Here is a 57671-nt window from a genome sequence, read left to right as displayed (position 1 = left end):
TCCAAGGTTATGACACGGCCCTCTTGATCATGTTCTTCTATGTCCAAGCCATATAGAACTTTAAGCGGTTTATGTTTTGTAAATATGGCAGTACCTGAATAGCCCTTCTTGACAGCATAATTCCAATACTGGTGATAGCCGTTAAGTTCAAGTTCAATCTGACCTTCCTGTAATTTTGTCTCTTGCAAGCAGAAAAAATCAGTATCCATACTGTTAAAGTAATCCATAAAACCCTTTTTGACACAAGCCCTAATGCCATTCACATTCCATGATATGAATTTCATTTTTCCTCCAATTCAATGTTTAGAGCATCAAAAGTCAATTCCGAATTCCAATCCACCACATGCCATATCACATACTGCCATAAGCACCATCTCTTATATAGGCGATTGCCTAACAGACGATTGATCCATTCTTGACTTTTGCCACACCAACTTTGTCTTTATTGAAATCATCTTCATTTGGTCATGATTTCTATCTCCTAATTATAGCACTTTTTTAAGCTTTTTCATTTATTTCATAATGTAATCCATTTTGCGCCTCTTCTTCACTATAAGGCTCAATATGAACCGTAACAATACTGTTTTCTCCAAATTTATCTTTCAGAGTATCTTCAATATCCGTTGAAATATCATGTGCATCGGTAATATTAATCAACGGATCTACCATAATGTGAAATTCGACTGCTGTCTTATTTCCAAGTTTACGCGCTCTTACTTCATGGAAGCCAACGACACCAGCCTCTTTTCTTAAAACATTTTTAACCCATTCCATTTCTTCTGGATCAAGTGATGTCTCTAAAAGTTCATTAATGGCTGGTAAAAAAATTTCCACAGCCACTTTTACAATCAAGACGCTGACCGCCAAAGAAGCTATTGGATCTAGTATCGCCCATTTTTCGCCGAGTACAATAGCGCCACCAATACCGATCATTGTTCCAATGGAAGAAAATGCATCGGATCGATGATGCCAAGCATTTGCTTTAACTGCACCACTATTGATTTCATTGCCGATTTTAATGGTATATCTATATAAAATTTCTTTAACTAAAATAGATATAACCGCAGCTGCCAAAGCAATAACGCCTGGTTGATGGATTGTTTCACCTCTGACAACTTTCATAATATTGCCCATACCCGATTTAAAAATTCCTATTGCAGCAACCAACAATGCAATACTGACCATAACTGTAGCTAGCGTTTCGTATTTATCATGCCCATAATTATGATCATGATCTTCAGGCTTTTCAGTCAATTTGAATCCAATAATAACAATGATATCCGTTAAAAAATCTGAGAGGGAATGTACACCATCCGCTATCATAGCATTACTTCGACCTAAAATCCCCGCTACTAATTTTAAAAGGGATAAGCCGGCATTCGCCCAAAATCCAACAAGAGTTACTTTTTTAGCTTGTTGACTTCTCAACAATTCTCTTTCCATTAACTTTCCTCCTAAATATAAAAAATAAGCTCGTTACAAAATATACGGTTTTTCTCTTGCATTCAAAATCAATAAATCCATAAATCAATACGTGCAAACTATTTCATTTATGTAACAAGCTTATACCCTATAGTAATCATAGAGTCAATAGGAATTCCTTTATATCCATAACAAAAAAATAATCTATCTATTATTTAAACAAAAAAATAGCTTTTTAAACAAATAAAAAAAGACCTATGTCCAAAAACTTGGCCCATAAGTCTTACTTACTGCAATCGCCCGAAAAAATCTGCCTTACATGACAAAGAATAGCATAATCAATTCAATGCGTCAAGTTATTAATTTTTACTTTACGGGAATGTAAATATCACATTCACCCGTTTTGGAAAAGCGTTCGTCATAGTACTCAAATGATATATCCAAGTCTGCTGTCAAATTATTTTCAGGTAAATATACATTGTAAATTTGATCAAAAAAAGCGGGCATCTTGGAGAGTTGATCTCTAAATGTAAAAACCGCATATTTTCTTCCGGGAATTTCTTTTAAAATCATGCCATTGGGCAATTGAGTTACTGTGTCCACTTCGACGCCAGCTAAATATGAAAATTTACCGTCTCCTGAGTAATCATAGCTAATACCATACATTACCTCAGAGGCTGTATGCTCAACTTCTTGATATCTTTTCATAAAAACTTTCCAAAGATCAACAAGCACCGAATTTTGATTTTTCCCGGTATAAGCCATGCCTACTATCTTTTTAGATTCAAAACTAACCATCTGATAATTCATAATCTACCTCCTCATAAAAAGAACTTATAAATAATTTGGATGCGTCTTTGTCATCGCTATATACAGTTTAAATCATATTGACTGACACCTATATGTCAGCCAATATTAAAATTCTTTTTTAAGATCATTTCAGCCTTCCTCTGAATTCTATTTCTAAGAGCATCAGGAGAAATAATTTTGATGGCATCACAGTGTAAAAAAAGCTGTGACATGGCTACATCTTCATTGATCAGATTAAAGGTATGTACACTCCCGTAACTGGTTAACATTTCAAAAGCATCCAAATAGTTCAAAAAATTTTGATCACATGCCAACTCGACTGGATATCCACTCCCTGGAAACTTCTCACCTTCACTGAGAGCATGTCTATTTTTAGCCCCCATACGACGTTTGACGGATTCATCCCAGAACACTTCAAGATCAAAATGTGGTGGCACTTTAAAAGTGATATCACAAAGTTTTAGCATGATCATTTTCGACAATTTAAAAACTCTGTAATCCTCTCTCATTTCGCAATAAGCCACTAAATACCATTGTTGATTTTTTTGAGCCAGCCCCAACGGGTGAATGATGCGATTAATTGTCAGTCCCCGATTGCCTTCATAATCCACTTTCATTTTCAGTTGATTCAAAATGGCCTTTTGAATGAGCGTTCTCTTCTCTCCAACAGAATAGTCCTTGCCATCCCAAGTAGTGTGATCTACAAGCATCGCTTTCTTTAAGATATCAAACTTCTTTTGAGAGTCCTCTGTCAACTGGCCTCTTATCTTAAGCGCAATATTTTCTGAAATGACGTCTTTAGAATCCTTCACGATTATTTTTTGAACTAAGCTTAAAATTTCATTTTCATCCATCGCTTTGAGTTGAATTCTTTTGGAATTCATAAGCGAAATACCACCGCCATGACCACTTTCAGTTACAATTGAAAAACCGGCTTGAGAGAGTATATCCAAATCTCTATAGATCGTCCTAATAGAGACTTCAAAGTGATCAGCAAGCTCTTTTGCAGTCAAAGTTGTTGTATTTTCAAGCATTAATAGGATTCCCATCAATCGATACATTTTCATTTTTGATCCCTCATTTTATCTTTAATCTGGTCGTAACTGAAGATAACAGCTCCATCCAGCATCATTATAGCAAAGGTGCGTATAGAAAACAAAAAAACCGTCCCTCAGAACAGTTTTTTTGCTATGGCTATACTTATATTATGAATTCAACCCCAAAATGAAGGCCTTCACGATCGTTTTATCGTATATGCTACCGCTAGCTTTTGTAATAATTTCGAGTGCTTCTTCTTTAGAAAGCCCCTTCCTATAAACTCTATCGGATGTAATGGCATCATAAGCATCAGCAACTGCCAATATCTTAGCACCAATGGTGATCTCTTCTGCGGATAACGCCTTGGGGTATCCCGTGCCATCCACTCTTTCATGATGCTGTTCGACAATTTGCACCAGATACTCATTGATTTGAAACTGTCGTAAAATTTCAGCGCCCACCACAGGATGTTTTTTCATTTCAAAATATTCATTTTCATTTAAGCTGCTCTTTTTATAGACAATTTGATCTCTCAATGAAATTTTGCCTAAATCATGAACCTGAGCTGCCAACCTAATATACATACATGTCTCATTGTCAAGACTTAATTGTTCACCTATAAACAGTGCCACATTTGAAACGCGCTTGGAGTGCTCATATAATTCGGGATCCTTTGCCTTAATCAATTGACTCAATGCCCCAATGATCACTTCCATAGATTTTTGCTGATTGTCTTCAAGACGCTTGTTTACATGTCCTAGTGAATTTCGATCTAAAAGCTTATATTGTTTGATGGCGTTTAGTTCATCCTTATCCTTTTTAATCTGAATCCCCTGAACAATAAGCTGTTTAAGGCGTTCTATATCAAAAGGCTTGGTAAGATAATTTATGATCTCACCATCGTTCACCGCGGCGACAACTGCATCAAAGTCTGTATACCCAGACATCAAAATACCGCTAACTGTGTTGGATTTGCTTCTGGCACTCAAGATAATATCAAGGCCCGTGAATTCTGGCATCCTTTGATCTGACAAAACAACATCCACTTTATGATCTTGAACATAAGACATCGCTTCTGAAGCATCTGAAAAATAGTGTGTGTCATAGGGTTCATTCTTAAGAATCCTTCGAATAGAATTTAAAATTTCCATCTCATCATCAATTATAACGACTTGCTCACGCACCATCCCCATAGCAACCTCCAATTTTGCTTCAATGCCCATTTCATCTTCTTGTTAAATGAAAACAATCTGTACTTTATATTTAACCAGATAAATTGATTTTACACAAGAAACATTTCAAGGCAACAGTCTTTGCTGATCTCTTGGAAAAAGAGATGCTAACCTAACATTGCTCAAATCCATAATTTGTGCCGTTAATCTTTCGAGTCCAATCGCCAAGCCACCATGTGCTGGTGCACCATATTTGAAAGCTTCTAAATAACTTGAATAGAGTGTTGGATCTAAACCCTTTGCCACCATACGCTCTATTAAAATATCTTTTTCATTAATGCGTTGCCCTCCAGTTGTAATCTCCAGTCCTCTGAATAATAAGTCAAAACTGTGGGTTTCGTCACTCTCATCATAACACTTTGTATACATCGGGCGCTTTTGTTTTGGATAATGTGTAATAAAAACAAATTCACTTCCATATTTTGTTTTAACATAGGCCGAAATTTCTCGTTCCCCCTGTGGGTCCAAATCGCCATCTAGCTCATGTCTCTGATAATGGGTTTTGAGGATTTCTATAGCTTCTTTCATTTTTAATTTAGGAATGATATCTGGAACGACAGGGCATTGAATCCCCAGAGCTTCAAATTGAGTCTTCCCCTTTTCAGCAAGTGTTTGGAACATGAATTTAAGAAGTTTTTCTTCCATTGCCATCACTTCGTACTCATCCTCTATGAACCCCATTTCAAAATCCATACTTACATATTCATTCAAATGTCTATTGGTGCTATGTTGCTCTGCTCTGTACACCGATCCGACTTCAAAAACACGTTCAAATCCCGCAATAACCATCATTTGCTTATAAAATTGAGGGCTCTGTGCCAAATAGGCTGTCTCACCAAAATAATTTAGTTTAAAGATTTCAGCACCACCTTCCGCACCTTCTTTGACAATTTTAGGTGTGAACATCTCCAAGAAATCATTGGCCTCTAAAAACTGTCTAAAAGCAGCTACAATCAGGGCTTGAAGCTTAAAGATAGCTTGATTTTGAAAATGTCTTAACGCGAGCACTCTGTTGTTAAGAATTGTTTCAAGATTGACCTCCAAGTGGTCTCCATTTATTTGAATGGGCAAGTCCTCAGCAACTTCATTTTGTATTTCCAAGGTTTTACCTTGTATTTCAACAGACTGATATTGATTATTAGAAGTGCATACAAGACCTTCAATCGCTACTACGGTTTCAATTTTAAGTCCTTTTGTCCACTCTGGTTTACCCTCAAAGACACATTGAACACATCCCGATCGATCTCGTAAAATGATAAAAGTGACCGATTTTAATATTCTAATGCGGTGTACCCAACCTTTAACTAAAACGCTTTCACCTATGTTATTTTTCAAATTTGACGACAAAATTCTCATGATCTACCTCCTCGATATATTTATTTTCAACACTAATTCCTGTTGTAACAACATTTGATTCATCTTTCGATGCCTCAATACGATTTTCGCTGACGCCGCTTTTGGCTCAAATCTTGTTGGTTTTAAAAAAAAGCCCCTTGAGCACGTCTGCTCAAGGGGCGAATTACGCGGTACCACCCTTGGTTTAAATAGGAAACAACATGATGCTGTTTGAGGGTGAACATGCCTCAGCACAGCTTTTGGCTCAAATCTTGCATACAACAACATTTGATTCATCGCTCGATGCCTCAAAACGATTTTCGCTGACGCTGTTTGAGGGTGAACATGCCTCAGCACAGCTTTTGGCTCAAATCTTGCGTACAACAACATTTGATTCATCGCTCGATGCCTCAAAACGATTTTCGCTGACGCTGTTTGAGGGTGAACATGCCTCAGCACAGCTTTTGGCTCAAATCTTGTTGTTTAAATAAAAAAACCTCCACTCCTAAAGGAGTGAAGGTATCACGGTGCCATCCTATTTATTCTCAGGTCCCTATAACGGAGGATAACCGTTCGCTCCTACTCTATTCAGAACGACACTTCCGGGATGTCTTTCATAATCTGGCATCATGAGAGTCTCACACCATCACTCTCTCGCTTTTTTCCACCAAAACCACTACTCTTCCCTTCAATAGCTTTAATTCGAATTATATTGGACTTATTCTACCAGATGAATTCATGAGTGTCAATATTTTTTATCTTTAAAGGCATCTTGTTTAAAGCCATCTTGATGTCTCCTAATTATTATGGAATAATATAAAGAAAACGCTTTCGCGTCACACTATCAGGAGGTTTCTATGAAAATTCCATCACGACTATCCATTGCGAACATGCCAACACCCATCCAAAAACTGTCTCATATTTCTCAATTACTCCATAAAAATGTCTATATTAAACGCGATGACTATACGGGTAACGAATGGTCTGGCAATAAAATTCGAAAACTTGAATATGCCCTGAATGAAGCCATTCAACAAGGTGCAACAACAGTAATCACATGTGGTGGTCTTCAATCGAATCACGCTAGAGCCACAACTGCAGTTGCAAACCACTTGGGGTTAAAAACACACCTCGTTCTCAGAGGTGCCAAACAAGAGCATCCTCAGGGTAATCTCTTGCTCAATGAAATTATGGGCGCACAAATTTCATACCTCGAACCCGAAATATTCAATAGAGACTATTTAAACTACATGGAACAACTTAAAACAGATTATGCGCAAAAAGGCATCCAAGCCTACATTATTCCCATAGGAGCATCTAACGGTATTGGCAACTTTGGCTATTACAACTGCTTTCAAGAGATCAAAGCACAGGAAGAAGATCTGTCCATTCAATTTGATACCATTGTGACTACAGTGGGTTCCGGTGGTACTTATGGTGGCCTCTTTCTTGGAAACCTTTTAGAGAATTACCCTAAAAAAATCGTTGGCTTTAACATTTCTTCAACACCTGACTACTTTAAATCTGAAATCACTGAAATCGTCAAGGCATCACTTGCCATCATGAATTGTGAAGCCACTTTCAACACAGAAGACATTCAAATCATTGGTGGCTACGAAGGCATTGGCTATGCATTAACACAACCCTTTGAACTTGAATTCATAAAAAAAATTGCCTCTCTTGAAGGCCTTATCCTAGATCCCGTCTACACTGGAAAAGCTTTTAGAGGCCTTTATAATGAAATCGAAAAGGGCACTTTTGATAATTCCCAGAATATTCTCTTCATCCATACAGGCGGGTTATCAGGTCTTCACAGTTTTAGTGCTCAATTTAATTTCTAATAGGTACTCCTTCTAGGTTTGAGGATAAGACCACGTCTTATCCTCTTTAAATTTAAATGGATACTCGGGTATTTTTGATTTAGAAATACAGCTCCAAAATGCGTTATCAGCCCACATATGCCAAAAAAGATTATCCCAATTTGAGGTGCCAAAATTGTGAAATCCACCGTGCTGTGTGCCAATAAGAATACTTGTAAGCTGGTTAAAATTGGGGCCATTCTCACTTTATTTCGATTGAGTTGCCAAAGCGTTCTCACAATATAAGCTAATAAATACAGCGTTATTGACAATCCCAAAACACCAAGACTGGCACTTATGGAAATTAATAAATTGTGACCATGAACTTCGTGAATTCTCGGATAAATGCCCAATAGGCCGCATCCAAACATTGGAGATTTTTTTATAATCTCAATACAGCCCTGCCAAATCAAATCGCGTGAATTATATGTTTCGAAGAGATTAAAAAACATCATTATGCCCAGTGCCGAAAGACCTGAAAAAAAGATTAAAAATCGCCATGTATTTTTACTGTGCTTGAGCATTGCAAACACAAAAGTGGACAGCATGTATGCTGTCATGGCACCTTTTGAACCCGTCAAAATCAAATTACATAAAAAAAGAATATTCCCTGAGATAATCAGTCTCTTTTTGTTATAATCACAATGCTCTAGGAAATAAAAACTGAGCAGTGACATCATGCCGAACCAATCACCTGCGACATTTGGATTGCCAAATGTACTCATGATTCTATAATTCTCAACCGTTGGGAAATACGTTGGATTCCAAAACAGTTTTACCATCCAAGTCATCTCAATTTGTGTTGAAATCATTTTTTCTAAAATACCCCATAGTGCTGGCATCAAAGATATAACCCATAATGCTCTCAACAGGCGATGTATCCTTTCAAAACTCAAGAGTTCATCACGCACCCAATGGATTAGAAAGAAATAGAGCACAAAAACAAAACTTGCCAAAAATGACAGCCCATCTCGATTGTAAACTGACGAAATAACAGCACAAAAAAATAAACCGATTACACCGATAGTAACTGGATGCAGCACGATTTTAGTCGATCTATTTATGCTCTTCTTTGCACCTAAAAAAAGAGGTAACCAAGCTGTAAAGGGAGACCCCACGATCAATAATAAACTGCGATTCAAATTGTTCACTCCTTATTTGTGACTGAACTTATCTTAGCAAAGCGTATTCCATTATTCAACAACTTTTTTATTAGTATAAAAATATTATTTATTGAATTATTTGCCATAAAATGTTAGGATAAATTTAGTATATAAATTTTTTTATATGTACAATTCATTTTAAAGGGGGATTTATATGAAACATATGAAACATACGAAATATTTAATATCCTTTTTACTGATCACAATGATTCTATTCAGTCAAAGCTTCTCATTTGCACTGGATATCCCTACAAGAGAGGATGTCTCCGATGCATACAAATGGGACTTAACAGACCTTTATTCAGATCGAAGTGCTTTCGAAAAAGATGTCAAGCTTTTAAATGACGAGTATATTCCAAAGCTTGCAACCTATGAAGGTAAATTGTCTACTGCTGAAAACATCATTGCCTACTTTGAGCTCGACATTGAAACTTCAACAATTTTAACCAATGTCTATATGTACCCTTACCTCATTATGGATCTTAATCAAGATAGCTCTGAAGCTACAGAAATGGCTGGTATGGCAGATAGTACCTACGGTGCCTATCAAAGTGCAACTGCGTTCGCCATACCTGAAATTCTCAAACTCGATGAAAGCGTTATTCAAGATTTCATGGCATTGCCTGAAATGGCACCTTACAATATGACACTTGACAAATTGATTAAATCAAAAGCACATGTGCTCTCCTCAGATGAGGAAAAGATATTGGCCCTTGCTTCAGAAACAACCAGTTCACCAAAGGACATATATGATAAAGTCACTCTGGCAGATTATGTGAAACCCGAAATTCTGGATAGTGAAGGACAGAAACTGGTGCTCAACAGTTCTACTTACTACGATATCATTGAATCCAATGATCGCGCATTACGCGAAAAAGCTTATCATGCAAAATATGCTTCTTATGAAGCTATTATTAATACTATTGCCGCAACTATGAATGCCGAAGTTAAAAAAAATATATTTTTATCCAAGGCTCGCGGTTATAATTCAGCTCTAGAAGCATCACTTGATGCCGAATACATTCCAAAATCTATTTATGACAATCTTGTGAATTCCGTCAACAAAAACCTATCGTATTTGCACAAATATTATACTGTTAGGAAAAAAGCCATGGGACTTGATGAACTTCACAGTTATGATTGCTACGTACCACTCGTTGACAATTTTGATTTTGAAATGTCTTATGACGATGCCGTTAAAACGATTGAGACTGCACTGGCTCCTCTAGGCGACGATTATATCAAAACATTTGACGATGGTATTAAAAGCAATTGGCTAGATGTCTATGAAGATGATCATAAGTACACTGGTGGATACAACTGGGGGAATTATAGCACACATCCTTATATTCTCCTCAATTATGATAACAGTTTAGATGCCGTTTCCACATTGGCGCATGAAATGGGACATGCCATCAACTCTGTTTACTCCGACCGTGCTCAAAACTATCTCAATGCAGATTATCCTATCTTTACAGCTGAAGTGGCATCCACTGCCAATGAAATTTTATTGATGGACTATCTCATTAAAAATGCAAAATCTGATGATGAGAGACTTTACCTGCTCAACATGCAAATCAACAATATCCGTGGCACCGTTTACACACAGGTTATGTTTGCTGAATTTGAACAAACCATCCACGAAAAAGTAGAGTCTGGTGAAGCCTTATCTGCTGATTATTTAAACAATCTCTGGTTAGAACTGTTGCACAAATATTACGGTCCTGACTACACTGTAGATGATGTCTCAAAAACGGGTTGGAGCACCATTCCACATTTCTACATGAATTTTTACGTTTACAAGTATGCCACAAGCATGTCTGCGGCCAATGAAATTGTGAATAATATCATTGAAAACAAACCACAAGCAATTGAAAAATATTTGACATTCCTCGCAGCTGGCGGCTCTGATTATCCTGTGGATATATTGAAAAAAGCTGGTGTTGATATGACTGCTTCTGCACCTGTAGACAACTTGCTCACATACTTCGGAGAACTTGTAGACACATTCGAAGCCACACTTGAAAAGAAAATAGCTTCGCCTCAAACGATTACGTATACCGTCAAGGCAAATGATGCGCTTTGGAAAATAGCGGCTCAGTATCATACGACAATAGATGTCCTCTTAAAACTCAATCAACTCAATGACAAAGATTTGATCATAGTTGGACAAAAAATTTTGGTACCAGCTCAATGATCTTTTCAATAAGCCATTTTTATAATCAACTTCTTAAGATTCATTCTAGGGGATATTCAATGCAAAGGGGTTGTCGGGAAATAGATAGTTCCAGAAAAAAAATTATAATCAAAAAGGAAATCCTCCTATCAGTGTCGAATAGACATTATAGGAGGATTTTTGTACGAAAAAAAGATGGTCTGACCACCATCTTAATCTCGTTGCACATAGTCTTGCAACATACGTACAAAATAATAAAAACATGCATAATTATTATAACGATTTTTTTGAATTAGGGCAACTACGAATAAATTATAATTTATACCAAATTGGTGTTCCATCAGATGATTCTGTACACATCGTAAAACGTGTTATGAAAGAACTGGATTTCTCCAGTTTGTTAAATCAGTACAGTAGGTTGGGACGAAAAGGTTACAATCCCATTATGTTATTTTCAATATTAGTCTATTCTGCGCTTAGAGGTGTAAGAGCAGTAGACCGAATTGTAGAACTCTGCACAAGAGACCTTGCCTACATTTGGCTTGCTCAAGGAGAAAGGCCACAGCGCGATGCTTTCTATGATTTCATCAATAACAAACTAACGAACGAGATTCTTAAGGACTTACATTATCAGTTCATAAGAAAACTAGAAAAAGAAGGCTTTGTGTCATTAAAAGCGCTGTTCATTGATGGAACAAAAATTGAAGCGAATGCCAATCGTTACACATTTGTTTGGCGCGGCAGTTTAAATTACCACCTTGTAGGATTACTAGATGCTATTGAGAATAGTTATAATGATTACAATACCCTAATTACAGAAAATGCTTACGATGTGAAGTACACACTTTCCACCATGAACATGTTCATAATCGAAGGTATGGAAAAAGTGCGTGAAGTCATCCAAAAGAACCGATTAAGAAAAGCTAACGACAAGAAAAAGCTATCTAATAATGCACTCATTGAGATCGATAACATGTCGCCACTAGAAATGCTTAGAATACAAGCGAAACTTATGGTGATTGCTAAAGGAGAAGGCATTGCATTCGTTGATGGAAAAGGCCAACGGAAAAGCGATCTTCAAAAGCTATACGAAAGATTTGAAGTCTTTGGTGAGCGACTGATGAGATATAAAACATCATTTAAAATCATGAGATCAGATAGAAATAGTTATTCCAAAACAGACTTGGAAGCAACCTTTATGAGGATGAAAGATGATCATATGATGAATGGTCAACTCAAACCGGCTTACAATGTACAGGTTGCAGTTGAAAACTACTTTGTGGTGCATAGTTATGTGAGTGCAGATCGCACAGATTACAATCCTTTAATACCCGTACTTGAGATGCATCAAGAACATCTTGGCCACTATCCGAACGAAGTGACGGCAGACAGCGGTTATAGTAGTGAAAAGAACTTGCTTTTTCTTCAACAAAAAGGGATTGAGAGTTTTATCAAACTCCAAGAACATGAAAGGATGAAAAAGCGTGCTTACAAAGGTGATATTGGTAAGTATAGAAATATGACGAAAGTAGACTCAGGTTATCTTTGCGCAAATAATCGCTTGATTACATTTGATAAAACACAGGTCAGCCACTCGAAAGGCTATACGCAAACACATCAAGTTTACTCTTGCAAAGATTGCAGTAATTGTGAACTAAAGCCAAAATGTTTATACAAATACGATGAAAACAAGCACCGTGCTAAAAACAAAGTGATAAAAGTCAATGAATGCTGGGACGGTTTAAAAGAAAAATCATACAATAATATACACAGTGACAAGGGCATTCTAAACAGACAAATTCGCTCTATTCAAACGGAAGGTTTCTTTGGAAATATGAAAGCAAACGATGACTTCAGACAGTTTAACCATCGTTCACAAGATAAGGTACTAAAAGAATTTATGCTATTCGCTTTTGGTAAAAACATAGACAAATATCATAAGTTTTTAATGGGTAAAATCAAAAGATTTGAAGGGAAAATTGACCAAGCAGCATAATTTTAATTATGACAATCGCCTCTGGATCAAACTTATTTTTGTTATGCTCAAAAATCAGGCATAAGTGAGATAAAAACAAAATCCAGATAAAAAAATGCTAGAAAGGACTCAACGTAAGCCTCATTTCTAGCATTCCTTTATGTTTATTGTTTTTCAGAGGTCAATTAGGTATTTTCCCGATTGCCCCTTTTTTTAGAGTCCGCAAAATGTAGGCAAGTCGGCAATTTTATACTCTTCTAAGTTCTTCTAACCGTTGCAAACCCTTCTTAGTAAACAGATACTTTCCACGGCACCTGTCCAAGGAAACATATCTACAAGCAAGATTTTTTCTGCTTGATAGCCTTGTCTTTTCAAAACCATAAGATCTTCAAGTAAAGACTTCGGATTACATGAAATGTATAGGATCTCATCGACACCATAACTGGCTACTTTAATCGTCGCCTTCTCTCCCATACCGCTTCTCGGTGGATCAACCACAATAATATCTGGTTTTGTTGAGATCTCATTGAGCACCTTAAAAACATCTCCACATAAAAACTCACAGTTGTGGATCTCGTTGAGTTTCATATTTTCTTTAGCCGATTGAACCGCATCCTCAACGATTTCAATGCCAATCACTTTTTTTGCCTTTTTCGACATGATTTGTCCAATCGTTCCAGTGCCACTAAAAAGGTCGAAAGCGACTTTACCTTCTAAATTGGGAATCATATTCAGTGCTGCTTCATAAAGCCGTTCTGCACCTTCTGTATTCGTTTGAAAGAAGGCATAAAAAGAGACTTTGAATGAGAGCCCGTAAAGCTTTTCAAATAGATAATCTCGGCCAAATAGAATATCATATTCACCTTGCACCGCATCGCTGATGCCATCATTTTTTACATAGAGAATCCCAACAATTTGCCCTTTAAGCGGCAACTCTAAAAGCATTTCTGAAAAAGCTTTTGTGTTAAATGGCGTGCCCTTGTGATCAATTGCCTGCGTAGATGCGGATAATCCGATTAGAATTTCACCTGTTTTATAGCTTTTACGAACAACTAGATGTCTTAAAAATCCTATCATTGTATTTTTATTGTATTTTGGCACACCATTGCGCGTCATAAATGCCAAAACACTTCTCAATACAATTCTGTAGTCCTCATCTATCAAATGACACTTGTCCACATTAACGACATCATGGTATCGCCCTTTTTTATGCATCCCCAATCTCAACGGGCCATCTTTAGCCTCATCTCCAAATGAAAACTCCATCTTATTTCGATACTCGAAAATTTGAGGACTCGGCAATATCCCTTCAAAAGGAATTTCCAATCCCGCTTCATCAAAGAGCAATTTCACCATGTCATACTTGGTTTGAAGTTGTCCATCACCTGAGAGCGTTTGAAATAGACATCCCCCACAAAGACCATAATGCTCGCAAAATGAATCTTGCTCTTTAGGACTTTTCTCAATGATTTCAAGTAATCGTGCTTCTCTTTTTTCACTTCTATTCTTACTCACTCTACATCTTATAGTTTGACCTTCCAAGACATTCTTCACATGAATCTTTTTATCATTATAAAATCCAATGCCAACATTCGGATACTTCATTTTTTCAATTTTAATCGTTATCTCATCGCCCTTTTTCAAATTCAACATCCTTTCAAATTTAAAATTCGACTTTGATTATATCAAATATCAAACTACAATAACAAGCTTTAATCAAAATGATTTATCAAACTTTACAGTGGGTATAAAGAGAAAATATACTTAGGGGGCTTTTTTATGACATCATTTATGATACCCAATTATGCGGAAGGTAGTTTTAACATAATCATTATAATGATAGCGCTTTTTTTACTTGTCATTATCTTGATGATCTATCTTCTTTCCTATGTCCGCAGATGTAAAAATATAGAGAAAACACTCATTCAAAAAGAGCATGAATTTCACAATTTACTTGAGACACTAATTGCTTCGGAAGATGAATTGAAAGCTCAAAATGAGGCACTCGTCTCACAACGCAATATGCTAGAATCTCAAAAGAATACTCTTGTTGAAAAGCAAAAGACAATAGAGGATTACGCTTTTTATGATTGCCTCACACATCTTCCAAATCGCCATACGCTAAAATTGGACATTCAAAAGTTGCTTATGCGCTCTTCTCAAACCGTTATAAAAGGGGCACTCTTCTTTATAGATTTCGATAATTTCAAACACATTAATGATCATTACGGCCATACCTTTGGCGATGAAATGCTCGTCAATATATCTGAAAGATTGTCAACGAGCGTTATTGATTGCGGCAAAGTCTATCGATTTGGCGGTGATGAATTCATCGTATTAACAGAAGACATTTATGACTATGATACGATTAATTATCTTGCTAAAAAACTCTATACCGACTTCGAACAACCGCTCTATGTGAGAAATCATGAATTTCTCATGTCTTTTAGTATGGGCATCGCAATTGTTCCCCTTCACGGCAGCATGTATGACGAAATTATTGGAAGTGCTGATATGGCAATGTATTCAGCCAAAAATGCAGGCAAAAATCAATTTGCATACTATGATGAAAACACTAAGAAAAAATCTACTTACATCAGTCAATTGCAGGAAGAATTTCAAAACGACGTCTACAATGATGCTCTATTGATTCATTATCAACCTGTCTACGATATAAAGACAAATGGTATCCAGTTCATTGAAGCCATGCTCAGATGGCAGAGTTCTTTAGGCAATATTCCACCTAGCACGTTCTTAGCCATTTCTAAAGAACTTAATTTAATGGATCACATTCATAAATTTGTATTTAATGAAGTTTGTGATCTCAACAATATCGTCAACAACTCAGATAAACCTGTTTACATTTCATTTAATCTCTCCTCTAAGGAACTCTTGGCAGCAATCGCTATTAAAGATCTTGAAAATATCTTGAATGAGAAAAAAACAGATCCGAGTACGATCTGTTTGGAAATAAGTGAAACAATTATTGAAAATGATTTTGATGCCGTTTTTTCACAAATTATGGCTTTAAGAACAGTTGGCTTTAGAATCATTATTGATGATTTTGGTAAAGAGTATTTATCCCTAAATTACCTCAAAAAACTGCCTATCGATTTCTTGAAGATTGACATCAGCTTTTTTTATGAACATGCTAATGATCACAGCATCCTTAAAGCACTTATAGACATCATTCACGACCTCAATATTGGCGTTATTATTAAGGGGATTGAAAGCGATACACATTTAAACTATTTAGAACATTTCTCCTATAAATATGTTCAGGGCTATTACTATGGTTATCCCGTTACAAAAGAAAAAATTATCAGCACAATCCTCGAGGAGGACATTAAAATTTATCATATTCGAAACAAATAAAGTCTTATTCCATAAGTTCTGTGTAATTTAAGATGTAGTGATCTGCATCTTCCTTTATGATTTCAGTATAGGGCTCCGACAACGCATCGTAAATGGCAACCACTTTCATGCCTGCATTCCGACCTGCTAAAATGCCTGCATGTGTATCTTCAAAGACCAGACATTTATCAGGTGCTACGCCTAAGTCCTCAGCAACTTTAAGAAAAATGTCTGGACTTGGCTTCCCGGCTTCAACTTCACAAGATGTTCTCAAACTATGGAAGCATGACTGAATGCCATTAGCTTCTAACACCGTCAACAACAGTTCCTTGGAATTACTTGTGCCAATCCCCAACTTAATGTTGTGACGATGTGCATAATCTATAACCAAGTGCACATTCTCTTTAAGTTTTATTTCTTCTGCATAAAATTGCTGCGCCATTTTATTCCACTCTTCTTTTATTTCATCAAGTGTTTCCACTAAGTTAAATCGTTTAATAAAATATGAAGCGGTTTCTGTAAAACTCATCCCTTCAATGCTCTTTTGCAAATCATCTGGAAGTGCATAACCCCTTTTCTCTAAAAAATCAATATCAATCTGTTTCCATATCCACATGGAATCCACAAGCGTACCATCAAGATCAAATATAATGGCTTCTATATCTTTAAAATAGTTCATTTAAGGCCTCTTTTCATCATTTTTTTAATAAATCGCACCTAATTCCAAATGCGATCTATCAAAAAAAGATCTGTGACAGTCACAAATCTTTTTACTTTTGATATTATATTATCTTATTTAAGGACATAATGCAATTCATCTTAATACTCTGGTTGATGAATCTCTGTTTCTCTCAAGTATGCTCTTTCTTGGAGTTTCTTTTGATTGACGATGTAACGCACATGTTTACCTTCGCCTATTTTACCAATTTCATCATATGCCTCCATACTTAACGTCAATTTATCTTCACTAGATTCCAGTACCTTTACAGCAACAGAAACCGTTCCGCCCAGCATTGTCGGTTTGAAATGGTCTACTTCAATATGCTTGCCAACAGATACAAACCCTTCTGGCAACATATTGTCAACAAGCATTGAACTTGCTTCAATCATCAATGCAACCAGTCTTGGCGTCGCAAAAAGATTTTCTATTTTCCCGCTACCATAGTTTAACGATGTATCTTCTTCCATGATCTTCCTTTGAATCACCATCGACTTGCCCACTTCAATTTTTTTCATTTCTAACATAATCGCACCTCCGTCCTGTTTGTATACTATGCTTTTACCGCCCTACATTCAAACTTCAAAATTCGCCTATTTCTTATTTACCCTTTTCTAGATAATTTATGCTCAAAGACTCTTATTAACGCCCTCAAATTTAAACATTGCTAAAATATAATTTAAAATTATTGTTTTTTTGTATATAATGGTAAGTAGAGAACATGCAGAAATGCCTTATCGCATAAGTGTATATACTCAATCATCAGCAACGAAATACAGTGTAGGAGGGAAAAATGCGCTCGACCAAAAAAGAAAAAAAAGAAAAAAAAGAAAAAGGGGAAAAGGGGCTAAAATCTAAAAAGAGCATAGTCCCCAAATTTAAGCATCCTTTTAGGCGAAAAGCAAGCTCAAGTCAAGATAGTATCTCAAAAAAAACAATTTTAAATGTCCGCGTTAAATTACTTACAAGTTACAGCCTTTTATTTGTCATTATTGTAGCATCCTTACTTATTACAGTTAATGGTATTATCAATTTGAATAGTACTGTTGAAACAAGCTCATTGGTTAATAGCATCGTTAAAAATATTGATAATGTCCTCTACAATCAAAGTGAATATGAAATCTCTGAAAATGAAGAACAATTAACCGTTATTGCCTCTGAACTCAAAGCTGCAAAGGAATCTATTGAACGCATTAAGGCACAAGATAAAAATGAACTGACGTTGACTAAAATCACTGAAATAGAAAGTCTCGTCAACGATTATGATACAGAGTTCAACAAGTATATTGATCTAAAAAAAGATCGCCAAGAGGCCATAGAAGAGGTGAGTACAAGTGCATCCAAAGCCACTTCAGCAATCGAAAAATTAAAATTGGAACTCAAAGCCAATTTGCTTGTGAAAAGCCAAGCTGGATTTGAGGATTCAGCTGAAATTGAAAAGCTCTATTTAACTCTTGCAGATGGTATTGAAATTGAATTGGCTATTAATAAACTGCATCTACTTGAAAAAGATTACATTATAACAGGCGATAAAAATGTCCTTGTTAAACTGGCTGGAGACACAAAGAAAATTCAGACCAATATGCTTTCAATTGTCAATAAATTAGACGATCTCGGCAAATCATCAACCATTCATGCCGTAACGCAAGATCTCAACAACTATACACATTTAAACAATCGTCTTTTTACGATAGACAGTTCACTGACCTTTCAAAAGTTCACCTTGCTCCGTATTGTTGATACTATAAAGTTAACCAGTGCAGAAATCGTCAAAGCAGAAAATGACATCGTTGAATCCATCAGTACTACCACACAGACAACGGCCAATCTTTCTTTAATTGTCGGCGTTATCGTTTTACTTGTATCTTCTGTGTTCATCTATCGCTCTATTACTAAGCCTTTAAAACAATTGACAGCTGAACTTACAAGCGCAACGGACAACAACGATCTTACAAAGCAAATTTACTTAAAAGTAAATGACGAATTCCAAGTACTTGCAAGGACTTTTAACAAATTCTTTAAAAAAATTCATGGCATGATCCAAGATATTGACCAAAATGCGGATGGCCTTGAAACGCTTTCAGTAGAAGTTGCAACTCAAGTTAAGCGTTTAAATGACAGCATCGAAAATATATCTGCCAGCGTAGAAGAACTTTCTGCGAGTATGCAAGAAGCCAGTGCTTCAACTGAAGAAATTGATGCTACAACTCAAACCATTGACACCCTGATCACAGACGTTGTTGATAAGGCACATGAAGGCATGTCCTTTGCAGGAGAAATTAAAGTGCGTTCTGAAGATGTGAGATCTTCCTCGACGAGAGCAAAATCAGATGCTGTTGCTCTATATGAAACCTCCAAGAGTGTTTTGTCCACTTCTATTCAAAAATCAAAGGAAGTCGAAAAAATCAACTTACTTTCTAATTCCATTTTAGATATCGCCACACAGACAAATCTCTTGGCACTTAATGCTGCCATCGAAGCTGCACGTGCCGGTGAAGCTGGGAAAGGATTCAGCGTTGTTGCAGATGAAATTCGAAAACTGGCTGTCACAAGTCAAACTTCAGCTAATGAGATTCAGAACGTGACTGGCGGCGTCATCACTTCAGTTAATGAGCTGGCAGACAATGCAACTCAATTGATTGATTTCATTGAATCTAGAGTGTTGAAAGATTATGATCAACTTTTAGAGCTTGGTGATCAATACCATAAAGATGCCAATGATCTCAATACGATGTTTGGAGACCTCGTCACGACGATGGAATCTATGAAGGTCTCTGTGGGTGAAGTTACTGAAGCCATTAGCAACATTGCCATCACAGTCGGTGAAAGCGCACGCGGCGTTTCAGAGGTTGCTGAAAATATCAGTGATATCGTTATTGTCTCTGATCGCGTAACCACTGAAGTCGATACCGTTAAAACGAACAGTGAAACGCTCAAATCTTATGTAAATGAATTTAAAATTTAGAATTATGATTGTTTCGTGTTTAAAATAGGCAGCCCGTCTCTCCATCATACAGACAGGAACACTAATGACTAAAAAAAGGTCGTCCATTTCGCTTTGGACGACCTTTTCCACATGGGGTCTAAACAGCCTGATTGTATACTTGCTTTATATGTCTTTATGATTAGCCTTTAAGGCCTTTTGTCTGTCTTTCCATGTTTTCCACAACAACATCATGAATATCTCCAAGTGAAGCGGCATACTCAAGAATTTTCCAAGGTGTATTGGTGTGAAAATGTATTTTGATCAGTTCATCATCACCCACTGCAATCAAGCAGTCGCCTTCAATATTTTGAGTGATGTAATCGCTAATTTCATCTTCTGAAAGATTTTCACCTTCAATTAACAATTGCGTATCAAACTTGTAATCTACCATTTATAAACCTCCTTTAAAATCCAAAATGGCGTTCCTCCTCTGCAAGAATACTGCAAATACACTGCAAGAACGCCATAATTTATATCTTAGTATTAATATAATCTCCAATTATAGAATCGCGCGTTCCTTCATCATAGCATCCCGCACATTTCAATTTATATAAAATACGACGATCTTTTGAATGCAATATCACTTTATCATGCGCTTTGAAACAAATCTCATAAATTGAACCTTCAAGGTACTTAGAATTCATATTGATAAAATAAGCGGTCACATCCTCATAATTAATATATTCAAGCATTGCAAGTGTTATCTTATCCTTCTTTACATAGAACTCATAAGCATTATTTTTGAGGCGATCCGACGTCCTTGGATCTCTAAATTCAAGTTCATCTGCCTCAAGCATGAGTTTTTTCGCTTTAGTATTGAAATAGTGATATTTCACAACGCCTTCTTCTATAGAGTTTACGTTAAAATTCTCAGGTATATAATTTCCAATTAACCTGTAGTTTTCTAAAATAAACGTCTCTTTGTCCAATTCTCCAACTTCTAATCTCTGTATCAATTCCAATCTTTTATTACCAAAATCATAAACTCTATTCAATGTTTTACCTTTCTAAACATCAAGCTTGAGCAGCTTGAATTCTAAATAATCACATGATGTTAAATGATAAAAAATCTCGTTGTGAAGCCCTTTAAGTGTGGCATTAAAATATGACTTTGAATGAATATGTCCATAAACCACATGTGATACAGGATATTTTTCAATGATCTCTGTAAATCTTGAAGGTTCCTGTCTATCATTTGTTGGCGGGAAATGAAGTGCCACTAGAATCTTCTTAAAACCTTGCGCCACTGCTTGCTTTAAGGAATTTTCAAGTCTTATGGCCTCTCTTTTATAAATTTTATCATCATTCTCTGAAAACTGTACCTCATTAGGACAAACCCATCCTCTCGTGCCACAAATTGCTAGGTCCTCATACACAAAAAAAGAATTGTGAACAAAAAAAATGGAATTGAATTGGTGATCCATCTTACTTTTCGATGTCCACCAGTAATCGTGATTGCCTTTTATTAAAACTTTTTTACCTGGCAACGCATCTAACCATCCCAAATCAACATGTGCCTCATCAAAACTAATGGCCCAAGATGTGTCTCCGGGAACAATAACGAGATCATTTTCTTTTACTTTTTCTTTCCAGTCTATTTCGATTTTTTTATAGTGTCCTATCCAATTTTCTCCAAAGACGTCCATTGGTTTATCCGTATTGAAGCTCAGATGTAAGTCCCCTATTACATAAACGCCCATGAAATCCATTACTCCTCTAATTTTATAAGTGTTCTCTCTAAGTCTATATTTGAAAGCGCTTTGATAACTTGGCTTGAGTATTCAGGAAATTCTGCTTCTATCATTGAAATCAAGCTTTCTGAGCGCTCCCTAATCTTCGCTTTAGCGTGTATACATTTTGATGTGACAATGGGAATCTCAAGTAATTTAACCGATTTTAAAATTGCCACTTCATCTAAATATATTAAGGGTCTAATAATCTTAAGATGTGAAGTCTCCTCTTTGACAACAGGTGGTATTGAAGCGATTTTACCATGTTTTATGAGATTCATCATAAAGGTTTCCACCACATCATCCTTCGTATGACCAAATGCAATCTTATTGTAGCCATGATTTAAGGCATACTGCCTCATGATCCCTTTTCTCATACGTGAACAAGTATAACACGGACTGACATCATTTGAAAGTAAAACAAATGGCTCTTTATGAACAATCATAGAAAGCCCAAAATCTTCAAAAAAACTCTGATGAGGTATTACTGCCCTCAACATTCCATGATCTACCATAAATCCCGTTACTTCAAAGTCATAGATATTAAACTTTTTTAAAAGTCCCAGTGCAAAAAAGAGCAAACTGCTATCCTTTCCACCTGAAACACCTACTAAGATACGATCTCCAGGTTCAATAAGATTATACCGATCAATGGCATTTCTAATCGGCTTCAAAAAAAGCGTCTGCATCCAGCGTTTCATTTAAGCACACCTTTTTCAAATAGATTATATCTTGGCAATGCTTTCTTTATATCCGTTAAGAGCTGCTCCAATTCTAACATGTTGTCGTCATCTTTTATATTTTCAAATCGTCTCTCAAAATCAATGGCCTCACGCTCAAGGCCTTGATTGAATAAAATTTGTATATGTGTTGTAATGTCCCTTATTGTGTTTGATTTTTCTTCAAACATCAACTGTGCATTAATGACCTCTTTGCTGATTTCAGTCATTTCTTCATCGAGTTTAGTTGCCGCAATGGCAGAATTACGAAGTCTCTCCTTGATGTTATCTGGAATTTGAGACTTGTACTTATAGCTCAGTGAATGCTCTATCGTCGCCCAAAAGTTCATTGCAAGGGTTCTAATTTGAAACTCACATAAAATCTTTTTAGTGCCCAGTGCCGTATGCACTGGATACTTCACGATAATATGGTAGCTCTTGTATCCGCTTTCCTTTTGCATTTTAATATAGTCTTTTTCATATAAAACTTCAAAGTCTTTGCCGCTTCTTTCGTGAATTAAGTCTACCACACGGTAAATATCATCAATGAACTGGCACATTACCCTTATACCTGCAATATCTTCCATTTCTTCTTCTATGCGGTCAAGGTCAATATTGCTACGTTCAGCTTTTTCTATAATGCTTGAGATCTTTTTTACACGTCCAGTCACAAATTCTATAGGCGAGTATTCACTGAGCTCTCTATATTGATTTCTGATGGCCTTAAATTTTACTTTTAATTCTTCAACAGCCTGCTCATATGGAATTAACATTGTTTTCCACTCTCTAATAACTTTCATAAAGATCCCTCCTAAACGCAATTTTTCTCTATAATAACGTTTTTAATCATTCAAAACGATTTAACTCACTTAGTTTAAAGTGCATGCCCTGGTAAATATCCCTCTCTTCCAATATTTCTTCAAACTGATTCTGTAATTTTCTCCAGCTCATACCCCAGTTGCAAAACAAAGTTTGCGATTCTGGGGCCCTTCCAAATAATCGCTGAACGACCATTTCACTTGAAATATTCTGTATAAATTTCACCAGACGTTCTAAATAAGCATCTGAAGATATGATCTCAATTGCGCCCTTGCTGTAAAGCTCGCCAAGCTTTGTATGCTTTAGAACGTATAACGAGTGGACTTTTACAGACGCCACGCCCAAGGCAGATAAAACACGCCCTGCTTCAATAAAATCATCATCCGTATCCCAAGGCAAATTTGCAATTAGATGTGTGCACACTGTAAAGCCATACGCATGAATACGTTGAACAGCATCAATGAACTCAGCCAGCCCATGCCCCCTATTAATTTGCTTTAGGGTGTTGATATTTACAGATTGTAGGCCCAGTTCCACTTCAATATCGATGTCGTATGTTTTCTGAATGCGCTTTAAAACTTCCAAATAGGGATTTGGGATAGCATCCGGCCTCGTCGAGATACTTAGACCGACAACATGTGCTCTCATAGCCTCATGCAGATTTGCCTCAAATCGCTCTAATGGCATATAAGTATTTGTATAATTTTGAAAGTAAATAATGTATTTATTGACCTTGTATTTTTTTTGGATAAGTTCAGTATTTTTATCAATTTGATGTGCTATAGACATCTCAGATGGTTGAGCCTCAAATCCAGCACCGACTTCACCACAAAAGATACACCCTGCGCTCCCCAACTTACCATCCCTATTGGGGCAAGAACAAGGCACATTAACTGGAATCTTATAGACTTTCTCCTTGTATTTTTCAACTAAATACGTACTGTATTTTCTATATCTCATGAATAGCCTCGCATTGTATTTTCATCTTATTTTATCATATAAATATGATTTTGGGGTAAGAATTTGTGCTGTGATGCCTCTGCAAAACCTTTAATTTGGAATGCAAAAGGAGCTTTGTCATAGACTAAAATGCATCTAATAAAAGCTCCTTCATCATTTTTATTTATCCAATTTAAACTCTAGTTTTGTGGTACGCGTAAGATTTGACCTTCATAGATTAAGTTAACATTTTTAAGACCATTAACTTGACCTAAATTTTGATAAGTTGTTCCCAATTTTTTTGCTATTTTCCAAAGAACATCTCCAGCTTGAACCTTATAAGTACCATATTGTTTAGCATAGTCCGCTGGCAATGCTTTGATTGTTCCAGATGCCTTGATTTCATTCACAAGCACATCTCTGATTGGAATGAATGTATCTTTAACATCAATCGCACCTTTAAAATCGAAGTTATCACCTTTTGGATACATAAAATCATTGATGACAACTGTGTAATATTGATCCATTGCCACAGGAGTACCATCTGCTAATCTCAACGCAAGGACTCTACTGCCAGCTTCAAGTGATGAATCGTAATCTACTTGAAGTCCTGAGAAAGATGCATTTCCAATCTCTGTATTTGCAATACCATGTTCAATATTTTTAAGAAGATCTGCACCTGATAATTTTAAGGTTACAAGCGTATTATCAAATGGCATCACTTCGTATAAAATACCATAAGTAATATCTCCAGCTGGAATGTCTCTTCTCAAACCACCACCATTTTGAATTGCGATCTGTGTACCTGCAGCTTTCGCCATGGTTTCACATACCCATCTTCCAAGAACAGTTGTAGATGCGCCTTCATATCGATCATGAGTAAAAGTGCCATCTGCTTTACCTAAAACGGCATTTAAGGTTGGTGCTAAATCTGTATTCCATTTTTCAAAAGCTGCAAGAGCTGCAGAATCTGCAGTAATCTCTTCACTTCTCTTGTATAAATTATCAACAGAAGGCGTTACGACTAAAGTTGATCCTGTAAAGTTCAAAGATAAATGTCCTAATGCTCTCCCACTATAGTAAGCTTCCACAACAGGCACGCCGTTGCTATAACCAGCAACTGTTGCATGGTTATGTGCAGATACGACGCCATCAATCCCTTCAACTGCTGTTATAGCAGCAACTTCATCACCTGTTACAGGTTCAGCAGGATCAGCGCCATAACCATTTTGTGATGCAGGGATATGCGTTAAAGCAATAATTGCATCCGGTTTACCCGCTGCATCTTTACCTGCCATTAAGTAATCCACCCATATTTTAGCAGCTTCAGCAGGATCTTTAAATTCTAGTGTTTCAACGTTTTCGGCTTTCGTCTTATAAGCTGTTTCTTCAGTCGTCAGACCGATAAAAGCAATTTTTTTACCCGCTTGTTCCTTAATCACGTATGGTTTTGCCCATGTTACGGGTTCACCAGTTGTTTTGTCATAAATATTGGATGCGAGAAAAGTTAAATTACCATCTTCACTCCATTTAGAAAATTTGTCTGTTCCCCAATCAAACTCATGGTTACCAACTGCTGATACTGTGACATCTAATAGTTTAAACATCTCACTAACTGGTTCACCATATGAAAGGTTGGACATTGCAGAACCTTGATAATTATCTCCAGCAGAAACAACTATGGTATTTGGATTTGTCGCTCTTAATGCATTAACTGCCCCAACAAGTTTTGCCATACCCACATTTTTGCCACTTTCAATTAATGCCCCATGAAAATCATTAAATGAATAAACATCAATTGTCACTGTTTCTTCTGCAAAACTCATTGCAGGCAAGATTGTCGACATGACTAAAATTAAAGTCATCATCATAACAAGTACTTTTTTACCATTAAACATGTGTCGCCTCCTATTAATATAATTTAACTCACCTCTATTTTATAACCACAATATAGTGAATACAAACATTTTATTATAATTTGTATATATTTTATATAAAAATATTTGTACAGTTGATTTTTTAACATTTATATAACATTTTTCTTACCTGAATTTATAATGATTCATCCATTTGCTGTTGATTTTCACCACACCACCAAAGCGATACAAAGATAAACGAATCGCATAAAAAAAAGATGTCCTCGAGAAATTTGATCTCTCATCCAACATCTTTTTATTTATTCTATTCTAATGAAATAACATTTTTTTCGTCATCAAAGTCAACAGGAACAATTTGAAAATTCACTTTAACCTTTGTTTTCTCCTGAAGTCTACTGATCATGTTCTGCTGCTCATCTTTCTCAAAGGACTCTCCCATGATGATGCTGTTAATCTTATGTTTTTCAGCATACTCAGAAAGCGTCTTCTCTATATCTTTAGCTTTAATGACCGAAAGTGAAGCATGGTGATTTTTTGAAACATCAAACAAATATTCTAGGGCATCTTCTTCTTTAAGTTGTCCGAAAAACTTCCAATTTTCTTTAACGACATGCACCACGTGCAACTCATCGTGTTCAGAAGAAATCAGGCTGGCACCATAATCAATTAATCTCTCACACGATTTCTGCTGTGTGACACAGACCATGACTTTTTTCTTTCTTCTCATATTTTATCTCCTTATAGATTTCTCTGTAAATCCTTACCTTTTCATTATACCAAATAAATGATGTTCTAAAATTAAAAATTGATAAAGTTTTCTTAACCTTTTATGGTCAATTGTATTACGGAGGGTTCTCCTGTATAATTAAAGTTGCAAGGAGGATTACACATGAATCAATACACAAAAGTCATCGGACTTACTGGAGCAATCTACACCAAGGAATTTCAGAAAATTAAGCATCATAAAAATAAAATACGCGAGGTCAATGAAGACACGGTCATCAAAGCTTTCAAAGGTGGCGATACCGAAATTCTTGTTTTTTTTGAAGAAACTGGCGAGGAAATTATCGTCGACGATTTTTCTGATCAAGAGCTGGTAAAAAAATATCTTGGGAAAAAATTTCTGTAATTCACACTGAAATCGATAATATAAGCCTAAAATTAAAATCGTTCGACATGAGCACATACAGATAAATATTTATTTGAATATCATTTCACAGATCTATTTACAAGGATATATTTGAGTATATACTCAAACACGCATTATAAAAGGTCACCTAGGATTTAATACATCATAGGTGACCTTTTATGATAAGTAAATCAATCTAATTAGCGCATAAATCTTTGCAGAGATTCTGGCAGTGCAGACTCATAATTCAAAGTTATAATGAAATCAACAGAAAAAGCTGTTGATATGTCTTCAATTTTCTTAAACCAAGCTGGTAATCTATCCAGTTCTATTGTGACACAATTTAAAATACCGTCTATAAAAATCTTTTGAATATCATAATTATTAGAAATCAAACCACAGATGAATCCCAAAAATTCTTCACCTGTATCTATTGGAAATTCTTTCATGTTAACAAATCTTAAATCATGGTGTAGATTGTACATCGCCCTGTTGTCATCATCAATGAAAATTGCATCGCCGTTCACCTCAGCAACGATTTCATTTGCCATTTTGACTATTTCTTTGGATTTTCCTGTTCCCTTTTTTCCAGCTATCAAAGTAACCATCTGAATCTCCTCCTTTAGTTTTAGCACTTAGTGTATTATTCTAGATACATAATTGAATCTCCTTCAAAACATTAAAATTATTTTTGTCAGAATTATTCGTATTTTCTGACTATTCTTGAATTGTGTTGATTTCAATATGCTGATTCCTCAACTGTCCACATGCAGCATTGATATCAGATCCTAACTCCCTCCTAATTGTTGTATTTACATTATATTTATCCATTAAAATCGTTTTAAATCTATTTATTCTAGAATTTTGAGAAGGACGCATTTTCTTTTCTTCAACTGCATTAATTGGAATGAGGTTGACATGCACTAATTTGCCCTTGAGTTTTGATCCAAGAGCCTCCGCATGCCGATCTGAGTCGTTCTCACCTTCAATAAGGGCATATTCAAAAGTCACACGTCTATTGGTACTTTGAATATAATAGTCCACAGCAGCCACGAGTTCATCTATACCATATTTTTTATTGATGGGCATAATCTGCGTTCTTTCATCATCAAAGGGATTGTGCAGAGATATCGCAAGTGTAATTTGCAGTTTTTCATCTGCAAGTTTGTAAATTTGAGGCACAATGCCGCAAGTTGATAAGGTTATATTTCGACCTGATAAATTGAGTCCGCCCTCCGAGCAAGACATCTTTAGAAATCGAACCACTTCTTCATAGTTATCAAGAGGTTCCCCACTGCCCATCAAAACCACATGATCAATTCTCTTTCCCGTCATATTCTGGATCTCATAGAGTTGCCCAAGCATTTCACCTGCTGTCAAATTTCTAATCATCCCATTGAGCGTTGAAGCACAAAAAGCACAATTCATTCGGCATCCCACTTGTGTCGAAATGCAAGCACTATACCCGTGCTTGTAAGTCATAAAAACAGATTCAATAACATTATTATCCACAAGCTTATGAAGTGATTTAATCGTGCCGTCTTCAGACTCTAGCTGTTCAACAATGGATGCATTGTCCAAATAATATTGTTCTTTCAATTGATCCATTAAGGTTTTAGGTAAATTTTTCATTGCATCAAATGACTGGACGCCTTTATTAATCCACTCAAATACCTGCTTTGCTCTAAATTTTTTTTCCCCTATGGCCATCAGCTGTTCAGCGATTTTTTCCTGTGTTAAATTTCTAATATCGATCATACTTACACTCTTTCCATCTCTTTATTAATATCCCTTATTTAAATCCACCTGATTTTCAAGTTCTGATTCCTGGCAGAAAGCTTTCAAGTTGTTGTAAATGAGATCAAATCTTCTTACGTTTCTCATTTCAGATATCCATGAATTATGTGGCGTCACCATTACACGATCAAAAGACCAGAGTTTATTATGAACCTCTAAAGGCTCCTTCTCAAAGACATCCAGTGAAACCCCTAGGAATTTGCCCTGATCCAGTGCTTCAATTAAATCAGACTCTATTATGAGGTTCCCACGTGCCACATTTATGAGTACAGCATCCTCTTTTATAAGAGATAAGCGCTCTTTACAAATAAGCCCCTCTGTTTTTTTAGTATAAGGAATGGTTAGGATAATAAAATCCATCTCACTCAAAACTTCATCAAGTGCCGTCATAGGGTAACATTTATCAAAGTAAGGCACTTCACGACCGTCCGTGTTGATCCCAATGCGCGTTAAGTCGTAGCCGCTTAATCTTTTAGCTGCCTCACTTGCAATAGTGCCTGTCCCAATAAAAAGTGCCTTTCTATGAGTCAGTTCTCGAACATGCGTATTGACTTTCCATCTTTTCTCTGACTTTATTTGATGAAAATATTGCCCATATTTATAATGATGCAGCATTTGGAAAACAATCCATTCCCCCATGGGGATGGAATAACCGCCTCTATTATTGGTGATCACAATCCCTCTATTTACGATCCTATCCACAGGCACTTGATCAACACCAATGCTGGATAGCTGTATCCATTTAAGATTTGTCAATGCTTCAATTGGCAAATGTTCAAAAGGATTATAACAGACGATAACATTTGGATCAAAATCAATAATTTCGGACTGTCTGTCAGGAATGTCATTTTCTTTAATATGGAGAATTTTATAGCCTAATGCTCTGATCTTGTCCATTTGTTCTTTGCCATAATCATAGGTAAATAATGCTTTCATTTTGCCCTCCATCTCAATTTGTTTTTAAAACGCTTATATCTATCTGACAATTAATCAATTTGACAATTAAAGCCAGCGAAATCGCTGGCCTTTTCTACTACACATTAGATTTATCCTTCACTTAAAACTTCTTCCTCAAACTCATCAATATAGAGCGATAAAATATCTGCTAAACCCGTAAACTCACAACCATAGTTATAACCTTTAGACAATAGCTCTTTGCGCATGATTCTTAAAACACTGTAAAACTCTCGCCCATTACCCAAATCAATTTTTGCATTAAAATAATAGTTTAATGGCAATTCTTCCTTCGCAATAAATCCAATGCCACCTTTGGAAATATCCACAACTTCAATAGAAATCTTTCTAGATTCCTTAATGACATCTTGCTGATTGTACACCTCATCTATTGTCAAAATTGCTTGATAAGGTATTCTATGCGCTCTTCTTCTCTCCCTCATCCCGATCACTCCTGTCTTATATGAGTTGAATCCTTTTTAATCGATTATAGCCTCATATAATCATCTGAGTAGCCGATGACTTACATGCGTTCTCGCTACAAAATCTAATCCAACACCTTATAATTATTTCTTACTTACTATTATACATAAAAAACATATGATTTAAACACTTATTTGGATTTACCTTCAAGATTATAAAATTCATAGAAACTCGAATAAAGTTGTTTTGTCTCATTTTTTCCTGATAAATCTGCAATAACATGAAGCACATTATTGCCATCAATCAAATAACATTTTTTACCGGTGTTGCTGGCACTATAAACATAGCTGAGCCCTATGACTTCCTCAGGCTCATAGATAGGTTTGATGCCTGGGGCATTAAAATTGCCCCATACAAATACTTTCCCAATTCTATTGACAGCTACTACCAAAGATTCTTTAGCATGTGCCTCCATGATATCCTTTACTTTTAAAACTTCTGCCGGGAAGAAAATTTCCGATTTGCCCTTCGTACCAAGTTGACCATAGGCATTATTTCCAGTCCCATACACACGTCCGTTTTCAGATACCGCAATAGAGAATTTTTCTCCAGCAGTCATAAAGGCAACATTTTTGTACAGCGTCATCGTAGGTTCTGAAATACGCCCTTTAAAACCAAGTCCAAGCTGCCCATGCGTATTATCTCCCCAGCCTATCACCGTGCCATCATATTGAACAGCAAAGCCAAAATTAGAGCCAAGTGCTATGGATTTAATCCCTTCAACACCTTCCAGTTTCAAAGGCATTGTGGATTCCGAAACATCTTCTTTCATAAGTTGATTTTCAGAATTATCTCCCCAAACATAAACATTGCCATTGAGATCAAGTGCAGCTGCAAAATGCTTGCCTGCAGCAACTTGCTTCACATTTTCCAGTCCCCAGATCACATTCAATGTTCTACTTGGATTTTTATCGCCTGAAGCCAATTCTCCATAACGATTGCTGCCAGCAGCGCAGACTGTGCCATCATTTAATTTAAATATCGTGAAATTTTCCCCACAAGCAATCTGGGAAATACTATCGTGTAAACTGTTGTATTTCAGGTCTGAAATTGGATTAAGATTCCCTATACCCAGTTGTCCAAACTCATTTTTACTCTTTGACAACACTTTGCCATTTTTGTAAACAATAAACATTGTCGAATCATAACATTCAATGTCTTTAATCCCCATCTCTTCTGAAACCTTAATATCACGTTCAAATGAATCCGACCAATTGCCATTTCGATCTTTGATTTTTAATCGGATTGTATACGTTCCCGGTTCTTTAAACGTGAGTTGCTTGTTCTCCCATTTCTTTTCAACAATCTCGTTGTCTTCAGCGATACAGCCACTTGTATCGTATTGAATAACACTTGTCGTATTAATTTTTGAATCCGGTTTAATATTAAAGTGTGCAATGGGTTTTATTTTACTTAAATCATTCTTGCGCAATAAAGTTAGATAAGTAAATTTACCATTGATATAAGATTCGCCTCCAATTTCGTTGATTAATTTAGAGGCTTCTTCTTCTGGCAAATTACTTATTGTTAAAAATTTACCATCAAGTGATAGAGCATACCGCTTTGACGCAACGATCTCTTTTTTGGAAATATAAGGGATTAACTTCGAAAAATCTTTAGCATACTCTTCTTTTTCTTCCTTGTAAGTCAAGGCAGCATCCAATATCTTTTCATAATCATGATACGGATCAATCTCTATATGTTCTTTTGACTCGTTCATATAATAGATCACAGTGCCCACAACTGATCCAATCACTAATATAACACCAAAAATATTCACAGGTATCTCTTCTCCTTTTAGGCTTCCCAAAACATTACTTATCTAAAGTTCAAAGTGTTCCAAAACATTTAGTAAAAGTACCGCATTTGTCACTGGGCCTACACCACCTGGCACTGGGGTAATCATTTTGACGTAATCCTTTAATGCATCAAAATCAGCATCTCCAACCAATTTGCCATCGACTTCATTCGTACCAACATCTATGACAATGGTCTCTTCAGTAACCATGTCTTTCTTTAAAAACCCAGGTTTGCCCACTGCCAGTATCACAATATCAGCGGCTTTCGTATGCTGAGCAATATTTTGCGTGCGTGAGTGGCAAACGGTAACCGTAGCATGTCTTTGCATTAACATGATAGCAAGTGGTTTGCCCACAATGTTACTTCTACCAATCACTACTATATTCTTACCCTTTAAATCTATGCTTAAAGCGTCTAAAATCGTAACCACTGCCAAGGGTGTGCAAGGTCTCATGGCCTTTTCCCCTTTAAAGAGTCTTCCAGCATTCAGCGGATGAAAACCATCTATATCTTTTACGGGATCAATATGCATGAGCACCTTCTCTTGACTGATATGCGCTGGTAGAGGCATCTGCACCAAAATGCCATTTATACTGTCATCTTTATTTTTTTCATCTATCAACGCCAACAGTTCCATTTCAGAAGCTGTATCCGATAATCGACAGAGTTCATAGTCAAACCCCACATTTGTACATGTTTTCTCAAGCATTTTTAGGTACGATTCTGAAGAAGGATTATCTCCCAGTATAATTGCCACTACTTTTGGTGCTCTCAGACAACTACTGAGACTTTCTTTGACATCACTTTTTATTTTTTTTGCAATTTCGCGTCCATCAATAATCATTTTTGCCCCCTTGTAAAAGGTTTATAGATAAAAAGCCCAAATCTTGGGCTTTTTTAATCCTCTTTATTATATCATTAACATTATTAGAACTCTAGCCTCAAATGATCAATTTGCTTTTATTTCAGTCCAAACGCGATCGTATTCTTTGACAAAATCACCAGGATCTAAGAATATTTCAAAATTATTGATCCATTCTTTTTTAGGATAAGCATAAGTTGTATCGATTAGTGAGGGATCAATTAACTTCAAAGTCTCATTATTACATGTGGAATAGCCCACATAATCCGCATTTTTAAAACCGATATCTCCTCTGCATAGAAAATCGATAAATTGATGTGCTGCATCAATGTGCTCAGCACCTTTTGGAATGACGATGTTGTCAAACCATTTATTAGAACCTTCTTTTGGAAGTGCATATTTAAAGTAATCATAGTCTTGAATCACTGTGCTGGCTTCTCCTGACCAAACTACAGCCATGGCTGTTTCCTCACTGATGAGCATATCTTTTACATTATCCCCTACGTATGCAAGCACTAAGGGTTTCTGCTCAATGAGCAATTGCTTCGCCTCTTCAAGCTGAGCCACATCTTTGGTATTCATCGAATACCCCAACTTTTTAAGCGCCACCATAATAGAATCCCTTTGAGAGTCTACCATGGTAAACATACCCTTATACTTTTCATCCCAAAGCACATTCCAAGAATCTATATCTTCAGAAATGAGTTTTGTATTGTATATAATTCCCACAGTCCCCCAGAAATAGGGTACTGAATATTCATTGTTGGGGTCAAAATCCAAATTTTTAAATTGCTCATCGATATTCGCATAATTTGGAATTTTGGATAGATCCACTTTTTCAAGCATATCCTCTTTAATCATTTTCTCTATCATATAATCTGATGGAATGGCTATATCGAACTGAGTGCCACCTTTTTTAAGCTTTGTATACATCTCTTCATTTGTGGCGAATGTTTCATAATTAATTTTTATACCTGTCTCATCTTCAAACGTAGCAAAGATGCTGTCATCAATATAATCACCCCAGTTGTACACATTTAAAACCACTTGATCATCCTTCTTGCATCCTACAAACATCGTCGCAATTAATGCAATCATCAATACCACTACAATACTCTTTTTCATTTTTCACGTCCCTCTCTCTAATTTAAATTTTTTCTTTATTTTTTTTCATTTGAGTCGATCAAATTTCTTCAATTTTAGTGCGTTTGTTGATCAAAATCAACATCACCAATACAAAAACAAACATCAATGTTGCCAATGCATTAATTTCAGGTTTTATGCCACGCTTTGCCATGGAGTAGATGGCAATTGAAAGATTGGTCACACCATTGCCCGTGGTAAAGTAACTGATGACAAAATCATCAATAGATAGGGTAAAAGCAATCAATCCCCCTGTGATAATCCCAGGTTTGATCTCTGGCAAGATTACTTTCCTAAACGCATACCACGGCGTTGCCCCAAGGTCCATTGCAGCTTCAAGCGTATCTCCAGACATCTGCTTAAGCTTAGGTAACACCGATAAGACCACAAAGGGAACATTAAAGGTCACATGCGCTAAGATCATCGTGACGAGTCCAAGTTCCATTTTGAACGCCACAAACAAAGTCATTAGCGATATCCCTGTTACAATATCCGGGTTTAAAATAGGAATGCTGTTAATATTTAAAACCACTTTCTGACGCCAAGTCTTCATATAGTGAATGCCAAAGGCTGCCAATGTCCCCATCACCACAGCGATTAACGCGGAAACAACTGCCACAAGTACCGTATAATAAAGTGCTTTCATGATTAAGCTGTTCTCGCTTAAAGTCTGGTACCATCTAAAAGTAAAGCCTTCCCATTTCGCTGTATTTTTGGAATCATTAAAGGAAAACACCATTAAAACAACTATGGGGGCATATAAAAAAGCAAAAATCAGTATGGTATAAAACCTTTTAGCCCACTTGCTTACCATATGCCTGCGCTCCCTTCTTCACCAATTCCAGCACCTAATCGATTCATCACAGACATGGTTAAGAGTATCAAAACCATTAGGAACATTGAAATTGCAGATCCAAAATGCCAATCATTCACCACGAGGAATTGCTGTTCTATAAGGTTCCCGATGAGCATATATTGACCGCCAGAAAGCAAATTGGTTATGACAAATGTACTCACTGCGGGCATAAACACCATTGAAAACCCTGAAACAACTCCTGGTAAAGACAGTGGGAAAATTATTTTTCTAAAGACCGTGATTTTATTTCCACCTAAATCTTCAGCCGCTTCTATTAAATTATTATCCATCTTTGTCAAAACGGTATAGATCGGCAAAACCATAAAGGGCAGAAAATTATATACCATCCCTAAAAGGACTGCACCTTCAGAATATAAAAAAGTCAACGGTTCCACATGAAATAGAGACAAAAATTTATTTAGGATGCCGTTCTTACCTAAAATAGTCATCCACGCATATGTTCTGAGTAAAAAATTCATCCACATGGGCACGACAAATAACATTACTGCTAAGTTTCTGATCCGATTGTCCATCTTCGCCAGAATCATGGCCATTGGATAACCCACTAAAAAGCAAATAAAGGTCGCCTTAAATGCAATTTCCACAGAACGCAATAGTACTTTCAAATAGATAGGTTCCATAAATCTTTTATAGTTTTCAAGCGAAAAACCTGTATGGCCACTACCCTCCACAGGTGTAAAGCTTAAAAATCCAACCATTACAATTGGAATTATGATGAAAAGCAAACTCCATACCAAATAAGAACTTGATGAGATCTTTCTAAGCATTCATGGCCTCCTTACTCATAATATGAATATCATCAGGAAGAATTAACAGGCCTACGGCACTCCCTTCTTCAGCCATTTGAGTGCTATGAACCATCCAATCTTTAGCCGCACCTTTTATGATCATTTCATAGTGAACGCCCTTAAAGACAACAGATGTAACAACACCTTTTATGTGCCCTTCTTCTGTGCTTACTATTTTTATGTCCTCTGGTCTGACGACAACGTCCACAGGTTCATCCTTGTCAAATCCCGTATCCACACATTCAAATTGCCTGTTTGCAAAAGAGACCTTTCGATCTTGATGCATAATACCATCTAGGATGTTACTCTCTCCTATAAAATCTGCAACAAACGCATTTTCAGGTTCATTATAAATGTCAATCGGCGTTCCAATTTGCTGAATTTCGCCTTGATTCATTATAATGATCTTATCGGACATGGTCAGTGCTTCTTCTTGATCATGCGTTACATATACAAAAGTAATGCCCAACTCTCTTTGCATATTTTTAAGCTCAATTTGCATGTCCTTTCTCAGCTTTAAGTCAAGTGCTCCCAGAGGTTCATCCAATAATAAGACCTTGGGTTCGTTGACCAGTGCTCTGGCAATTGCAATTCTCTGTTGTTGCCCACCTGATAAGGAATTGACCTTTCTATTTTCAAATCCACTTAAATTGACCAATTCAAGCATTTTGGCCACTTTAATCTTAATATCTTTTTCAGAAATTTTATTTATTCTGAGTCCAAATGCAATATTTTCGTAAATATTCATATGGGGGAAAAGTGCATATTTTTGAAAGACCGTATTAATTTGTCTCTTATATGGTGGCAAATCTGTGATTTCGTTCCCTTCAAAAAATATTTGTCCGTTTGTGGGCATTTCAAAACCAGCAAGCATTCTAAGTGTTGTCGTTTTACCACAGCCACTTGGACCCAATATGGTCAAAAATTGATTTTTTTTAACCCAAAAATCAATGCCTTTGACAACTTCAACGCCGTTATAACTTTTAGTTAAGCTTCTCCCCATTAAAATTTTATCTTCCATGACGCCCTCCAATGTCTAGAAATTTGGCGGTGTTCCCACTAATATGATAATCGCCTCGCGCTTGCCTTTGTTAATGATTTCATGACTCTTATTCGCTTTATAATAGAAAGTATCTCCAGCCTTCGCCACATACTTTTTATTGCCCAATCTCACCACGACTGAACCCGATATGACAAAGCCAAATTCCTCGCCTTCATGTGGATCATGTTCATCATATGCTCCATTCGGCGCTAAAGTCAGCATTATGGGCTCCATCATATTCTTTTGTGCATTTGGAATAATCCACTCTAGTCTATAGCCCACTTCTTCATCTTCTTTTTCAAAAAAATCTTCTTTTTTAAAGACGATTTTTTCATCTACAGTCTCACTAAAAAATTCCTGTAAATTTGTCCCTAAACTTTCAAGTATATCAACCAAGCTTGCAATTGAAGGCGACGTCATATCTCTTTCAAGTTGAGATATAAATCCCTTCGATAACTCACATCGATCCGCTAGCTCCTCTTGTGTTAGGTTGTTTTCAAGTCTAATCCTTTTAATCTTTTCACCAATATTCACAACCAATTCTCCTTTTTTTATAAGTTTAAAAAGTGAATTCATACACACTTTTTTTCTAAAACTATCTTTAACCCAATGACCTATTTCCATCTAAAAAAGCGGTTGCATTTTGTTTATTATTACTAAACTTTTCACTCGATTTATTATACTTTATGATTTTATACTCGTCAATATGATATTAAGTATTTTGTTTAATAATACTTAATTTTTTTATGTAGTCATTCCTATATAAGGGATCTCAATTTATAATTTTGTAAAAAAAAGAGTCTCATGGGCATTTTAGAACACAAAAACCCCAGAAATCCAGCGATTTTCCACGCAATGATTTCTAGGGTTTTATTTGAATTCATGGTAACTCTATATGTGACTTATTGAGATGCGCTATTAAAGTAAGCTCTAGTCTCTTATTTTTAACATTTTATCAATTAGCACCACTAAATTCTCAATTTCAGGTTTACTCATTTGGGCATCAGCACCTACTGCTTCACCTTTATGCAATAAATCGTCTGTGATCAATGATGAAAATATGATAATCGGTAATTTTTTCAAAATCTTGTGCTCTTTAACTCTTCTTGTAAGTGCATGTCCATCAAGTTGGGGCATTTCAATATCTGTAATCAAAAGATCAATATCCTCTGCAAAAGCTTCCCCTTTTTTCTCTGCCAATAGCATCAGATAGTCATAGGTTTGCATCCCATCGTCAAAGAATTTGAGTTTTGTAAATCCAGCTGATGTCAATGTATCCAATAAAACCTTACGAATCATAGGCGAATCATCTGCCAAGACAATTTTATATTTTGATCGATCTTTGATCTCTATATTCTTCACGCGTTCCATATTGATACCAGTATTTGGATTGATATCCATAACTATTTTTTCAAAATCAAGTAACATAATGATCTGCTCATTAAGATTAATATTCCCAATAATTAAAGAATTGGAAGTGATATCATCTGGTTTCATGATCTTATTCCAACCGATCCGATGGATTCCAAGTACTGAATCAATGGCAAAGCCTACCTTTATTTTGTTGAATTCACAAACCAAGGTCATACCGCCACTCACTTTTTCGTTCTTTCTATTTTCCAGTACATACATCAGGTCAACAACAGAAATCATCTCGCCTCGAATCAAAGAAATGCCTGATATCGCAGGATGAGAATTCGGTACTTTAGAAACATTTTCGATCTGCAATAATTCTTTGACTTTTACAACATTGATAGCATAATGTTCTCCTGCAACTGTAAAATGTAAAATTTCTACTTCACCAGTGCCACTTTCGAGTAATATTCCATCTTTCTTATCAAGCATCATATCTCAAACCCTCCACTCCTGTATTATAATAACTATTATACCCTTATTTTAACCACTTATAAATATTTTTTTCTGACTATTCATGGACCTTATACCCATATTGCACATTACCATTCATTGAATTTAAAAAGACATGAACAAAATCTATGATTTACAATGCAAACCATGGCACAAACTTCGACTCAAACGATACAACTATTCCGAACAATAAAGCGCTCTATGTTACACGGGTTTTGTCCCTATAAGCGCATATTCATAATAAGGCTGCAGAAAAACATCCTCATTGAGCTCAGCAAGTTCTTTTATACTTTTGAAAAAAGATGGATCTTTAGAATTTCCGATTGCAATCAATATATTTCTTTTAAAAATTTTACCCCCTCTCCAGGCAAATCCACGCTCTCCATATTGACGTTTAAATGCTCTTTGGGATAATTTTAGGCTTTCCAACAGATCTATACCCTCAAAATCATTTACCAACCAATGATCTATATGGCGCAAATTCGTTTTATTTTCATCTCGAGCTCGATTTGACGGACACGCATTTTGACAGATATCACATCCATAAATTCTGTTGCGCATCCTCTTCATCTCATCAAGTGTCAGAGCTCTTTTAGTCTGTGTTAAATAAGAAATACATTTTAATCGATTCATTTTTAAGACGCCACAAATACCCGCTGGACATGCTTTAACACATTTGTCACATTCTTTACACCCAGTGTAGTGTCTTCTTGCATTCAACGCTGATTCAGATTCAACTTTAGAAAATAATGAATGCTCTTGCTCTCCCAAAATCATATACATGTGTCCAATGTGAAATTGAGTGCCCAGTTCAGGATGAATCAACATATGATTTTTACCATAACTGCCAAGGCCACATAAAAAGGCGAGCTCTCGATCGATATAATCAGAAGTATCCACAAAGCAGTCGCTCTCCTTAATCCGAATCCCCTCAATCTCTGAAAAAATTTTAAGTGCATTATCCATGCGCGCCCTCAGATGATAATGGTAGTCATAATACCAACTTGAACCATCTACAACGCCTAGGGATTTACTGAGGCCTGTCGTTTGCCTAGGATAAGGCAACGCCACAGAAAAAAGCATCAAACTCTCACCCGGCTTGATTTTCTTTTCAAGCATATTGAAGAAAGAACGCTTATGGGGTTCAGGTTCAAACTCTGTCCTGAATGGGTCAAGTTGAATGTCTTCTATCAGAGCACGCTCATGAGCCCTCATTTTCTTTATAGATTCCAATCCCATATATAAAAAATCATAATAGGAAAGCTGCGCTTGGCTTAGAATCCCGTCCATTTGAGAAAATAGAATACCTATAGCAGTATTGACAGTATTGACATTCACATTAAAATTTGCTTTTTTTTCCTTCATATTTAAATTCATTAAAACGCCTCTTATAAAAAAATGGGTGAACGATACAACATCAGACAGAGGATTTAAGTAAAAACAACTTTTGACACTCTCACTATGTATTCATTTTTATTTTTGATATACTAATCTTAATTATAGGGTAAATAAGCTTTAAAATCACTATCCCTTTAGAGAAGTTCACATGTTAAAACACATTTAAACGACTCGCCACAAGCTACTCATATTATGACAATTTTTTATACAAAGGAGATCACATGTTAAGATTAGGACCCCATATTTCCATCGCAAAAGGTTTCTACCAAGCTGCAAAAGATGCCTCTCAAATCCATGCCAATACCTTTCAATTTTTCACGCGCAATCCAAGAGGCGGCTCAGCAAAAGAAATTGACCCCAAAGATATTGAATCCTTAAAAGAGCTCATGAATCAGCAGGATATTGCACATTTACTGGCTCACGCCCCCTATACCATGAATCCTGCTGCTCAAAAGGACGACGTTTATGCCTTTGCAAAATCAACTTTTTCTGATGACTTAAAACGATTAGAAAAAGTGCCCTGTTGTCTCTATAATTTTCACCCGGGTTCTCATACTGGAAAGGGCGTAGAATACGGCATTCAGCGCATTACAACTCTTTTAAACGACGTTTTAACGGGAGATGAAAAATTACATGTATTGCTTGAAGGCATGTCTGGTAAAGGGACTGAAATCGGTTCCACTTTTGAAGAACTCCGGGCAATCATAGATCAAGTCACTCAAAATCATATTCTCGGTGTCTGTCTGGATACCTGTCATCTCTACAGTGCCGGCTATGATATTGTGAATCAACTGGATGACGTCATAGAGCAATTTGATCAAATCGTCGGTCTCGATCGACTTAAGGCCATGCATCTCAATGACAGTAAAGTGCCATTTGGCAGCCACAAAGATCGTCATGAAATCATAGGTCAAGGCACCATTGGCATAGAAGCACTCTCACGCATAATCAATCACCCAAAACTTCGACATCTCCCCTTCTTTTTAGAAACCCCAAACGAACTAGAGGGTCATGGGAAAGAGGTTGCAACCTTGAGAGCATTATATAAATCTGAAGCCTAAACTCAACGCGATAAGAGGTAACGAAACCACCACAAGCATTATGCCTCAGAAAAGTTTTTATGAACGCTATTTTAGCGTTATTTTTACTTCATTTTAGCACCTAAAAAACCACTTAAAAGCGAGAATCGTCACAAACGTAATACCTATGAAACTTAAGGCAATGGGCAAAACCAATTGTAACATTGCAATACTCATGGCGATAACATCTTTCATATCTAGTCTATTAAGGCTATTCTCCTTTTTATCTTGAACGTCCTCATAGGCTTCCCAGTTTATTGGTTCCATCACTTTTTCCTCTCTTATATCTTAAAATGTAGTTACTATGATACCTAACCAGACATTCACTTATTTACATCAAAACAGTATACTCAGTCCGCTTCGCTACCTTCGTAACCCTTTTTGGATTAGTCTGAATCACAGATTATCGTCATACTCAGTCCGCTTCGCTACCTTCGTAACCCTTTTTGGATTAGTCTGAATCACAGATTATCGTCATACTCAGTCCGCTTCGCTACCTTCGTAACCCTTGCGCAATCCTATTGGATTGCATCCCGTGGGCGTTTAGGACTCCCACGGGATTAGGGAGATGAACCCCCTGGGCTTCATCTCCTCAAGGGTTATATAAGTGACACGCACAATAATGATTTTCTCCAACTGCGTTGAACACAGGTATTTCTCGACTGCATATTGCCATTGCCTTGGGACATCTCGTATGAAAGCCACAACCAGAAGGCGGATTTGCTGGTGATGGCATGTCCCCCTGCAAAATAATATGCTCTTTCTTATCCAGTGGATGTGACTTTGGAATTGCAGATAATAAGGCCTGGGTGTAGGGATGCATTGGATGATCAAATAACGCATTTTTTTCTGCCATTTCTGCTATGCGCCCAAGATACATAACACCAATGTTGTCACTGATATATTTGACAATTCCGAGATCGTGTGAAATAAACAAGTAAGTTAAATTCATGTCGTCTTGCAACGTCTTCAAAAGATTGATCACATGGGATTGAATTGAAACATCAAGTGCTGATACTGCCTCATCACAAACGACAAATTTCGGTCTTAATGCAAGTGCTCTGGCAATACAAATTCTCTGCCTTTGACCGCCTGAAAATTCATGTGGATAACGTTTCATATGATACCCGCTCAATCCACATTTTTCAATAATAGAAACAACGCGTTCGTGAAGTTCTTTCTTACTTTTAACCATACCGTGTTCAAGCAACGCTTCTCCAACAATTTCCCCAACGGTCATTCTTGAATTTAAAGAAGAATATGGATCTTGAAATATAATTTGCATTTCCGTTCTGAGCTGCCTCAATCTTGCCCTATCGTAAGTCAATATGTTCTCACCATTAAAGATGACTTCACCTTCCGTAGGCTCCAATAATCTTAAAAGCGTCCTGCCTGTGGTTGATTTGCCACATCCTGATTCTCCCACCAATCCAAACGTTTTCCCCGATTTAATATCAAAATTAAGACCATCAACCGCTTTGATATATCCAACCGTCTTTTTGGTCAATCCTGATTTAATTGGGAAATATTTTTTTAACCCTCTAACGCTGAGCAATACATCTGATGCCTTAGGGTCTCTCTCATACATAACTTGCACCTCTCAACTCTTGAACTTCCTGCCAGCGAAAACATCGCACTCTTCCCCCAGAAGTCGTTTCAGTCAAATCGGGTTCCATCTGAAAACATTTTTCGATTGCATATTCACATCTCGTATTGAATTGACAGCCTGCTGGTCTATAAAGCGGATTTGGCACAACACCTGGAATCATATACAACTTCTCCCCTGAAGTCTTGATATCTGGTTTCGATTTCATAAGACCTATGGTATAAGGATGACAGGGATTATCAAATAATGCCACCACAGGGGATTCCTCAACCACTTTCCCAGAGTACATCACAATAACTCTACTTGCCATTTCTGCAATGACATTGAGATCATGAGTGATAAACATAATTGCAGTTCCAAACTCCTTTTGCAATTTATTCATAAGATCGAGAACTTGTGCTTGTATGGTTACATCCAGCGCTGTTGTGGGTTCATCTGCAATCAATAACTTGGGATTACAGGCAAGTGCCATTGCAATCATAACACGTTGACGCATACCGCCTGAAAGTGTGAAAGGATAATCGTCAACAACTTCTGAGGGCCTTGGAATACCCACTTTTTGGAGCAACTTAATGACTTCTTGCTTGGCTTCTTCTTTTGTCATATTTCTATGAAGCAACAGCACTTCCGACATCTGCTGATTAATTGTAAACACTGGATTCAAGGAGGTCATCGGTTCTTGGAAAATCATAGAAATCTTGTTGCCTCTTATGCTTCTCATTTCTTTATCAGTAAGCAACAAAATATCCGTGCCATCAAAATTAATACTGCCTTCGACAATCTTTCCAGACGAACCTGCAACAAGTCTCAAAATGGACATGGCCGTAACACTTTTACCACAGCCTGATTCCCCAACAATACCCAAGGTCTCTCCAGCATCCACTTTAAAATCAACACCGTCAATTGCCTTGATCACACCATCTTCTGTATAAAAATACGTTTTTAAGCCTTTGACTTCTAGTAGCGCCATTCTTCCCCCTGTTATCTGTTCATCTTTGGATCAAGTGCATCTCTTAAACCATCACCGAGAATATTAAAGCTCATAACGGTTATAAAAGTCAGGAAACCTGGAGGAATCCATAGCCACCATTGATTTTGCAACGAATAAATGGATCTAGCGGCTTGCATCATATTTCCCCAAGTAGGGGTCGGTGGTGTCACGCCCATCCCCAAATAGGATAATGTGGACTCAGTCAAAATGGCGTTTGCCATACCCATAGTAGCGAAAACGATAATTGGCGCCATAACATTGGGCAAAAGATGCTTAAAAATCTTTCTGGAATCTCTAATGCCAAGCGCTTCAGCTGCTTCCATAAATTCTTGTTCTCTAAGTGATAATATTTGTCCGCGGACAATTCTTGCAATACTGGTCCACCCCAATAGACCAAGGGCAAACATCACATTGAAAATGCTCGGTCCCAAGAGAGCCACCACGGTTATGGCAATTAAAAGGAATGGAAAACACATAATAATATCAGTCAGTCGCATTAATACGGCATCCACAATGCCACCATAAAAACCTGCTGCAGAACCTACGGCAACACCAATGACAACCTGTAAAAAAACAGCCACCAACCCTACCGTTAGAGAAATGCGTCCACCATATATTAAGCGTGTAAAAATATCTCTACCCAGTTCATCTGTCCCCAAAATAAAATTAGAGCTTGGCGCTTCATTTTTAATGGGCAGTTCCATCACCTTACCTCTAACTTCTTTATCCGCTAAATTAATTTGATCTCTATCATAGGGGGTAATAACATCTGCTAAAATTGCAGATAATGCTAAAATACATAGGAGAAACAAGCTCACCATTGCCAATCTATTCTTCTTTAATCGTCTAAACGCAATAGTCCATGGGGATTCAATCTTATGTCTTGCATCAAGTTTTGCATTTGCTTCTTGTTTCTTTTTGATTGCTTCTGACATCAACGACATCTCCCTTTAATCATATTTTATTCTTGGATCTGCTAATCCATAGAATAAGTCGGCGCACAAATTACCCGTAAGTGTTAGAAATGATAAAAATAGATTCACACCCATTAAGAGAGGATAATCTCTATCGCCAATAGCTTGATAGCCCAGTAATCCCATTCCTGGCCATGCAAATACTTGCTCAACGATTAAGGCACCAGAAAATAGTCCTGGAATCCAAAACCCCAATAGAGTAATGATCGGAATCAATGCATTTCTAAGTGCATGTCTATAGATGATTACGCGCTCGCTAAGCCCCTTAGAATGTGCTGTTCTGATGTAATCCTGTCGAATAACTTCAAGCATACTTGAACGCGTGTACCTCATAAAACTCGCTGTGGAACCAAGTCCTAAAACAATTGCAGGTAAAACCGTGTGCGCTATAATATCCTTAATTTGAGCCCCTATAGGCCAACTGGAAGCCTCAATTGTTCTCATACCTGATATTGGAAAAATACTGTTGTCTATTGCAAAGTACTTGATCAGTAAAAGGGCAAAGAAAAAGCTTGGTATGGATATCCCCACCAGTGCAAAGATTGTAAAAAAGTAGTCCAATTTAGTATACTGTCGCGTAGCCGATATAACGCCCGAAGGAATGCCTATGAGCAATGCCAGCAACAAAGAGACAGCGGCTAAATAAAATGTCGCCAATAATCTCTCGCCCATAACCTCAGCCACCGGGCGTTGAAACTTCCATGAATAACCTAAGTTCCCTTTTACAACTTCGCTAATCCAATCTACATATTGGACAATAATGGGCTTATCGATCCCAAACTTTTCTTTCAATCTCATTTTCTCAGCTACGGTCATTCTTGGATCCATCATTTTACTTGTGGGATCTCCCGGGGCTGTATGTATAATGAAAAAAGTAATAATTGTAATGCCAAACAACACAGGCATTATTTGAAGTACTCTCTTTAATAAATAATTTCTCATTTAGACACCCTTTCCAAACTCAACGCGCTGTCAATTTTTTTTATTATGTACATCGTCTGAAATGTTACTTCTTGCTTATATAGACTATATAGATAATAGTAGGATATATATTCTAAATATTTAGATAGCCCAGCAAATGCTGGGCTATTGTGTACTTACCGTAAACGGCATCATGTAACAAAGAGTCACTTAAATACTGACTTTTAAAGTACTCGTCAACTTATTGAACATAATCTAATTCGATGTCTTTTACAGCATACGTCCAATCATAGTAAGGTCCAAGCTCTATGTTTTTAACGCGATTATTCACACCCCAGATCTCATCTCTGTACGCATTAAAAATATAGGGAAGCTCCTCATTCGCTAAAATAGCCCATTCTTGATATAACTTTGCCCTTTTGGATTGATCATATTCCTGAGTGCCCAAAGCAAAAATTTCATCCGCTCTTTCGTTGTGAAAACCAACGGCATTATAACCGCCAAAGACATCGGCATCTGAACCAAAGATTGGCGTTGGATCGGGATCAATAGAGAGATCCCAAGCCATATTATACATTTCAAAATCTTGCTTATCAAATACTTTATCTTTTACAGCATTAAACTCCATCAATTCTGATTCCAATGACACGCCAATGGCTTTCCATTGTTCTTTAGCAAGCGAAACTAAATTAATGGGCCAGTCAATATCATTGTAAGCCGTCCACTTCAATGATAATTTAATGCCATCTTTATCTCTTATGCCATCACCGTCTGTATCAATCCACCCTGCTTCATCGAGCAGAGCATTTGCTTTGGCCACATCATAATCGTAATCATTGAGACTAGAAGATGCTGGATAAGCCCAAGATACTGGTGAAATAGGCGTATTGCAAATTGAAGCAAAACCTTCCCACTGATTCTCAATAAACAGTTTTCTATTCAGTCCGTAAGCTAAAGCTTGTCTGACACGTTTATCTGACAACTTAGGATTTCTCAAATTTAAACCAATATAATTATAGCCGTTGCCGACAAATTCTTGAACGGTTCCAATATCCGTCGACGTCATAATCTCATAGCTTTCAATACTTGGTGGTGGATTTACTAGGTCTATATCACCAGCTGCAAAAGCAGCCGTAGCCGTTTCTGTTGGTTGAATTTTAACGATAACACCATCCAGCTTTGTCTTCTTACCAAAATAAGTTTCATTTCTCGATAATTTTACATACTCACCCACTTTGAATTCTTCAAATTTCATGATCCCCGATCCCACAGGTCGATTCATCGTTGCTTTGAAAGCATCCCAATTGTCGTATTCGTAAATATGTTTAGGTAAAATACCGTATACAAAAGCCCTTATTTTTTGCACATTAGGTTTTTCAATTGTAAAACTAATGGTCAAAGGATCGATCACTTTGATCCCTTCAATGGTGTCCACTTCTCCAGCTCTATACGCTTTAACGCCCACTATATCCGCTACAGACGAGCCTCTGGAACCATCATAATCCGGATCGGCAATAGCTGTATAAGTAAAGGCGACATCTTCTGCCGTTACTGGTGTGCCATCATGAAATGTCATCCCTTCATTTAGATAAAATGTATAAGTCAACTTATCTTCCGAAATATCCCACTTCTTAGCAGAAGAAGGGATCACATTGCCTTTGGCATCATTGGTCACAAGGCCATCAAAGACGAGACTTGTGATCCAATTATCATACATACTAGAGGACATAATCGTATTGAATTTGCCATCTAATGTGGTGGTTGCGACTGTCAACACATTTCCCCTTGCCAGCGCTGGATTCTTATCTACATCTAAAGCAGGATCCTTCTCTGTCGGTTCGGGCTCTGTCGGAGTATTATTTGCAGAGGTTTCTGTCGGTATTTGAATGTCCGTTGAATCCGATTTATCATTAGAACCACATCCTATAAGTGCTATCGATAAAAACATCACAAATACAAGCAATAATACGAGTGATTTTTTCATTATAATCCCCCTTAAAATTTAGATATCTATTACGATTCTTTCGGCGGCAATGGTACTACCATATGAGCCGCAAAGTGTCTATGTGTTCCTTCTCTTGGTTGTTCTTTGCCTTTGAGATAAGAATCCGCAACTTGGTTTAATTGATCATAGAGCTCTTTTGCTTCTTCTTCTGTGAGATAGTAATCCGTCGAATACGATATTTTTCTAGAGGGACCACTTGAAAAATGCTCAATTGAATCATAAAACTCTCTAGAAATTGTTTCGAAAAATGCTAGAGAAGCCTTACTGATAGAATCATTCATTTCATCATCTAACGTAACTGCACTGCTATCAATAATGAGCTTATAGGCCACTGGTGCATAATATTTCTCCACAACACCAAACTTTATGACTTCTTCTACAAACTCTATAATGCCTACTTTCTCAAGCATTTTAATATGGTAATTTACCCTCCCATGAGGTTCATGCATGGCTTCAGCAATCTGCTTTGCGGTCTTCGCACTGCTATCAAATGCTTCTAAAATCTCCAAACGATATTGCTGAGATACAGCCTTAATTTGCTCTAAATCTTTAAGAACAAGAACTTCCTTCATAGCACCTTCCTCATCTCAAATATACCTCACTCAACATGTAAAAAATTTTCTTACTCTAAATAATTTACACACATTATAATGCTTTAACCCATGCCAGTCAATAGACCCCCATTTTTCGAACCCTTAAATATCAACGAGGATATATGTGATGTCATCATTTAATACACCTCTTTGAGCATTGATTTTATCCACTATAATGTCGTTGATCTCTCTTGAGGTTAAATTTCTAGAAGTTACGAATAATTCAATGATCTCATCCGTATCGAATATATTATTCTTTTCCTTATCTGTCAAGCCATCCGTATAAAAAAGTATCCTGTCACCATGTTGTAATTGGATGGTTTCACTGGTGTATTCTGGTGTGAAAAATCCTTCAAGTTTACAAATGGGAAATCCCTTACTCTGATCTAAAAATTCAACCTTTCCGTTGCTCTTAAATCTAATTGGATTACAGTTCATGCCTCCAGAGCAATAAGTCAACACTTTGGTATTTAAATTAAGTGTTGCATAGAATATAACCATGTGCATTTCATCAGGAAAATTCATACGATTAAATTGCTCATAAAAATACTTGAGATTTTTATCGGGGTGCATCCCTCTAAATCGTTTGATCACGCGCTCATTGGATTTTAAATAATTGTTGCTGAGCATTGTCATTAACGCAGCAGAGATGCCATGACCAGATACATCCAACAGATAAAGCGCAACGTTGTCATCGTCTATGCTATAGATGTCGTAAAAGTCACCACTGAGTCTTTCGCAAGGATGATATGCCGACGTAAAACTGACGTCCCTGTGTGTAATTTTGCTACTTGGCAAAAGAGACTGTTGAATAATTTTTGCATATTCGAGTTCATCAATAATCTTTTGGTTGACCTCTCTTACCAAAAGTGTCTTTTTATCAATAATACGCTTGAGGTATTTGGAATAGATATTAAATTGCTTTTGAAGTTGCCTGTTTTTAGCTTCAGGAATTTCTATATTAAAAGCATGAATCTCCATCAATAATACAATTAATGCCACTGCATTAATCATAGAACTTTGAATGAGTGTAAATGTTGAAAGTGACATAACGGTTAAATAAAACTGAGCAATAAATAGCAATATGAAGCTAAAAATCATCATATAAGTATTGGTCTTGGCCTTTAACAAATCATTTAGGATGAGTTCTAGCAAAAAAATCATCAGGCCTAAAAGATACAGTATATTCATAAAATATAAAATTTCATTGGGCACTATGAGTAGTCGAAACGTTATAACATAGAGAAAAATTTCACCTGTTATTATTAAAGTGCTTATACCCGTCATTTTCATATATGAATTTTCTCTGAAAAAGGATACTTTTGAAAGCAAAAAGGGCACGATCAATCCAGTCAAGAATAACGACTTTCCAATCGTCAAAAAAAAGGTTACTTCTCGAACCAATGTGATATTGCTCGTCAACAATATGATCATAGCAATACCCATATTTATCACATATAAATACGTCCCAAAAGCAATTGCCATGAACTGTCTATTGATATTAATTCTGCTTGCATAAAAAGTTGTATTGATCAAAATGGAGCCTATGACAACATTGAGCAACAGGATGCTACCGAGCATGATCTTTGCATAAGTCTGCAAAAAAACAGTAAGAAAAAAACGCTCCAGTAACAACATCCCCACTAATATTGTGCAAATGGTTAAAATTCTTTGATACTCCTTTAAATGAGTTTGAGTCTGATACATTATCCACCTCAAAGTTTATTTCTAAACAAGACGTCTTCTTTTAAATCATTTTAAAAAAAGTTAGAACATTGCCGTTCTAACTCTATGATACCACTTTCATTATACACAATTTTTACACATCAAAACAGCTTCCACCAATAAATTCTTTCAAGATCGAAACATAAGGCACCAAAGTATCATCATCAATAGATTTGAAATAGCTTAAAAATTTGAGTAACAAAACGGCCTCTCCGTATTCTGCATCACTTGGCAAAATTTCTTCCAACAGAGGTTCAGCATGTTTTTTCAGTACGGCAAGTTCATAAGGCAATGCCGTGTTAAACATCGCATCCGCTTCCTCTTGATAAGGGAAGATATTGCGTTCCTCGCCTCTTCTAACGGAACTCCACATGCCAATTGTTTTTTTAGCAGAGTGGCCTCTGAACTGATTGTCTCTCACAATACGTCTTAAAAGTCTCGTTTGAGTTGTGGGAATCCTGTTATGCTCATCTATATTGAGTTGCGTTAAAGCGCTGACGTAAATTTTAAATTTATCTCTTTTGAATATTTTACTTGTCAATTGCTCATTTAAGCCGTGGATGCCTTCAATAATAATCGGTTGATCCTCTTTAATTGAAAAGGGTTTGTTTCTAACTTCACGTTTACCCACATGAAAATTGAAAACAGGTAAATCCACCATTTCACCATCCAGCAACATCATCAAATCCTTATTAAACTGTGCAACATCCACAGCGTCTATGGACTCAAAGTCAAGCTCGCCCTGCTCATCTCTCGGCGTCTTCTCTCGATCGACAAAGTAATTGTCCGTTGAAATCGTAATGGGATGAAGCCCATTAACCTTCAGCTGTATCCTCAATCGATTGGCAAATGTTGTTTTCCCAGAGGAAGATGGACCTGCAATTAAAATAACCCGTTTCCCCGTCTTTGAAATCTGATCTGCAATATAAGCGATTTTCTTCTCATGGAGTGCTTCGGCAATTTGGATGAGTTCAGGGTGTTCTTCTTTCTCAATGAGCGCATTCAAATTGCTCACATAAGCCATCTCCATAATCTCACCCCAACGCTCACTCTCACTGAAAATATCCGCAATTTTAGGAGATTCCACAAAGGCTGGCGCCATAAAAGGTGAATATTTCGTTGGGTGCATCAAGATCATGCCATTGTCGTATTTAACCATATCAAAATTTTGAATATAGCCTGTACTTGGCACCATGTAGCCATAAAAGTAATTTTGCAACTCTCCACATTGGTATAAATTGATATAATCAGATTCACGATACTTTAACAAGTCTACCTTGGATTGCATCTTATAGGCTTCAAATGTATTTCTAGCCGTTTCTATAGCGGTCTTCTTTTTGACAAAGGGCTCATTTTGAGAGATAATCTCTTGCATTCTTGATTTTATAACTTCATAATCTTCATGCGTAAGTTTGCGTTTATATTCAAATTCACAATACAAACCTTTACTCAAAGAATGTTCTATTTTAACTTTGATCCCTTTAAAACTTTCAATTGCAGCTCTAATCATAATAAAGGATAAGCTTCGCTGATAAATTTTCTCGCCATCTGAGGTCTCTAAATCAACCATTTTTACGTCACAGCTTTTCTCAATGACCTCTGTAAGTTCCCTGAGAACATTACCACATCTAACGGCCACAATCAAAGGTTTTTCTGGCGTCTGTATTTTTCTAGCTAAACTTTCATAGGTTGCACCTTCTTCAAGTTCAAATGTACCGAATTCTCTTACGTTGACTTTGATCATATTTCTGCCTCCATTTTTTTATTCAAAATGCGCCATCTGAGCATGTGAAGTTTGAACATACCCGTAGTACTCGCTTTCAAGTAAACTGATGATATATTCGTTAATAAAAGAATACTTATACCTGTAGATATCCACTTCAAGCAACTCTAAACACTCTCTAAAATCATCTAAAACGCAATATGGATTCCCATATACACGTTGAATTTCGTCAATGCTTACACCTTTAAAACCGTGTCCAATGAGCGATTCGTGCCTCAATTCAATAAGTTGGTTCATCTTCTCCGAACTTAAAACTTTTATGACACGCTCTCCTTTGACATCCTGTTTGGCATATTTTCTAAAATAAGTGTTAATACCATAAATCAAGTTATTATTAAAAATCTTGTAATGATTTCTTAGAATCTTTAAAACTTCTTTTTTTTGTATAAACCTTATGTGAAATGTAAAAGTGCGATCATTTAAATGTTTCTTAATGAACATGTACTTGTAAACAGCTTCTTTAAACCGATAAACTCGACCTAAAAAATCAATATACTCCTCATTGACAATCTGAAATTTAACATTCTCCAAAAGCTCAGAAAACAAGGCATCTGGTTGACCATTATTTAAATCTTCCAAATTCTTCTTTAAATGCAAACAGGTTTCATTTATTCTTGTCTTTTCAGAAACATGATTGAGTATCTTGCGTGCCGTTTCAAAGTCAAAGTTCACAGCATACCGACAGGAATCCATCAAAACGCCTGCATCTGATCTTTCAAGCCCTTTTTCCTTTAATAATTCAAAAGCACCACCGTAGTCATAGCGTTCAATTAATTTTTTTACCACTTGCATTGATTCAGTCATGCAATCACCAACTTTTACTTTAATTTTTGAATAAAAGCTTCAATTTCTTCCGATTGTGTTTGATATGCCTTGCCATCAATAATGAGTTTATAACCATGTAAGAGTTGTGACGTAATCGTCTGAATCTTTTTGCCACCATACTTGACATCACCAACAATAGGATGACCAATGCTAGCCATACTTGCTCTAATTTGGTGACTTCTTCCTGTTAAAAGTTCTATTTCTACTAAAGTATACCCTTTATACTGCTTCAAAACACTGTACTTTGTGTGACAAAATTTAGATTCATCTTGATTTGATTTTAAAATTTTAACTTTATTTTTTATCTCATCCTTTATCAGATACCCTTTAACTTCGCCAGGACCTTTTAAAGCACCCTCTACCACAGTCAAATAATATTTGCCGATTTTACGTGCTCTCATCAGTGCATTGTACAATTTTAAGCTTTCATACGTCTTTGCGAAGAGGATGAGACCACTGGTGTTTTTATCAAGCCTATGAACAGGAGCGGGTTTAAATGTCTTCGTGCACAGATCTGCAAGATAATATTGAACAATTGTCGCCAATGTGTTTTTATATTCATCTTTGTCCGGATGCGTTAACATGCCCTTCGGCTTATTCACAATTAAAATATCGTCGTTTTCAAATACGATATCCAACCCAATTTGATCGGGTTTTACGGGAACGATTTCTTTCATCAATCCTTCAATGGTCTCGTCTTGCAAAAAGATGTCCAGTTGATCATCTTCTCTCAGAAAGTAATCTTCTTTCACTCGGACGCCATTGACTTTAAACATCTTTTTACGAATCAATTTGTACACATTGGTCCTTGTGGTGTTGTTAAAGTACTTTAGCAAAAATCGATCTAGCCTTTGATCCGCTTCATTTTTGGTTATCATTATGGTCTTCATTGATACCTCACAGTTAGTATTCGATAAGGGGTACTGACTTTATACCCAATTTTCTCGTAAAGATGTATTGCATGTTTATTATTTGTCATGACAAATAGATATGGTTTTTTTTCCTTTTCAAGCAATTGACGTGTCAATTTTAGAGAAATAGCTTCTCCAATCCCCTTTTGCCTGTAGAGAGGATCCACATAAATACCGCCAATAATCCCCAACGTGCTGGTTTCTTCCTCAATGAGCCCTTGACCGATTAACCCTTGGCTCGATCTGACAAGATAATATTTTTTTTGCTTTAACATTTCCCTGAGGTCTTTTGAGATATCATTAATTGATTTTACGTTTCGTCCAAATTGCGTTTCAACATTTATAAAGAATTTCAGTTCCTGAAAGACGTCTCCAGATGCAGCACTAATCCATTCAAAGGGAATCTCGACATTTTCAATTTTTCGATTTGAATCATAGCGCATTAAAATACTATCATCTTCATGGAGTGAATCAAGCGTCCTGCAAATAACCCTATAGATACCCTCTATCACACTGACTTCGCCTTTAATATATTTGGGTTTATGATGTTTAATCGCCTTTAAAAGATTTAAATTGCCTAATACGACAGAATCAGAATAGTGCACTGTTAAAGAATTTTTATTTGAAAAGTAGAATAATCCAACGAGATCACCCTGCTGTATATAACCATAAAAAGTTCCCTGCAAGATATCTTGCTTTAATTCTTCATAAACTTTTTGAAAATATAAAGTTTCTTCAAAGTTGCTTTCTAAATAGGCTCCAATTTGTTGTATATCTGATTTTTCAAGTTTTCCAAACATGTCTATGCCTCCTTCAAAAATTGTAACATGAAAGTAATCAATTTGAAAAGAACATTACTTTAAGAAATGAATAAATTATGATATTCTAATAGATGAAGACATATTTTTGAATCCCTGACCAATATTTATAAACTGGAGCGTCCCATGATAGAAAAAATAAAAGACATTTTGTATGATTTAAGTGATATAGTCGTCTCTTTACTCATAATCGCCATTATATTTGTTTCCGTTTCTTGGAAAATTTCTGACACCTTAGATGTCAATTTAAGAGAAACATTGACAAATCCGTCCATAGAAGCTGAAAACGATCCCCCAGTAACTGTCATTATTCCCAATATAAATCCAAACGAGAATTCTGATCCCACAGGCGAAAATGCCGAGAATACAGACCCAACAAGTGATCCTACAACAAATACGCCGAAGCCGACTCAACCAGATGGAGACACCACGACGCCAAGCGATCCAGCTACCAGCCCTACGACGAATAGTCCAACGCCGCCAGAAACAAGCAGTCCAAGTTCTGACGCACTTGTTGCCTTTGAGGTTCCAGAAGGTGCAACAGGTTACAGTATTGGTAAAAAGCTAGTGTCTGAAGGTTATGTGGATGATGTGAATACTTTTGTAAATCGTCTGGTTGCACTTAAGCTCGATAATAAGCTCCACGCAGGAACTTTTAAACTCAGCAAAAGCGATTCTTTGGATGTCATCATCAAAGTACTTGCTGGTCAGGGCAGATAACGACATGGCGCATAAAAGCAAATTGAGTCTCACATAAAAAAACGATGAATTCATCATTAGACTGCTTGAACTCTAATGATGAATCCATCTTTTTTTTATGGTAAAGTATAACTATTCTTCCCGATTAGAGCCTTGAAAAAGCTTTTAGCTCAACACATATTATTTAAAGCAATAGCGTAGCAGTTATCAACTACTACGCTATATTTCACTTTAAACTAAACCTCTATCAATTGATCAGTCCAGATGCCGCGAGTAAGTTTTCAATCGCCTGAACAGCCTGAGCATGAGTTAAAATTGACTTTGGTGAAATCGTTTTGCTTGTGGTCCCACTAAAAACATGAGCTGAGAGCACTTCTCTAACAGAATCTTCCGCCCAATTTGAGACTGTTTCATAATCCGAATAGCCTTGATATCTATCCTTGTCGTGGCCTTCAAGTTTTGTTATTGTCATCGCATTTTGATACATGACCATAGCCTCTTCTCTAGATATTGGATTATCCCCTCTGAATGTCCCATCTGGGTATCCAGATATAATACCGTACTCATTAGCAATAAATATCGATATATCACTTTCATTTCTGCTGTCCAGGTCTTTAAAGTCAATCTCAGATTCAAATCCTTTTCTATAAAGCCCTAATGCCCTAACAATATACTCAGCAAAATCTGCTCTCGTTATAGCAGCATCAGGTTGAAATTGCTGTGGATTTATAATAACAAGTCTTGAAGCTAAGTCATTAACTGCCTCCTTGGCCCAATGATTTTCAACCGATTTAACTGTTATAGGATTCAAAATCACTGAGTATCTTGAATTGGTAAGCGAACTTATCATTGCATACCATTTTCCCTCTTTCATAAAGACTTTTGTTGGCACATGGCTATAAGTGCCATCTGCATTGAATACAATGCCTGTTGTTATTTTTTTAGGATCTACATCTTCAGGAATTTCCATCGTACGCTCAACATAATTTTCAAAACTACTTATGGATTGCTCTCTTATTGTACCATCATTTTGAGTCGTTCTTGCTACAATTTCAAATTCAATAGGTGAAAATGCAATTTCTGCACCATTAGATTTGACAACCTCATTGTACTGATCCACTATTTTCTGGTCTAATTCAGCAATTTTAACTTCAATTTTAATGGATAACAGTTCATTCTCTGGAACACCTAAGTTCTTGGCTACCTTACCAATTGTAAATTCCTCTGCTGGTATAACATATTCAACATTTTTATGCTTGATAGATACATCAAACGTATTATCTTCTAATTTTTTGACAACATCCCCTGTCAACTCAACTTTTGCAATCTCAGCCGCCTCATTTGATACAGAGACTTGAATAACATTCTTTGTTGTATCAGTGGTGTTTTCAATGATTTCTTTAACAATAGCTTCAATAGCATCTGTTTCAACTGCTACGGTAGTTGTTGTCTTTCCGTTTTCTGTTGAACTATTTTCTTTGGCAACATTTTGCGCCTTGCCATTCACCGTGACAATTGTAGTATCATTTTTTGGCGTTTCAATGTTAGGAGCAGTGCCATCTCCGCTTCCAGACGAATTATCTTCATTGTCATCCGAACCAGTGTCTGGCTGAATATAAGCTGGTATATTTATTTTCAAAATATTGCTCACATTATCTGCACTGTCTTTAACTTTAATATAGATGGATTTTGCACCTGCTGTGAGGCCAACAGGGTTTGTGATTGTGATCTCACCTTGTGAACACACCGTCCCTGAACCGCTTGTGTCTATGGTTGGCTCTGGATCGCCTGATGCAACGACTTTGTAGTAGTACCTCCCGGATTCATTAGAAGTGAACTTCACAGTCACTGCCGCATCGCTGGTTCTATTCACTGCACCTGCAGTCAATACTGGCGCAGTAGTATCTGGTTGAATATATGCCGGTATATCTATTTTTAAAACATTGCTCACATTATCCGCACTGTCTTTAACTTTGATGTAGATGGATTTTGCGCCTGCTGTAAGGCCAACAGGGTTTGTGATTGTGATCTCACCTTGTGAACACACCGTCCCTGAACCGCTTGTGTCTATGGTTGGCTCTGGATCGCCTGATGCAACGACTTTGTAGTAGTACCTCCCGGATTCATTAGAAGTGAACTTCACAGTCACTGCCGCATCGCTGGTTCTATTCACTGCACCTGCAGTCAATACTGGCGCGGTAGTATCTGGTTGAATATATGCCGGTATATCTATTTTTAAAACATTGCTCACATTATCCGCACTGTCTTTAACTTTGATGTAGATAGATTTTGCACCTGCTGTGAGGCCAACAGGGTTTGTGATTGTGACCTCACCTTGTGAACACACCGTCCCTGAACCGCTTGTGTCTATGGTTGGCTCTGGATCGCCTGATGCAACGACTTTGTAGTAGTACCTCCCGGATTCATTAGAAGTGAACTTCACAGTCACT

The 57671-nt window shown here is 36.7% G+C and carries 53 protein-coding genes and 1 other annotated feature (1 of these 54 running past the window's edge); of the genes, 9 read left to right on the top strand and 44 right to left on the bottom strand.

Annotation, left to right across the window (positions count from 1 at the left end; all coding sequences use genetic code 11):
- From ISU02_RS21735 to aspS, 6 genes are all read right to left on the bottom strand, one after another.
- On the bottom strand, window positions 1-284 hold the 5' portion of the coding sequence (locus tag ISU02_RS21735) for an exodeoxyribonuclease III (RefSeq protein ID WP_194703961.1). 469 nt of this gene lie to the left of the window's left edge; the window shows 284 of its 753 coding nt (coding positions 1-284); its start codon is at window positions 282-284; its stop codon lies off the left edge, out of view.
- 214 nt (window positions 285-498) lie between these two features.
- Window positions 499-1443 carry a cation diffusion facilitator family transporter gene (locus tag ISU02_RS21730; protein ID WP_194703960.1) on the bottom strand — a complete coding sequence of 315 codons (945 nt, stop codon included), beginning with the start codon at window positions 1441-1443 and terminating at the stop codon, window positions 499-501.
- Between the two features lie 345 nt (window positions 1444-1788).
- The gene (locus tag ISU02_RS21725; RefSeq protein WP_194703959.1) at window positions 1789-2232 is read right to left on the bottom strand and encodes a GyrI-like domain-containing protein; all 444 of its coding nucleotides are present in this window, start codon (window positions 2230-2232) and stop codon (window positions 1789-1791) included.
- A gap of 95 nt (window positions 2233-2327) precedes the next feature.
- Window positions 2328-3299 carry a helix-turn-helix transcriptional regulator gene (locus ISU02_RS21720; RefSeq protein WP_194703958.1) on the bottom strand — a complete coding sequence of 324 codons (972 nt, stop codon included), beginning with the start codon at window positions 3297-3299 and terminating at the stop codon, window positions 2328-2330.
- A 138-nt stretch (window positions 3300-3437) separates the two neighbouring features.
- Window positions 3438-4493, bottom strand: coding sequence for an HD domain-containing phosphohydrolase (locus tag ISU02_RS21715; RefSeq protein ID WP_194703957.1), 1056 nt, complete (start codon window positions 4491-4493; stop codon window positions 3438-3440).
- A gap of 75 nt (window positions 4494-4568) precedes the next feature.
- A complete protein-coding gene (gene aspS / locus ISU02_RS21710; protein WP_194703981.1) occupies window positions 4569-5861 on the bottom strand; it encodes an aspartate--tRNA(Asn) ligase in 1293 nt (430 codons plus the stop codon).
- Between the two features lie 197 nt (window positions 5862-6058).
- On the opposite strand from aspS, the gene ISU02_RS21705 reads away from it, so the two are divergent.
- A complete protein-coding gene (locus tag ISU02_RS21705) occupies window positions 6059-6328 on the top strand; it encodes a hypothetical protein (RefSeq protein ID WP_194703956.1) in 270 nt (89 codons plus the stop codon).
- A 15-nt stretch (window positions 6329-6343) separates the two neighbouring features.
- Window positions 6344-6538, bottom strand: a binding site (T-box leader).
- Window positions 6539-6694: 156 nt separating this feature from the next.
- Window positions 6695-7678 carry a D-cysteine desulfhydrase family protein gene (locus ISU02_RS21700; protein ID WP_194703955.1) on the top strand — a complete coding sequence of 328 codons (984 nt, stop codon included), beginning with the start codon at window positions 6695-6697 and terminating at the stop codon, window positions 7676-7678.
- On the opposite strand, the gene ISU02_RS21695 is transcribed toward ISU02_RS21700, so the two are convergent.
- Window positions 7675-8838 (bottom strand): O-antigen ligase family protein, encoded by a 1164-nt coding sequence (locus ISU02_RS21695; RefSeq protein WP_194703954.1) that lies wholly within the window; start codon window positions 8836-8838, stop codon window positions 7675-7677. The two genes, ISU02_RS21700 and ISU02_RS21695, sit on opposite strands and share 4 nt — an antisense overlap.
- Before the next feature lie 175 nt (window positions 8839-9013).
- Here ISU02_RS21695 and pepF point away from each other — a divergent pair, with 175 nt between their 5' ends.
- Together pepF and ISU02_RS21685 are read left to right on the top strand one after the other, a co-directional pair.
- Window positions 9014-11056, top strand: coding sequence for an oligoendopeptidase F (gene pepF, locus ISU02_RS21690; RefSeq protein WP_194703953.1), 2043 nt, complete (start codon window positions 9014-9016; stop codon window positions 11054-11056).
- 241 nt (window positions 11057-11297) lie between these two features.
- Window positions 11298-13031: an IS1182 family transposase gene (locus ISU02_RS21685; protein ID WP_194703952.1), complete on the top strand. Its 1734-nt coding sequence runs from the start codon at window positions 11298-11300 to the stop codon at window positions 13029-13031.
- 246 nt (window positions 13032-13277) lie between these two features.
- On the opposite strand, the gene rlmD is transcribed toward ISU02_RS21685, so the two are convergent.
- The gene (rlmD, locus tag ISU02_RS21680) at window positions 13278-14654 is read right to left on the bottom strand and encodes a 23S rRNA (uracil(1939)-C(5))-methyltransferase RlmD (protein WP_194703951.1); all 1377 of its coding nucleotides are present in this window, start codon (window positions 14652-14654) and stop codon (window positions 13278-13280) included.
- A gap of 135 nt (window positions 14655-14789) precedes the next feature.
- On the opposite strand from rlmD, the gene ISU02_RS21675 reads away from it, so the two are divergent.
- The gene (locus ISU02_RS21675) at window positions 14790-16385 is read left to right on the top strand and encodes a putative bifunctional diguanylate cyclase/phosphodiesterase (RefSeq protein ID WP_194703950.1); all 1596 of its coding nucleotides are present in this window, start codon (window positions 14790-14792) and stop codon (window positions 16383-16385) included.
- 4 nt (window positions 16386-16389) lie between these two features.
- Here the strand turns inward: ISU02_RS21675 and ISU02_RS21670 are convergent, their stop codons facing one another.
- Window positions 16390-17043, bottom strand: coding sequence for an HAD family hydrolase (locus ISU02_RS21670; protein WP_194703949.1), 654 nt, complete (start codon window positions 17041-17043; stop codon window positions 16390-16392).
- Window positions 17044-17183: 140 nt separating this feature from the next.
- Window positions 17184-17609, bottom strand: a complete 426-nt coding sequence (locus ISU02_RS21665; protein ID WP_194703948.1) for a thioesterase family protein — start codon at window positions 17607-17609, stop codon at window positions 17184-17186.
- A 266-nt stretch (window positions 17610-17875) separates the two neighbouring features.
- On the opposite strand from ISU02_RS21665, the gene ISU02_RS21660 reads away from it, so the two are divergent.
- A complete protein-coding gene (locus tag ISU02_RS21660) occupies window positions 17876-20047 on the top strand; it encodes a methyl-accepting chemotaxis protein (RefSeq protein WP_194703947.1) in 2172 nt (723 codons plus the stop codon).
- A gap of 160 nt (window positions 20048-20207) precedes the next feature.
- Here the strand turns inward: ISU02_RS21660 and ISU02_RS21655 are convergent, their stop codons facing one another.
- The 8 genes from ISU02_RS21655 to ISU02_RS21620 all read right to left on the bottom strand — a co-directional run bounded on the left by ISU02_RS21655 (window position 20208) and on the right by ISU02_RS21620 (window position 26879).
- Window positions 20208-20459 carry a kinase to dihydroxyacetone kinase gene (locus ISU02_RS21655; protein WP_194703946.1) on the bottom strand — a complete coding sequence of 84 codons (252 nt, stop codon included), beginning with the start codon at window positions 20457-20459 and terminating at the stop codon, window positions 20208-20210.
- A gap of 79 nt (window positions 20460-20538) precedes the next feature.
- Window positions 20539-21063 carry a DUF6648 family protein gene (locus ISU02_RS21650; RefSeq protein ID WP_194703945.1) on the bottom strand — a complete coding sequence of 175 codons (525 nt, stop codon included), beginning with the start codon at window positions 21061-21063 and terminating at the stop codon, window positions 20539-20541.
- 12 nt (window positions 21064-21075) lie between these two features.
- The gene (locus ISU02_RS21645; RefSeq protein WP_194703944.1) at window positions 21076-21768 is read right to left on the bottom strand and encodes a metallophosphoesterase; all 693 of its coding nucleotides are present in this window, start codon (window positions 21766-21768) and stop codon (window positions 21076-21078) included.
- An 8-nt stretch (window positions 21769-21776) separates the two neighbouring features.
- Entirely contained in the window at window positions 21777-22499 is a 723-nt protein-coding gene (locus ISU02_RS21640; RefSeq protein ID WP_194703943.1) for a tRNA 2-thiocytidine biosynthesis TtcA family protein, read from the bottom strand.
- Window positions 22496-23317, bottom strand: a complete 822-nt coding sequence (locus ISU02_RS21635) for a GTP pyrophosphokinase (RefSeq protein WP_194703942.1) — start codon at window positions 23315-23317, stop codon at window positions 22496-22498. Before ISU02_RS21635 ends, ISU02_RS21640 begins: the two co-directional genes overlap by 4 nt.
- A gap of 46 nt (window positions 23318-23363) precedes the next feature.
- Window positions 23364-24296 (bottom strand): TIGR01212 family radical SAM protein, encoded by a 933-nt coding sequence (locus ISU02_RS21630; RefSeq protein WP_194703941.1) that lies wholly within the window; start codon window positions 24294-24296, stop codon window positions 23364-23366.
- Between the two features lie 179 nt (window positions 24297-24475).
- Window positions 24476-26173, bottom strand: coding sequence for a 5'-nucleotidase C-terminal domain-containing protein (locus ISU02_RS21625; RefSeq protein ID WP_194703940.1), 1698 nt, complete (start codon window positions 26171-26173; stop codon window positions 24476-24478).
- Window positions 26174-26456: 283 nt separating this feature from the next.
- Complete coding sequence (locus ISU02_RS21620; protein WP_194703939.1) at window positions 26457-26879, bottom strand: universal stress protein; 423 nt, start codon at window positions 26877-26879, stop codon at window positions 26457-26459.
- A 162-nt stretch (window positions 26880-27041) separates the two neighbouring features.
- Here ISU02_RS21620 and ISU02_RS21615 point away from each other — a divergent pair, with 162 nt between their 5' ends.
- Entirely contained in the window at window positions 27042-27281 is a 240-nt protein-coding gene (locus ISU02_RS21615; RefSeq protein WP_194703938.1) for a hypothetical protein, read from the top strand.
- Window positions 27282-27481: 200 nt separating this feature from the next.
- On the opposite strand, the gene ISU02_RS21610 is transcribed toward ISU02_RS21615, so the two are convergent.
- The 13 genes from ISU02_RS21610 to ISU02_RS21550 form a co-directional block, all read right to left on the bottom strand.
- A complete protein-coding gene (locus tag ISU02_RS21610) occupies window positions 27482-27889 on the bottom strand; it encodes a twitching motility protein PilT (RefSeq protein WP_194703937.1) in 408 nt (135 codons plus the stop codon).
- Window positions 27890-27998: 109 nt separating this feature from the next.
- The gene (rlmN, locus tag ISU02_RS21605) at window positions 27999-29039 is read right to left on the bottom strand and encodes a dual-specificity RNA methyltransferase RlmN (protein ID WP_194703936.1); all 1041 of its coding nucleotides are present in this window, start codon (window positions 29037-29039) and stop codon (window positions 27999-28001) included.
- 24 nt (window positions 29040-29063) lie between these two features.
- Complete coding sequence (locus tag ISU02_RS21600; RefSeq protein WP_194703935.1) at window positions 29064-30014, bottom strand: NAD(P)-dependent oxidoreductase; 951 nt, start codon at window positions 30012-30014, stop codon at window positions 29064-29066.
- A gap of 110 nt (window positions 30015-30124) precedes the next feature.
- Window positions 30125-30475: a PilZ domain-containing protein gene (locus ISU02_RS21595; protein ID WP_194703934.1), complete on the bottom strand. Its 351-nt coding sequence runs from the start codon at window positions 30473-30475 to the stop codon at window positions 30125-30127.
- Between the two features lie 170 nt (window positions 30476-30645).
- Complete coding sequence (locus ISU02_RS24410; RefSeq protein WP_194703933.1) at window positions 30646-32295, bottom strand: RCC1 domain-containing protein; 1650 nt, start codon at window positions 32293-32295, stop codon at window positions 30646-30648.
- A 42-nt stretch (window positions 32296-32337) separates the two neighbouring features.
- On the bottom strand, window positions 32338-33159 hold the full coding sequence (locus ISU02_RS21585) for a bifunctional 5,10-methylenetetrahydrofolate dehydrogenase/5,10-methenyltetrahydrofolate cyclohydrolase (RefSeq protein ID WP_194703932.1): 822 nt from the start codon (window positions 33157-33159) through the stop codon (window positions 32338-32340).
- 105 nt (window positions 33160-33264) lie between these two features.
- Complete coding sequence (locus tag ISU02_RS21580) at window positions 33265-34302, bottom strand: ABC transporter substrate-binding protein (protein WP_194703931.1); 1038 nt, start codon at window positions 34300-34302, stop codon at window positions 33265-33267.
- 58 nt (window positions 34303-34360) lie between these two features.
- The gene (locus ISU02_RS21575) at window positions 34361-35134 is read right to left on the bottom strand and encodes an ABC transporter permease (protein WP_194703930.1); all 774 of its coding nucleotides are present in this window, start codon (window positions 35132-35134) and stop codon (window positions 34361-34363) included.
- On the bottom strand, window positions 35128-35964 hold the full coding sequence (locus ISU02_RS21570) for an ABC transporter permease (RefSeq protein ID WP_194703929.1): 837 nt from the start codon (window positions 35962-35964) through the stop codon (window positions 35128-35130). Before ISU02_RS21570 ends, ISU02_RS21575 begins: the two co-directional genes overlap by 7 nt.
- Window positions 35957-37006: a spermidine/putrescine ABC transporter ATP-binding protein gene (gene potA, locus ISU02_RS21565; protein WP_194703928.1), complete on the bottom strand. Its 1050-nt coding sequence runs from the start codon at window positions 37004-37006 to the stop codon at window positions 35957-35959. The genes ISU02_RS21570 and potA overlap by 8 nt, the downstream gene beginning before the upstream one ends.
- Window positions 37007-37021: 15 nt before the next feature.
- On the bottom strand, window positions 37022-37561 hold the full coding sequence (locus ISU02_RS21560) for a helix-turn-helix domain-containing protein (protein ID WP_194703927.1): 540 nt from the start codon (window positions 37559-37561) through the stop codon (window positions 37022-37024).
- 396 nt (window positions 37562-37957) lie between these two features.
- Complete coding sequence (locus tag ISU02_RS21555) at window positions 37958-38875, bottom strand: chemotaxis protein (RefSeq protein ID WP_407646469.1); 918 nt, start codon at window positions 38873-38875, stop codon at window positions 37958-37960.
- Window positions 38876-39097: 222 nt separating this feature from the next.
- On the bottom strand, window positions 39098-40270 hold the full coding sequence (locus tag ISU02_RS21550; protein ID WP_194703926.1) for an epoxyqueuosine reductase: 1173 nt from the start codon (window positions 40268-40270) through the stop codon (window positions 39098-39100).
- Window positions 40271-40512: 242 nt separating this feature from the next.
- Here ISU02_RS21550 and ISU02_RS21545 point away from each other — a divergent pair, with 242 nt between their 5' ends.
- Window positions 40513-41352, top strand: coding sequence for a deoxyribonuclease IV (locus tag ISU02_RS21545; RefSeq protein ID WP_194703925.1), 840 nt, complete (start codon window positions 40513-40515; stop codon window positions 41350-41352).
- Between the two features lie 93 nt (window positions 41353-41445).
- Here ISU02_RS21545 and ISU02_RS21540 read toward each other — a convergent pair whose 3' ends face one another.
- The 12 genes from ISU02_RS21540 to ISU02_RS21485 all read right to left on the bottom strand — a co-directional run bounded on the left by ISU02_RS21540 (window position 41446) and on the right by ISU02_RS21485 (window position 54504).
- A complete protein-coding gene (locus ISU02_RS21540; RefSeq protein WP_194703924.1) occupies window positions 41446-41637 on the bottom strand; it encodes a hypothetical protein in 192 nt (63 codons plus the stop codon).
- A gap of 325 nt (window positions 41638-41962) precedes the next feature.
- Entirely contained in the window at window positions 41963-42958 is a 996-nt protein-coding gene (locus tag ISU02_RS21535; protein ID WP_194703923.1) for an ABC transporter ATP-binding protein, read from the bottom strand.
- The gene (locus tag ISU02_RS21530) at window positions 42951-43946 is read right to left on the bottom strand and encodes an ABC transporter ATP-binding protein (RefSeq protein WP_194703922.1); all 996 of its coding nucleotides are present in this window, start codon (window positions 43944-43946) and stop codon (window positions 42951-42953) included. Before ISU02_RS21530 ends, ISU02_RS21535 begins: the two co-directional genes overlap by 8 nt.
- A gap of 11 nt (window positions 43947-43957) precedes the next feature.
- A complete protein-coding gene (opp4C, locus tag ISU02_RS21525) occupies window positions 43958-44902 on the bottom strand; it encodes an oligopeptide ABC transporter permease (RefSeq protein WP_207736486.1) in 945 nt (314 codons plus the stop codon).
- A gap of 15 nt (window positions 44903-44917) precedes the next feature.
- Window positions 44918-45883 (bottom strand): ABC transporter permease, encoded by a 966-nt coding sequence (locus tag ISU02_RS21520; protein WP_194703920.1) that lies wholly within the window; start codon window positions 45881-45883, stop codon window positions 44918-44920.
- A gap of 220 nt (window positions 45884-46103) precedes the next feature.
- Window positions 46104-47846: an ABC transporter substrate-binding protein gene (locus ISU02_RS21515; protein ID WP_194703919.1), complete on the bottom strand. Its 1743-nt coding sequence runs from the start codon at window positions 47844-47846 to the stop codon at window positions 46104-46106.
- A 29-nt stretch (window positions 47847-47875) separates the two neighbouring features.
- Window positions 47876-48439 (bottom strand): ArsR/SmtB family transcription factor, encoded by a 564-nt coding sequence (locus ISU02_RS21510; RefSeq protein ID WP_194703918.1) that lies wholly within the window; start codon window positions 48437-48439, stop codon window positions 47876-47878.
- A 123-nt stretch (window positions 48440-48562) separates the two neighbouring features.
- Window positions 48563-50167 (bottom strand): PP2C family protein-serine/threonine phosphatase, encoded by a 1605-nt coding sequence (locus tag ISU02_RS21505; RefSeq protein WP_194703917.1) that lies wholly within the window; start codon window positions 50165-50167, stop codon window positions 48563-48565.
- 112 nt (window positions 50168-50279) lie between these two features.
- Window positions 50280-51929 (bottom strand): nucleoside kinase, encoded by a 1650-nt coding sequence (locus ISU02_RS21500; protein ID WP_194703916.1) that lies wholly within the window; start codon window positions 51927-51929, stop codon window positions 50280-50282.
- 18 nt (window positions 51930-51947) lie between these two features.
- On the bottom strand, window positions 51948-52772 hold the full coding sequence (locus ISU02_RS21495) for a hypothetical protein (RefSeq protein ID WP_194703915.1): 825 nt from the start codon (window positions 52770-52772) through the stop codon (window positions 51948-51950).
- 14 nt (window positions 52773-52786) lie between these two features.
- Window positions 52787-53683, bottom strand: a complete 897-nt coding sequence (locus ISU02_RS21490; protein ID WP_194703914.1) for an RluA family pseudouridine synthase — start codon at window positions 53681-53683, stop codon at window positions 52787-52789.
- Window positions 53680-54504 carry a GNAT family N-acetyltransferase gene (locus ISU02_RS21485; RefSeq protein WP_194703913.1) on the bottom strand — a complete coding sequence of 275 codons (825 nt, stop codon included), beginning with the start codon at window positions 54502-54504 and terminating at the stop codon, window positions 53680-53682. Before ISU02_RS21485 ends, ISU02_RS21490 begins: the two co-directional genes overlap by 4 nt.
- A 144-nt stretch (window positions 54505-54648) precedes the next feature.
- Between ISU02_RS21485 and ISU02_RS21480 the strand changes: the two genes are divergently transcribed.
- Window positions 54649-55242: a hypothetical protein gene (locus ISU02_RS21480; RefSeq protein WP_194703912.1), complete on the top strand. Its 594-nt coding sequence runs from the start codon at window positions 54649-54651 to the stop codon at window positions 55240-55242.
- Between the two features lie 226 nt (window positions 55243-55468).
- Here ISU02_RS21480 and ISU02_RS21475 read toward each other — a convergent pair.
- A partial coding sequence (locus ISU02_RS21475) for an S-layer homology domain-containing protein (protein WP_194703911.1) occupies window positions 55469-57671 on the bottom strand: 2203 nt, incomplete at its 5' end.

Source organism: Fusibacter ferrireducens (assembly GCF_015352425.1).
GTDB classification, from domain to species: Bacteria; Bacillota; Clostridia; order Peptostreptococcales; family Acidaminobacteraceae; genus Fusibacter_A; species Fusibacter_A ferrireducens.
Note: the sequence above shows the minus strand (reverse complement) of the source record. Positions and strands in the feature narration are given on the sequence as shown.

Coding starts and splice junctions, on each gene's coding strand:
- ISU02_RS21485 (WP_194703913.1), bottom strand. CDS start 54,504: ATGTTTGGAAAACTTGAAAAATCAGATATACAACAAATTGGAGCCTAT.
- ISU02_RS21630 (WP_194703941.1), bottom strand. CDS start 24,296: ATGAGATATAGAAAATACAGTACGTATTTAGTTGAAAAATACAAGGAG.
- ISU02_RS21535 (WP_194703923.1), bottom strand. CDS start 42,958: ATGTATGAGAGAGACCCTAAGGCATCAGATGTATTGCTCAGCGTTAGA.
- ISU02_RS21700 (WP_194703955.1), top strand. CDS start 6,695: ATGAAAATTCCATCACGACTATCCATTGCGAACATGCCAACACCCATC.
- ISU02_RS21595 (WP_194703934.1), bottom strand. CDS start 30,475: ATGAGGGAGAGAAGAAGAGCGCATAGAATACCTTATCAAGCAATTTTG.
- ISU02_RS21730 (WP_194703960.1), bottom strand. CDS start 1,443: ATGGAAAGAGAATTGTTGAGAAGTCAACAAGCTAAAAAAGTAACTCTT.
- ISU02_RS21665 (WP_194703948.1), bottom strand. CDS start 17,609: ATGTTAGAAATGAAAAAAATTGAAGTGGGCAAGTCGATGGTGATTCAA.
- ISU02_RS21640 (WP_194703943.1), bottom strand. CDS start 22,499: ATGAAACGCTGGATGCAGACGCTTTTTTTGAAGCCGATTAGAAATGCC.
- potA (WP_194703928.1), bottom strand. CDS start 37,006: ATGGAAGATAAAATTTTAATGGGGAGAAGCTTAACTAAAAGTTATAAC.
- ISU02_RS21660 (WP_194703947.1), top strand. CDS start 17,876: ATGCGCTCGACCAAAAAAGAAAAAAAAGAAAAAAAAGAAAAAGGGGAA.
- ISU02_RS21720 (WP_194703958.1), bottom strand. CDS start 3,299: ATGAAAATGTATCGATTGATGGGAATCCTATTAATGCTTGAAAATACA.
- opp4C (WP_207736486.1), bottom strand. CDS start 44,902: ATGTCAGAAGCAATCAAAAAGAAACAAGAAGCAAATGCAAAACTTGAT.
- ISU02_RS21670 (WP_194703949.1), bottom strand. CDS start 17,043: ATGAACTATTTTAAAGATATAGAAGCCATTATATTTGATCTTGATGGT.
- ISU02_RS21545 (WP_194703925.1), top strand. CDS start 40,513: ATGTTAAGATTAGGACCCCATATTTCCATCGCAAAAGGTTTCTACCAA.
- ISU02_RS21520 (WP_194703920.1), bottom strand. CDS start 45,883: ATGAGAAATTATTTATTAAAGAGAGTACTTCAAATAATGCCTGTGTTG.
- ISU02_RS21675 (WP_194703950.1), top strand. CDS start 14,790: ATGACATCATTTATGATACCCAATTATGCGGAAGGTAGTTTTAACATA.
- ISU02_RS21490 (WP_194703914.1), bottom strand. CDS start 53,683: ATGAAGACCATAATGATAACCAAAAATGAAGCGGATCAAAGGCTAGAT.
- ISU02_RS21610 (WP_194703937.1), bottom strand. CDS start 27,889: ATGGTTACTTTGATAGCTGGAAAAAAGGGAACAGGAAAATCCAAAGAA.
- ISU02_RS21530 (WP_194703922.1), bottom strand. CDS start 43,946: ATGGCGCTACTAGAAGTCAAAGGCTTAAAAACGTATTTTTATACAGAA.
- ISU02_RS21620 (WP_194703939.1), bottom strand. CDS start 26,879: ATGAGAAGAAAGAAAAAAGTCATGGTCTGTGTCACACAGCAGAAATCG.
- ISU02_RS21615 (WP_194703938.1), top strand. CDS start 27,042: ATGAATCAATACACAAAAGTCATCGGACTTACTGGAGCAATCTACACC.
- ISU02_RS21685 (WP_194703952.1), top strand. CDS start 11,298: ATGCATAATTATTATAACGATTTTTTTGAATTAGGGCAACTACGAATA.
- ISU02_RS21570 (WP_194703929.1), bottom strand. CDS start 35,964: ATGCTTAGAAAGATCTCATCAAGTTCTTATTTGGTATGGAGTTTGCTT.
- ISU02_RS21515 (WP_194703919.1), bottom strand. CDS start 47,846: ATGAAAAAATCACTCGTATTATTGCTTGTATTTGTGATGTTTTTATCG.
- ISU02_RS21705 (WP_194703956.1), top strand. CDS start 6,059: ATGATGCTGTTTGAGGGTGAACATGCCTCAGCACAGCTTTTGGCTCAA.
- ISU02_RS21555 (WP_407646469.1), bottom strand. CDS start 38,875: ATGATGCTTGATAAGAAAGATGGAATATTACTCGAAAGTGGCACTGGT.
- ISU02_RS21540 (WP_194703924.1), bottom strand. CDS start 41,637: ATGGAACCAATAAACTGGGAAGCCTATGAGGACGTTCAAGATAAAAAG.
- ISU02_RS21645 (WP_194703944.1), bottom strand. CDS start 21,768: ATGGGCGTTTATGTAATAGGGGACTTACATCTGAGCTTCAATACGGAT.
- pepF (WP_194703953.1), top strand. CDS start 9,014: ATGAAACATATGAAACATACGAAATATTTAATATCCTTTTTACTGATC.
- ISU02_RS21585 (WP_194703932.1), bottom strand. CDS start 33,159: ATGATTATTGATGGACGCGAAATTGCAAAAAAAATAAAAAGTGATGTC.
- ISU02_RS21600 (WP_194703935.1), bottom strand. CDS start 30,014: ATGAAAGCATTATTTACCTATGATTATGGCAAAGAACAAATGGACAAG.
- ISU02_RS21495 (WP_194703915.1), bottom strand. CDS start 52,772: ATGACTGAATCAATGCAAGTGGTAAAAAAATTAATTGAACGCTATGAC.
- ISU02_RS21550 (WP_194703926.1), bottom strand. CDS start 40,270: ATGAATTTAAATATGAAGGAAAAAAAAGCAAATTTTAATGTGAATGTC.
- ISU02_RS21580 (WP_194703931.1), bottom strand. CDS start 34,302: ATGAAAAAGAGTATTGTAGTGGTATTGATGATTGCATTAATTGCGACG.
- ISU02_RS21635 (WP_194703942.1), bottom strand. CDS start 23,317: ATGAAAGTTATTAGAGAGTGGAAAACAATGTTAATTCCATATGAGCAG.
- ISU02_RS21625 (WP_194703940.1), bottom strand. CDS start 26,173: ATGTTTAATGGTAAAAAAGTACTTGTTATGATGATGACTTTAATTTTA.
- ISU02_RS21575 (WP_194703930.1), bottom strand. CDS start 35,134: ATGGTAAGCAAGTGGGCTAAAAGGTTTTATACCATACTGATTTTTGCT.
- ISU02_RS21505 (WP_194703917.1), bottom strand. CDS start 50,167: ATGTATCAGACTCAAACTCATTTAAAGGAGTATCAAAGAATTTTAACC.
- ISU02_RS21500 (WP_194703916.1), bottom strand. CDS start 51,929: ATGATCAAAGTCAACGTAAGAGAATTCGGTACATTTGAACTTGAAGAA.
- ISU02_RS21655 (WP_194703946.1), bottom strand. CDS start 20,459: ATGGTAGATTACAAGTTTGATACGCAATTGTTAATTGAAGGTGAAAAT.
- ISU02_RS21480 (WP_194703912.1), top strand. CDS start 54,649: ATGATAGAAAAAATAAAAGACATTTTGTATGATTTAAGTGATATAGTC.
- rlmN (WP_194703936.1), bottom strand. CDS start 29,039: ATGATCGATATTAGAAATTTAACACAGGAAAAAATCGCTGAACAGCTG.
- ISU02_RS21715 (WP_194703957.1), bottom strand. CDS start 4,493: ATGGGCATTGAAGCAAAATTGGAGGTTGCTATGGGGATGGTGCGTGAG.
- ISU02_RS21725 (WP_194703959.1), bottom strand. CDS start 2,232: ATGAATTATCAGATGGTTAGTTTTGAATCTAAAAAGATAGTAGGCATG.
- ISU02_RS21510 (WP_194703918.1), bottom strand. CDS start 48,439: ATGAAGGAAGTTCTTGTTCTTAAAGATTTAGAGCAAATTAAGGCTGTA.